The 53,939-nt window shown below is 70.5% G+C and carries 53 protein-coding genes and 1 tRNA gene; 28 read left to right on the plus strand and 26 right to left on the minus strand.

Annotated elements, in window-relative coordinates; genetic code table 11:
- Window positions 1-114 precede the first annotated feature (114 nt).
- The gene (locus tag M4D53_RS13915) at window positions 115-1,158 is read left to right on the plus strand and encodes a methionine ABC transporter ATP-binding protein (RefSeq protein ID WP_259954589.1); all 1,044 of its coding nucleotides are present in this window, start codon (window positions 115-117) and stop codon (window positions 1,156-1,158) included.
- A complete protein-coding gene (locus tag M4D53_RS13920; protein WP_187661969.1) occupies window positions 1,158-1,817 on the plus strand; it encodes a methionine ABC transporter permease in 660 nt (219 codons plus the stop codon). Before M4D53_RS13915 ends, M4D53_RS13920 begins: the two co-directional genes overlap by 1 nt.
- 6 nt (window positions 1,818-1,823) lie before the next feature.
- On the opposite strand, the gene M4D53_RS13925 is transcribed toward M4D53_RS13920, so the two are convergent.
- Together M4D53_RS13925 and M4D53_RS13930 are read right to left on the minus strand one after the other, a co-directional pair.
- Window positions 1,824-2,747 (minus strand): pseudouridine synthase, encoded by a 924-nt coding sequence (locus tag M4D53_RS13925; protein ID WP_259954590.1) that lies wholly within the window; start codon window positions 2,745-2,747, stop codon window positions 1,824-1,826.
- 344 nt (window positions 2,748-3,091) lie between these two features.
- Window positions 3,092-3,841 (minus strand): SDR family oxidoreductase, encoded by a 750-nt coding sequence (locus M4D53_RS13930; RefSeq protein ID WP_259954591.1) that lies wholly within the window; start codon window positions 3,839-3,841, stop codon window positions 3,092-3,094.
- A 63-nt stretch (window positions 3,842-3,904) separates the two neighbouring features.
- On the opposite strand from M4D53_RS13930, the gene M4D53_RS13935 reads away from it, so the two are divergent.
- Window positions 3,905-4,375: an RrF2 family transcriptional regulator gene (locus M4D53_RS13935; protein ID WP_187661966.1), complete on the plus strand. Its 471-nt coding sequence runs from the start codon at window positions 3,905-3,907 to the stop codon at window positions 4,373-4,375.
- Window positions 4,376-4,607: 232 nt separating this feature from the next.
- Here the strand turns inward: M4D53_RS13935 and M4D53_RS13940 are convergent, their stop codons facing one another.
- Complete coding sequence (locus M4D53_RS13940) at window positions 4,608-5,102, minus strand: MarR family winged helix-turn-helix transcriptional regulator (protein WP_025105633.1); 495 nt, start codon at window positions 5,100-5,102, stop codon at window positions 4,608-4,610.
- Window positions 5,099-5,608: a GNAT family N-acetyltransferase gene (locus M4D53_RS13945; protein WP_259954592.1), complete on the minus strand. Its 510-nt coding sequence runs from the start codon at window positions 5,606-5,608 to the stop codon at window positions 5,099-5,101. The genes M4D53_RS13940 and M4D53_RS13945 overlap by 4 nt, the downstream gene beginning before the upstream one ends.
- A gap of 123 nt (window positions 5,609-5,731) precedes the next feature.
- Here M4D53_RS13945 and M4D53_RS13950 point away from each other — a divergent pair.
- From M4D53_RS13950 to M4D53_RS13975, 6 genes are all read left to right on the plus strand, one after another.
- Window positions 5,732-5,803, plus strand: a tRNA-Gln gene (locus tag M4D53_RS13950).
- Window position 5,804: 1 nt separating this feature from the next.
- Window positions 5,805-7,235, plus strand: a complete 1,431-nt coding sequence (gene glmU / locus M4D53_RS13955) for a bifunctional UDP-N-acetylglucosamine diphosphorylase/glucosamine-1-phosphate N-acetyltransferase GlmU (protein ID WP_259954593.1) — start codon at window positions 5,805-5,807, stop codon at window positions 7,233-7,235.
- A gap of 7 nt (window positions 7,236-7,242) precedes the next feature.
- Entirely contained in the window at window positions 7,243-8,277 is a 1,035-nt protein-coding gene (locus tag M4D53_RS13960; RefSeq protein WP_187661963.1) for a ribose-phosphate diphosphokinase, read from the plus strand.
- Between the two features lie 92 nt (window positions 8,278-8,369).
- The gene (locus M4D53_RS13965; protein ID WP_259954594.1) at window positions 8,370-8,846 is read left to right on the plus strand and encodes an FMN-binding protein; all 477 of its coding nucleotides are present in this window, start codon (window positions 8,370-8,372) and stop codon (window positions 8,844-8,846) included.
- 15 nt (window positions 8,847-8,861) lie between these two features.
- Window positions 8,862-9,755 (plus strand): FAD:protein FMN transferase, encoded by an 894-nt coding sequence (locus tag M4D53_RS13970; RefSeq protein WP_187661961.1) that lies wholly within the window; start codon window positions 8,862-8,864, stop codon window positions 9,753-9,755.
- Window positions 9,752-11,326 carry an FAD-dependent oxidoreductase gene (locus M4D53_RS13975; protein ID WP_259954596.1) on the plus strand — a complete coding sequence of 525 codons (1,575 nt, stop codon included), beginning with the start codon at window positions 9,752-9,754 and terminating at the stop codon, window positions 11,324-11,326. The genes M4D53_RS13970 and M4D53_RS13975 overlap by 4 nt, the downstream gene beginning before the upstream one ends.
- Before the next feature lie 401 nt (window positions 11,327-11,727).
- Here the strand turns inward: M4D53_RS13975 and M4D53_RS13980 are convergent, their stop codons facing one another.
- Complete coding sequence (locus M4D53_RS13980; RefSeq protein WP_259954597.1) at window positions 11,728-13,215, minus strand: sensor histidine kinase; 1,488 nt, start codon at window positions 13,213-13,215, stop codon at window positions 11,728-11,730.
- A 26-nt stretch (window positions 13,216-13,241) separates the two neighbouring features.
- Complete coding sequence (locus M4D53_RS13985) at window positions 13,242-13,970, minus strand: response regulator transcription factor (protein ID WP_136051691.1); 729 nt, start codon at window positions 13,968-13,970, stop codon at window positions 13,242-13,244.
- Between the two features lie 164 nt (window positions 13,971-14,134).
- Between M4D53_RS13985 and M4D53_RS13990 the strand changes: the two genes are divergently transcribed.
- From M4D53_RS13990 to M4D53_RS14000, 3 genes are all read left to right on the plus strand, one after another.
- Window positions 14,135-15,601: an ABC transporter permease gene (locus tag M4D53_RS13990; protein ID WP_259954598.1), complete on the plus strand. Its 1,467-nt coding sequence runs from the start codon at window positions 14,135-14,137 to the stop codon at window positions 15,599-15,601.
- Window positions 15,602-15,648: 47 nt separating this feature from the next.
- Complete coding sequence (locus M4D53_RS13995) at window positions 15,649-16,368, plus strand: ABC transporter ATP-binding protein (protein ID WP_396654779.1); 720 nt, start codon at window positions 15,649-15,651, stop codon at window positions 16,366-16,368.
- Between the two features lie 76 nt (window positions 16,369-16,444).
- Window positions 16,445-17,695: an FAD-binding oxidoreductase gene (locus M4D53_RS14000; RefSeq protein WP_259954600.1), complete on the plus strand. Its 1,251-nt coding sequence runs from the start codon at window positions 16,445-16,447 to the stop codon at window positions 17,693-17,695.
- 51 nt (window positions 17,696-17,746) lie between these two features.
- Here M4D53_RS14000 and gnd read toward each other — a convergent pair whose 3' ends face one another.
- Window positions 17,747-19,201: an NADP-dependent phosphogluconate dehydrogenase gene (gene gnd, locus M4D53_RS14005; RefSeq protein ID WP_187661956.1), complete on the minus strand. Its 1,455-nt coding sequence runs from the start codon at window positions 19,199-19,201 to the stop codon at window positions 17,747-17,749.
- Window positions 19,202-19,365: 164 nt separating this feature from the next.
- On the opposite strand from gnd, the gene M4D53_RS14010 reads away from it, so the two are divergent.
- Both M4D53_RS14010 and M4D53_RS14015 read left to right on the plus strand, forming a co-directional pair.
- Window positions 19,366-20,424 (plus strand): D-2-hydroxyacid dehydrogenase, encoded by a 1,059-nt coding sequence (locus M4D53_RS14010; protein WP_259954601.1) that lies wholly within the window; start codon window positions 19,366-19,368, stop codon window positions 20,422-20,424.
- Between the two features lie 17 nt (window positions 20,425-20,441).
- The gene (locus M4D53_RS14015) at window positions 20,442-20,966 is read left to right on the plus strand and encodes a gluconokinase (RefSeq protein WP_187661954.1); all 525 of its coding nucleotides are present in this window, start codon (window positions 20,442-20,444) and stop codon (window positions 20,964-20,966) included.
- On the opposite strand, the gene M4D53_RS14020 is transcribed toward M4D53_RS14015, so the two are convergent.
- Window positions 20,951-21,076, minus strand: coding sequence for a hypothetical protein (locus M4D53_RS14020; protein WP_259954603.1), 126 nt, complete (start codon window positions 21,074-21,076; stop codon window positions 20,951-20,953). The genes M4D53_RS14015 and M4D53_RS14020 overlap by 16 nt on opposite strands.
- Before the next feature lie 225 nt (window positions 21,077-21,301).
- Here M4D53_RS14020 and M4D53_RS14025 point away from each other — a divergent pair, with 225 nt between their 5' ends.
- Both M4D53_RS14025 and pth read left to right on the plus strand, forming a co-directional pair.
- The gene (locus tag M4D53_RS14025; RefSeq protein ID WP_187661953.1) at window positions 21,302-21,919 is read left to right on the plus strand and encodes a 50S ribosomal protein L25/general stress protein Ctc; all 618 of its coding nucleotides are present in this window, start codon (window positions 21,302-21,304) and stop codon (window positions 21,917-21,919) included.
- Between the two features lie 96 nt (window positions 21,920-22,015).
- Entirely contained in the window at window positions 22,016-22,597 is a 582-nt protein-coding gene (gene pth, locus M4D53_RS14030) for an aminoacyl-tRNA hydrolase (protein WP_187661952.1), read from the plus strand.
- A gap of 16 nt (window positions 22,598-22,613) precedes the next feature.
- Here the strand turns inward: pth and M4D53_RS14035 are convergent, their stop codons facing one another.
- Both M4D53_RS14035 and trpS read right to left on the minus strand, forming a co-directional pair.
- Entirely contained in the window at window positions 22,614-23,255 is a 642-nt protein-coding gene (locus M4D53_RS14035; RefSeq protein ID WP_259954605.1) for a hypothetical protein, read from the minus strand.
- A gap of 26 nt (window positions 23,256-23,281) precedes the next feature.
- A complete protein-coding gene (gene trpS / locus M4D53_RS14040; protein ID WP_259954607.1) occupies window positions 23,282-24,286 on the minus strand; it encodes a tryptophan--tRNA ligase in 1,005 nt (334 codons plus the stop codon).
- Between the two features lie 62 nt (window positions 24,287-24,348).
- On the opposite strand from trpS, the gene M4D53_RS14045 reads away from it, so the two are divergent.
- Window positions 24,349-25,014, plus strand: a complete 666-nt coding sequence (locus M4D53_RS14045) for a DUF4166 domain-containing protein (protein WP_259954608.1) — start codon at window positions 24,349-24,351, stop codon at window positions 25,012-25,014.
- On the opposite strand, the gene M4D53_RS14050 is transcribed toward M4D53_RS14045, so the two are convergent.
- The 6 genes from M4D53_RS14050 to sdhC form a co-directional block, all read right to left on the minus strand.
- A complete protein-coding gene (locus M4D53_RS14050) occupies window positions 25,008-25,847 on the minus strand; it encodes an exodeoxyribonuclease III (RefSeq protein ID WP_259954609.1) in 840 nt (279 codons plus the stop codon). The genes M4D53_RS14045 and M4D53_RS14050 overlap by 7 nt on opposite strands.
- A gap of 9 nt (window positions 25,848-25,856) precedes the next feature.
- Window positions 25,857-27,062: a YhjD/YihY/BrkB family envelope integrity protein gene (locus tag M4D53_RS14055; protein WP_259954610.1), complete on the minus strand. Its 1,206-nt coding sequence runs from the start codon at window positions 27,060-27,062 to the stop codon at window positions 25,857-25,859.
- A gap of 114 nt (window positions 27,063-27,176) precedes the next feature.
- Complete coding sequence (locus M4D53_RS14060; protein WP_187661947.1) at window positions 27,177-27,944, minus strand: succinate dehydrogenase iron-sulfur subunit; 768 nt, start codon at window positions 27,942-27,944, stop codon at window positions 27,177-27,179.
- A 2-nt stretch (window positions 27,945-27,946) separates the two neighbouring features.
- Window positions 27,947-29,773, minus strand: a complete 1,827-nt coding sequence (gene sdhA, locus M4D53_RS14065) for a succinate dehydrogenase flavoprotein subunit (protein ID WP_259954611.1) — start codon at window positions 29,771-29,773, stop codon at window positions 27,947-27,949.
- A 19-nt stretch (window positions 29,774-29,792) separates the two neighbouring features.
- The gene (locus M4D53_RS14070) at window positions 29,793-30,233 is read right to left on the minus strand and encodes a succinate dehydrogenase hydrophobic membrane anchor subunit (RefSeq protein WP_149085820.1); all 441 of its coding nucleotides are present in this window, start codon (window positions 30,231-30,233) and stop codon (window positions 29,793-29,795) included.
- On the minus strand, window positions 30,233-30,667 hold the full coding sequence (gene sdhC, locus M4D53_RS14075; RefSeq protein WP_082758508.1) for a succinate dehydrogenase, cytochrome b556 subunit: 435 nt from the start codon (window positions 30,665-30,667) through the stop codon (window positions 30,233-30,235). The genes M4D53_RS14070 and sdhC overlap by 1 nt, the downstream gene beginning before the upstream one ends.
- Window positions 30,668-30,832: 165 nt before the next feature.
- Between sdhC and M4D53_RS14080 the strand changes: the two genes are divergently transcribed.
- The 9 genes from M4D53_RS14080 to M4D53_RS14120 all read left to right on the plus strand — a co-directional run bounded on the left by M4D53_RS14080 (window position 30,833) and on the right by M4D53_RS14120 (window position 41,275).
- Entirely contained in the window at window positions 30,833-31,948 is a 1,116-nt protein-coding gene (locus M4D53_RS14080; protein ID WP_259954613.1) for a mannose-1-phosphate guanylyltransferase, read from the plus strand.
- A gap of 147 nt (window positions 31,949-32,095) precedes the next feature.
- On the plus strand, window positions 32,096-33,214 hold the full coding sequence (locus M4D53_RS14085) for a BMP family lipoprotein (RefSeq protein WP_187661944.1): 1,119 nt from the start codon (window positions 32,096-32,098) through the stop codon (window positions 33,212-33,214).
- Window positions 33,215-33,319: 105 nt separating this feature from the next.
- Window positions 33,320-34,834, plus strand: coding sequence for an ABC transporter ATP-binding protein (locus M4D53_RS14090; RefSeq protein WP_259954614.1), 1,515 nt, complete (start codon window positions 33,320-33,322; stop codon window positions 34,832-34,834).
- Complete coding sequence (locus M4D53_RS14095) at window positions 34,831-36,138, plus strand: ABC transporter permease (RefSeq protein WP_259954615.1); 1,308 nt, start codon at window positions 34,831-34,833, stop codon at window positions 36,136-36,138. Before M4D53_RS14090 ends, M4D53_RS14095 begins: the two co-directional genes overlap by 4 nt.
- Window positions 36,138-37,421 carry an ABC transporter permease gene (locus M4D53_RS14100; RefSeq protein WP_396667033.1) on the plus strand — a complete coding sequence of 428 codons (1,284 nt, stop codon included), beginning with the start codon at window positions 36,138-36,140 and terminating at the stop codon, window positions 37,419-37,421. The genes M4D53_RS14095 and M4D53_RS14100 overlap by 1 nt, the downstream gene beginning before the upstream one ends.
- A gap of 29 nt (window positions 37,422-37,450) precedes the next feature.
- On the plus strand, window positions 37,451-37,849 hold the full coding sequence (locus M4D53_RS14105; RefSeq protein ID WP_187661940.1) for a cytidine deaminase: 399 nt from the start codon (window positions 37,451-37,453) through the stop codon (window positions 37,847-37,849).
- Window positions 37,846-39,159: a thymidine phosphorylase gene (locus M4D53_RS14110; protein WP_187661939.1), complete on the plus strand. Its 1,314-nt coding sequence runs from the start codon at window positions 37,846-37,848 to the stop codon at window positions 39,157-39,159. Before M4D53_RS14105 ends, M4D53_RS14110 begins: the two co-directional genes overlap by 4 nt.
- A gap of 48 nt (window positions 39,160-39,207) precedes the next feature.
- Entirely contained in the window at window positions 39,208-40,323 is a 1,116-nt protein-coding gene (locus M4D53_RS14115; protein WP_187661938.1) for an adenosine deaminase, read from the plus strand.
- An 82-nt stretch (window positions 40,324-40,405) separates the two neighbouring features.
- The gene (locus M4D53_RS14120) at window positions 40,406-41,275 is read left to right on the plus strand and encodes a carbohydrate kinase family protein (RefSeq protein WP_259954618.1); all 870 of its coding nucleotides are present in this window, start codon (window positions 40,406-40,408) and stop codon (window positions 41,273-41,275) included.
- Here the strand turns inward: M4D53_RS14120 and M4D53_RS14125 are convergent.
- The 7 genes from M4D53_RS14125 to M4D53_RS14155 are packed head-to-tail and all read right to left on the minus strand — an operon-like array spanning window position 41,272 to window position 47,545.
- The gene (locus M4D53_RS14125; RefSeq protein WP_259954619.1) at window positions 41,272-42,018 is read right to left on the minus strand and encodes an alpha/beta hydrolase; all 747 of its coding nucleotides are present in this window, start codon (window positions 42,016-42,018) and stop codon (window positions 41,272-41,274) included. The genes M4D53_RS14120 and M4D53_RS14125 overlap by 4 nt on opposite strands.
- 36 nt (window positions 42,019-42,054) lie before the next feature.
- The gene (locus M4D53_RS14130; protein WP_259954620.1) at window positions 42,055-43,209 is read right to left on the minus strand and encodes a mannitol-1-phosphate 5-dehydrogenase; all 1,155 of its coding nucleotides are present in this window, start codon (window positions 43,207-43,209) and stop codon (window positions 42,055-42,057) included.
- Window positions 43,206-43,640: a PTS mannitol transporter subunit IIA gene (locus tag M4D53_RS14135; RefSeq protein ID WP_187661934.1), complete on the minus strand. Its 435-nt coding sequence runs from the start codon at window positions 43,638-43,640 to the stop codon at window positions 43,206-43,208. Before M4D53_RS14135 ends, M4D53_RS14130 begins: the two co-directional genes overlap by 4 nt.
- Window positions 43,637-45,271: a PTS mannitol transporter subunit IIBC gene (locus M4D53_RS14140; protein WP_187661933.1), complete on the minus strand. Its 1,635-nt coding sequence runs from the start codon at window positions 45,269-45,271 to the stop codon at window positions 43,637-43,639. The genes M4D53_RS14135 and M4D53_RS14140 overlap by 4 nt, the downstream gene beginning before the upstream one ends.
- The gene (ptsP, locus tag M4D53_RS14145; protein ID WP_187661932.1) at window positions 45,268-46,953 is read right to left on the minus strand and encodes a phosphoenolpyruvate--protein phosphotransferase; all 1,686 of its coding nucleotides are present in this window, start codon (window positions 46,951-46,953) and stop codon (window positions 45,268-45,270) included. Before ptsP ends, M4D53_RS14140 begins: the two co-directional genes overlap by 4 nt.
- The gene (locus tag M4D53_RS14150) at window positions 46,950-47,231 is read right to left on the minus strand and encodes an HPr family phosphocarrier protein (RefSeq protein ID WP_187661931.1); all 282 of its coding nucleotides are present in this window, start codon (window positions 47,229-47,231) and stop codon (window positions 46,950-46,952) included. The genes ptsP and M4D53_RS14150 overlap by 4 nt, the downstream gene beginning before the upstream one ends.
- The gene (locus M4D53_RS14155) at window positions 47,228-47,545 is read right to left on the minus strand and encodes a PTS sugar transporter subunit IIB (protein WP_187661930.1); all 318 of its coding nucleotides are present in this window, start codon (window positions 47,543-47,545) and stop codon (window positions 47,228-47,230) included. Before M4D53_RS14155 ends, M4D53_RS14150 begins: the two co-directional genes overlap by 4 nt.
- 164 nt (window positions 47,546-47,709) lie before the next feature.
- Between M4D53_RS14155 and M4D53_RS14160 the strand changes: the two genes are divergently transcribed.
- Window positions 47,710-49,632 (plus strand): BglG family transcription antiterminator, encoded by a 1,923-nt coding sequence (locus M4D53_RS14160; RefSeq protein WP_259954621.1) that lies wholly within the window; start codon window positions 47,710-47,712, stop codon window positions 49,630-49,632.
- Window positions 49,633-49,635: 3 nt separating this feature from the next.
- Here the strand turns inward: M4D53_RS14160 and M4D53_RS14165 are convergent, their stop codons facing one another.
- From M4D53_RS14165 to M4D53_RS14175, 3 genes are read right to left on the minus strand one after another with little or no spacing between them, the layout of a single operon-like run.
- Entirely contained in the window at window positions 49,636-49,899 is a 264-nt protein-coding gene (locus M4D53_RS14165; protein WP_259954622.1) for an HPr family phosphocarrier protein, read from the minus strand.
- A gap of 2 nt (window positions 49,900-49,901) precedes the next feature.
- Window positions 49,902-51,572: a phospho-sugar mutase gene (locus M4D53_RS14170; RefSeq protein ID WP_259954623.1), complete on the minus strand. Its 1,671-nt coding sequence runs from the start codon at window positions 51,570-51,572 to the stop codon at window positions 49,902-49,904.
- Entirely contained in the window at window positions 51,569-52,402 is an 834-nt protein-coding gene (locus M4D53_RS14175) for a purine-nucleoside phosphorylase (RefSeq protein ID WP_259954625.1), read from the minus strand. Before M4D53_RS14175 ends, M4D53_RS14170 begins: the two co-directional genes overlap by 4 nt.
- 48 nt (window positions 52,403-52,450) lie before the next feature.
- Between M4D53_RS14175 and M4D53_RS14180 the strand changes: the two genes are divergently transcribed.
- Window positions 52,451-53,899 (plus strand): NAD(P)H-quinone dehydrogenase, encoded by a 1,449-nt coding sequence (locus M4D53_RS14180; protein ID WP_025105680.1) that lies wholly within the window; start codon window positions 52,451-52,453, stop codon window positions 53,897-53,899.
- Window positions 53,900-53,939 lie beyond the last annotated feature (40 nt).

Here is a 53,939-nt window from a genome sequence, read left to right on the forward strand (position 1 = left end):
CGCCCCCCGCCCGCCCCCCGCCCCCCCCCCGCCGCCCCCGCCCCCCCCCCCCCCCCCCCGATTCGTCGTCTTCAGGCCGACCCCGCCCTTTCCTCCCTCAAGACCGGAGAACCTATGCCGATCGTCTCCCTCGAGCACGTGTCGAAGAGCTACCCCTCGCCGTCCGCATCCGGCACGCAGATCACCGCCGTCGACGATGTGTCTCTGCAGATCGAGCAGGGAGATGTCTTCGGAATCATCGGCTATTCGGGTGCGGGGAAGTCCACCCTGGTGCGGCTCATCAACGCGTTGGAGCCGGCCTCCGCGGGCCGCATCACCGTCGACGAGGTCGAGATCACCGCACTCAGCGAACGTGAGCTCCGGCGCGTGCGAAGCGGAATCGGGATGATCTTCCAGCAGTTCAACCTCTTCTCATCGAAGAGCGTGCGGGCCAACATCGCGTATCCGCTGAAGCTCGCGGGATGGTCGAAGGCCGACATCGACGCGCGCGTGACCGAGATGCTGTCTTTCGTGGGGCTGAGCGACAAGGCACGCTCGTACCCCGAGCACCTGTCGGGAGGGCAGAAGCAGCGCGTCGGGATCGCGCGGGCGCTCGCGACCAGGCCGGCGATCCTCCTCGCCGACGAAGCGACCAGTGCGCTGGACCCGGAGACGACACATGAGGTCCTCTCCCTGCTCAAGCGCGTCAATGAGGAGCAGGGCGTCACGATCGTCGTCATCACCCACGAGATGGACGTCATCCAGACGCTCGCGACCAGGGTCGCCGTCATGGACCGCGGGCGAGTGATCGAGCAGGGAGACGTGTTCGAGGTCTTCTCCAACCCGCAGCATGCCGCGTCGCAGCGATTCGTCGGTACGGTCGTCAAGGGCGTTCCCTCCCCGTCCGAACGCGCCGTCCTGCGTGAACGGCACCAGGGACGACTCGTAACGTTCTCCTTCCGTGACGGTGGTCCGTCCCAGGCGCAGGTTCTCCTTGAGCTGGCGGAGGCCGGGCTGGAGTTCGAGCTCGTCTTCGGAGGTATCAACGACATCCGCGGTAGGGCCTTCGGCCACTTGACTCTCGCGATCCGCGGGGACGACGCTCGCATCGACGCGACGCTTGCACGGATCTCGGAGCGCATCGAAGTGACGGACATCGACCGCGAGGAGGTGCGCTGATGGATCGTCTGATCGAGTTGGGTCCTGAGTTCTGGACGGCTGCCGTCGAGACGCTTTACATGGTGTCGCTGACGCTGGTGCTGGGCGGTCTGTTGGGAGGCCTGATCGGAGTGGGGCTGTACCTGACACGGCCGGGCGGCATGCTGCAGAACAGAGCGATCTCCGCCGTGCTGAACCTCTTCATCAACTTCTTCCGCCCGATCCCCTTCGTGATCCTCATCACGGTCCTGATCCCGTTCTCCCGATTCATCGTGGGCAGCGGCATCGGCACGAACGCTGCCATCGTCGCCCTGGTGGTGGCGTCGATGTTCGCCATCGGCCGGATCGTCGAGCAGCATCTGGTCGGTGTCTCGCCGGGAGTCATCGAAGCCGCGCGCGCGATGGGAGCCGGACCGTGGCGAACCCTCCTCACGGTGGTGATCCCCGAGGCGCTTGGGCCGCTAATCCTGGGATACACATTCGTGATCGTGGCGCTTATCGATATGACGGCGATGGCGGGTTACATCGGCGCAGGCGGGCTGGGAAACTTTGCGTTGACGTACGGCCGACGCCAGTTCGAGCCTGTCGTGATGTGGGCGGCTGTGCTCCTCATCGTCGTGTTCGTGCACGTGGCTCAGACGCTCGGCACCCGGCTCGCGCGGAAGGTCATGCGCCGCTGAGGCCGATCAGCGTGCCGGGGCCTCCTGCAGGCTCCGGCGCGTGGTGAACGTGCGCTCCTGCCCGCTCAGCGGATCGGTGAACCGGAGCTCGCGTGCGAGGAGCTGGAGCGGGCGGGTGAAGTCGTCCGGACGCTCCGGCTGCAGCACGGGGTAGAAGCCGTCGTGGAGGATGCCGAGGCCGAGCGCGGCGAGGTGCACGCGGAGCTGGTGCATCTTCCCGCTGTGCGGACGGAGAAGCGTGTGCACGACGCGGTCGTCGGTGGCGATGACCTCGATGAGCGTCTCGGAGTTCGGCTCGCCGTCCTCATCCACCTGCACGCACACCTGACCGCGGAGCTTCTCGATGCGGTTGCGGTAGACGAGCGGGAATCGCGACGGATCCCAGTCCGCCGGGCGCGCGGAGACGGCCTCGTAGACCTTCTCCACGCGGCGGTCCTCGAAGAGCAGTTGGTAGGCGCCGCGGGTGGCAGGGCGGGCGGAGAACATCAGCAGGCCCGCCGTGGCCCGGTCCAGGCGGTGGATGGGCGTGAGCTCCGGGTTGCCGAGACGGTTGCGCAGCCGGACGAGGGCGGAGTTCTGCAGGTACTTGCCGCCCGGCGTGGTGGGGAGGAAGTGCGGCTTGTCCACGACCACCAGGTGCTCGTCCTGGTGCAGGATCTCCTCGGCGAACGGGATCTCCTTCTCGGTCGGAGGCTCCCGGTAGTACCAGACGAACTCCTCGGCGCCGAGAGGCGTGTCCCGGGAGAGCGGCCGGCCGTCGCGCGCGACGATCTCCCCGCGGTCGAAGCGCACGAGCAGCCGCTCCGGATCCAGGTGGAAGAACCGCTCGACCATGTAGGCGGCGACGGTGGGCCATGCACCCGTCATCGGCACGTGCAGCCGGGTCGCGCCGACCCCGTCGCGCACGGGAAGCGGGGAGGGCATGCCCATGTCTCGGCCTTCGGAGCAGGGGTCGCGGGGCCGCGACCGGGTGCTTCCAGCCTAGGCGACCGGCCGGGCAGAGTCCGTGGGCCGCGGCCGCCACTCATCCCGCCTCGGTTGCACGATCCCGTTGCGCCTGCACGACCGTTCCGGGGTTTTCGTCCCACGTCCGGACCTCGGTCGTGCATCCGGAGTGGTGGGGACCCGACCGGAGACAGGGTCGCTGTCCGCCTCGGTTGCACGATCCGGTCGCGCCTGCACGACCGTTCCGGGGTTTTCGTCCCACGATCGGACCCTGGTCGTGCATCCGGAGCGAGGGGACCGGAGACGGAGCCCCGGAACCGGTCGGGGTGTCAGCGGGTTTCGGTGGACAGCCAGTCGTCGAAGGTCGTCGGCGCCGTCCGCGCGTCGTCGCCGGGAAGCAGCACCTCACCCGCGAACTCGACGCCGAGCGCGGCACCCTTCCACGCGGCGCGCAGCGGAAGCTCACGCCCCCACGCGGCGAGGGTGCGGCGCGCCATGTCGACGGCGTCCTCCGTGCGGGGTCCGGCGATGTCGAACGAGCCGCCGAGGGCCGGCGACTCCGCCGCATCCACGAGCGCGACGGCCACGTCTGCGGGCGCGATGGGCTGCAGCAGCAGAGGGGGCACGATGCCTTCGCCGTCCTCGATGCTCCACTCGGCGATCATCGCGGGGAAGTCGTGGAACTGCGTCGCCCGCACGATGGTGAACGGCACCGCGCCGCGCGTGACCTCACGCTCCTGGGCGCGCTTACCCGCATAATGCGGATTGCCGCGCACGCGATCGAGCGCCGCGATCGAGAGGGCCACGTGGTGGCCGACCCCGGCTTCGTCCTCGGCGGTGAGCAGCGTGCGGCTGAGCGTGGTGAACACCCGCTCGGCCTCGGCGACGTCGGATACCGGGGGATTCGTCGCATCGACGACCGCATCCACCCCGCGTAGCAAAGCGGCGAGGCCTTCGCCCGTGGTCAGATCGACGCCCTCGCTGCGGCTGAGTGACAGCGGATCGTGCCTCCGACGCCGGGCCTCTTCGACGACCAGTCGCCCGATCCGTCCCGTTCCTCCTGCGACCGCGATGCGCATGCCCGCTCCTTCAATCATGGATATTGTGTGTCCACAATAGGGCGGTCCCGATACGATGGGCAAGTGAAACTCCCCGAGACCTCCGAGTGGGTGCTGCACACCGTCGCGGTGATCGCTCAGCTCCCCGCGGGGTCGACGGTGTCCGGAGCGCAGCTCGCCGAGCATTTCGGGGTGCCGGGGCCGTATCTGTCGAAGCAGCTCGCCAAGCTCGTCCGCGCCGGAATCCTCACAGGCAGCACGGGACCCCGCGGTGGTTTCCGTCTGGCCAGGGAGCCCGAGAGCATCAGCATCCTCGATCTCGTCTCCGCGGTGGACGGCGCCGCCGACCCCTACATCTGCCGCGAACTCCGTCAGCAGGGGAGGGGCGCCGCCCGCCCGGAGGACTGCACCGCGCCGTGCGGACTCGCCGTCGTGATGCGCCGCGCCCACGACGCCTGGCGGGCTTCGCTGAAGGCAGTGTCGATCGCCGAGGTCGTCGCCACGCTCCCGGACACCGTCCCGGCCAAGAACCGGCGCCTCCTCCTCGGTCCCTGACCTACCCGTTCGCACGATCCGTGCCGGGTCGTGTCCTGCGACGTCTGCACGATCCGGGTCCGGATGCACGACCCGTGTCGGATCGGTCCTGCGACGCCTGCACGACCTGGGTCCGGATGCACGACCAGGTGACCACTTCTCCCGGGCAGCCGTGCACGGATCGTGCAGGCGGAACAGACCGGACGGGTCGGCCGAACCGGACCGAACCGAACCGAACCACTCCAGGATCGGGTCAGGTGTCGAAGCTGAGGCTCAGTTTCCGCAGCAGGGCGGCCAGCCGGTCACGGTCGGCGCGGGAGAGGGCGCGCAGCAGGTCGGCCTCGGCGTCCACGAGCCGGGTGATCGCGGCGTCCACGCGGACCCGGCCGTCGTCAGTCAGGGTCACGAGCACGCTGCGGCCATCCGCCGGGTCGGCCTCGCGGCGCACGAAGCGACGGCCGACGAGACGGTCGATGCGGTTGGTCATGGTGCCGCTCGACACGAGAGTCTGCTGCAGCAGCTGCTTGGGCGAGAGCTGGAACGGGGAACCCGCCCGGCGCAGCGCGGACAGCACATCCCACTCCCACGGCTCCAGGTCGCTCCGACGGAACACCTCGCGGCGTGCACGGTCGAGGTGCCGCGAGAGGCGATCCATGCGGGACAGCACCTCGAGCGGGGAGAAGTCGAGGTCGGGGCGCTGTGTGTTCCACGCACCGACGATCCGATCGACCTCATCCGCCTCGCTCATCCGTTCATTATCGCGTGCGGCGGAGTCGTGGCCGCGGATGACGCGGGGAGCAGCATCGTGAGGAACGCGCTGTGCGGGTCGGGGAGGTACGAGCCGAACGGCGGACCCTCCCGGAATCCGGCGGCGGTGTACATGGCCAGGGCCGGAGCGAAGAAGGGGTCCTTGCCGGTCTCCAGCGAGAGGCGACCGATGCCTCGCGCGGCCGCGTCGTCGAGGAGGTGGCCGAGCATCGTGCGCCCGAACCCGCGCCCGCGGAACGCCGGGTCGGTGCGCATCGACTTCAGCTCCTCGTGTCCGTCGGCCACCACGGCCAGCGCACCGGTCGCGGCGATCCGTCCGTCGACGATCCCCGTGAAAAACCGGACGCGCGGAGTGAGGAGCCGGTCGAGCGGGAGTGCATGCTGGCTCTCCGGCGGAGCGGTGCCGTCCATCTCCGCATGGTGAGCGGCGATGAAGGCCGCGATCTCGGGGGTGGCGACGGTGACGCGCTCGATCACGATGGTCATCGCCCCAGCATCGCAGAGCGGTGTTTCGGGCGGATGACGGGCCGGTGCGACGCGGGTCGCACACACAGGAACGGACACCGGGACGTGGCAGACTTATCGGGCGGTGCCCCGGGGGTGCCGCGGTCCGCCGTGGTGTAATGGCAGCACGACAGCCTTTGGAGCTGTGAGGTCTAGGTTCGAGTCCTGGCGGCGGAGCATGACTGAGAACAACCTCGCCGTCGTCGTCCTCGCCGCAGGCCAAGGCACGCGCATGAAGTCGCGCCTGCCGAAGGTGCTGCACCGGATCGGCGGGCGTCCGCTCGTCGGACACGTGCTGACGACCGCGACCCGCCTGCACCCGGCGCACATCGAGGTGGTCGTGCGGCACGAGCGCGATCAGGTCGTCTCCGCGCTGCATGAGGACTACCCGGATGCGGTCTTCGTCGATCAGGACGAGGTTCCCGGCACGGGGCGCGCGGTCCAGGTGGCGGTGGATGCCCTTCCCGCCGACTTCGACGGCGACGTGCTCGTGCTCTCCGGCGACTGCCCGCTGGCCGATGCCGAGACGCTGTCGACGTTCCTCGACGAGCACCGCGCCTCCGGAGCGCCCGCGACCCTCATGACCGCCCTCGTCGACGACCCCACCGGCTACGGGCGGGTCATCCGAGACGCCGACGGCACGGTCGACCGCATCGTCGAGCAGAAGGACGCGACGGAGGAGGAGGCCGCCGTCAGCGAGATCAACGCAGGAATGTACGTCTTCCGTGCCGCCACGCTGCGCAGCTACCTGCCCCGCCTCGGTGTCGACAACGCGCAGGGCGAGATGTACCTCACGGATGTGCCCGGCCTCGTGCGCCGGGACGGCGACCGGGTCGCCGCCTCGATCGTCTCGGACGTCGAGGTCACGTTCGGGGTCAACGACCGCGCCCAGCTCGCCGAGGTCGGCCGGCGCCTGAACGCCCGCATCGTGCGCCGCTGGCAGCTCGAGGGCGTCACGATCGTCGACCCGGCCACGACCTGGATCGACGACGACGCCACGCTCGCCCCGGACGTCACCGTGCTCCCGAACACGCAGATCCTGCGCGCGACGACGATCGCCGCGGGAGCGACGATCGGCCCGGACACCACGCTCGTCGACTGCGAGGTGGGGGAGGACGCGGTCGTCCGCCGCACCGACGCGACCCTGGCCGTGATCGGTGCCGAGGCGACCGTCGGCCCGTTCTCGTACCTCCGCGCCGGTACCGTGCTCGGCCCGAAGGGCAAGATCGGCGCCTACGTCGAGACGAAGAACGCCGAGATCGGCGAGGGCAGCAAGGTCCCGCACCTGTCGTACGTCGGTGATGCGACCATCGGCCGCGGGGTGAACCTCGGGGCGAGCACCATCACCGCCAACTACGACGACGTCAACAAGCACCGCACGGAGATCGGCGACGAGGTGCACACGGGCTCGCACACGGTGCTGGTCGCGCCCGTTAGGCTTGGTCCTGGTGCGAAGACCGGCGCCGGCGCCGTCGTCCGCAAGGACGTCCCGGCCGGTGCTCTGGCCATGAGCGTGGCCCCCCAGCGCAACATCGAGGGGTGGGTCGAGAAGAACAGAGCAGGGACGGGCGCGGCGGATGCCGCGGCCCGGGAGAATTCGGCGGAATAGGCGGAGCATGGCCCGGAAGAAGAAGACGGTCGACCTGGATCGCGACAACGGCGTGGCCCCCGGCCTCGTCGCCAAGACGAAGAAGCGTCTGGTCATCGCGGGTGGTCGATCGCATCCCGAGCTGACCGCGGCCGTCGCCGCCTCGCTCGGCACCGAGATCGCTCCGGTCGAGCACCGCACCTTCGCCTCCGGCGAGATCTACGCCCGCTTCGAGGTCTCGATCCGCGGCTGCGACCTCTTCCTCGTGCAGACGTTCGGCGAGCCGGTCAACGAGTGGCTCATGGAGACGCTCATCATGATCGACGCCGCCAAGCGCGCCTCGGCCAAGCGGATCACCGTCGTCGCCCCCTACTATCCGTATTCGCGTCAGGACAAGAAGGGCCGCGGCCGCGAGCCCATCAGCGCCCGCCTCGTCGCCGATCTGCTCAAGACGGCCGGCGCCGACCGCGTCATGAGCGTCGACCTGCACGCCGCCCAGATCCAGGGCTTCTTCGACGGCCCCGTCGACCACCTCTTCGCCAAGCCGGTGCTCCTCGACCACTTCGAGCGCACACTCACCCCGGAGGACCGCGAGATCCTCACGGTGGTGTCCCCGGACATGGGACGCGTCCGCGTGGCCGACACCTGGTCGGACAGCCTCGGGGCGCCGCTCGCGATCATCCACAAGCGCCGCGACCCGAAGGTCGCCAACCAGGTCTCGGTGCACGAGATCGTCGGCACCGTCGAGGGGCGCACCTGCCTCCTCGTCGACGACATGATCGACACCGGCGGCACGATCGTCAAGGCGGCGCAGGCGCTCAAGGCGAACGGCGCGCACCGCGTGATCGTCGCCGCGACCCACGCGATCTTCAGCGACCCGGCGTCCGAGCGGCTGCAGGACGCGGCCATCGACGAGGTCGTCGTCACGGACACCATCCCGCTCTCGGAATCGCGCCGCTGGGAGACGCTGACCGTGCTGCCGATCGCGCCGCTGCTGGCCCGCGCGATCCACGAGGTCTTCGAGGACGGCTCCGTCACAAGCATGTTCGGCGGGGACGCGTAACGCATCGGGACGGCACAGCCCGTGCATAGCCCCGGTGCTTACGGTCGAGTCATCGACGGAAGAGTCGACCGACGACGACCACGGAGGACCCCATGATCCGCACGACCGTTCCGACCTCTGTCCGCACGGGCTCCGCCCTTCTCGGGATCGCGGGGCTGTTCGTCCTCGCCGGATGCTCGTCGACCGGCGACGCCGCAGACACCTCGACCGGCACCGACGAGACCGCGGGGTCGAGCTCCTCGTCCTCGTCGAGCGGGGGTGACGCCTCCGGCACCTACACCGACGGCACGTACACCGCCGACGGCTCGTACCAGACCCCGGAGACGGTGGAGGAGATCACCGTCACGCTCACGCTCGCCGACGGCGTCGTGACGGAGGTCGAGGTGTCGGGCGACCCGAAGGCCCCGGAGACCGAGCGGTACCAGGGCGAGTTCATCGACGGGATCGCCGACGAGGTCGTGGGGAAGCCGATCGACGAGCTGAACGTCAGCCGCGTCGCCGGGTCGTCGCTCACGAGCGGCGGCTTCAACGACGCCGTGGCCTCCATCAAGGAGCAGGCCGCCGCCTAGGCGCGAGGCGTCCTCATGGGGGAGTGGCGATTCGAGGCGATCGGCACCGGGTGGGAGATCGAGACCGGCGCCCCGCTCACGGATGACGTCCGCGCGGCCGTGACAGTGGAGATCGAGCGGTTCGATCGCGCCTGGTCCCGGTTCCGCGACGACTCCGATGTGGCCCGGCTCGGACGGTCGGGCGGCTCGCTGTCCTCGCCGGACGCGGGGCCGATGCTCGACGCCTATCGCGATCTCGATGCCGCCACGGCCGGTGCCGTGAACCCCCTGGTCGCCGACAGCCTGGAGGCCCTGGGCTATGACGCCGCGTATTCGCTGCGGGCCGGGGAGCCCCGCCCCGCTCCCGCGTCCTGGACATCCCTGCTGACCTGGTCGGCGGACACGGTCGAGGCGCACGATCCCGCCCTCCTCGACGTGGGCGCCCTCGGCAAGGGACGTCTCGTCGACCGCGTGATGGCGGTGCTGGCCGACATCCCCGGTGATGTTGTCGTGGATGCCGGTGGGGACATCCGCGTGCGGGGTGCCGGCGTGCGCATCGCGCTCGAGCACCCGTTCGATGCGCGGAAGGCGATCGGCGTCGTCGAGGTCGCTGACGGAGCGTTGTGCGCATCGGCCGTCAACCGAAGGGCCTGGGGCGAGGGCCTCCACCACGTGCTCGATGCGCGGACAGGACAGCCCGTCCGCACCTGGGCGGCGACGTGGGCACTGGCCCCGGAGGCGATGAGGGCAGATGCCGTGGCCACCGCGCTGTTCTTCGACGGCGGCCCGGAGCTGGCCACCCGCTGGGGCGTCGAATGGGTGCGCATGACCACCGACGGCCGTGTGCAGCGCTCGCCGGGCTGCCAGGCCGAGCTCTTCACCGCAGCTCGTGCGCGAGCCGCCGGAACCGTGGGAGACAGGACACCATGACCACTGCCTTCGCCGCCGCCCGCCAGCGCGTCCTCGCCGTCCTCGGCGCGCTGTCGATGTACCGCCTCGTGCTGTTCGCGCTGACGGCACTCGCGCTCATCGCCCTCGTGCTCTCCCTGCTCGGGGTGATCGTCTCTCCGACCCCGGTCGAGCTGCTGGCCTCCTTCGCGGTGCTGGCGGTGGCGATCGCCGCCGTGGACGCGGTCGCCCAGCGCCTGCTTCGCCTTCCGTGGCGCGTCGAGTCGTCCCTCGTCACCGCCCTCATCCTCTTGTTCGTGCTGCGTCCTGGTATCGAGCCGCCGGCCCTGCTCGGCCTCGCGATCGCCGGCGCGGTGGCGAGCGCGTCCAAGTACCTCATCGCCTGGCGGGGACGACACATCTTCAATCCGGCCGCGTTCGGCGCCGCGGTGGTGTCGATCCTCGGAGCGTTCGGCGCGTTCAGCTGGCTCGGCACCTCGTCGTCGTGGTGGGTCGGCACACCGGTTCTCGTGATCCCTGTCGTCCTCCTCGGGCTGGCCGTGCTGTGGCGCACGGAGAAGGTCGGCGTCGTCCTCCTGTTCCTCGTCGTCGCCGTGGCCACGTCGATCGTGCGGCAGGCGGTGCAGGCCGGGCAGTTCGACGTCTCCTTCGATCTCACGACGGCACTGTCGTTCGCAGTGCTCCAGTCGCCGTTCCTCTTCCTCGGCGCGTTCATGCTGTCGGAGCCGTTGACGCTGCCGCCGCGGCGTCGTCAGCAGCTCGTCGTCGCCGTCGTGGTCGGGCTCCTCGCGGGGTGGCCGATCTCGGTGGGGGGCCTCTTCACGCTCGGGCAGGAGCGCGCCCTGCTCATCGGCAACCTCGTGGCCTTCGCGTTCGCCCTCCGCGGTTCGGTGCGCCTCATCCTCGAGCGCCGCGACTTCGTGACGCCGACCGCGCAGGAGCTCACGTTCCGGGCGAAGGGCCGCGTGCGGTTCCTGCCCGGGCAGTACCTCGAGCTCGATGTCCCGCATCGGCGCCCTGACGCGCGGGGGACGCGCCGCGAGTTCAGCATCGTGTCCGCCCCCGCCGACCTCCCGACACTCCGCATCGCCTACAAGAACGGCGACCAGCAGCATCCGTCGAGCTACAAGCGCGCTCTCGCGGCGGCCGAGCCCGGCGCGACCTTCGCGGTGACGGGCACCTGGGGCGATTTCATCCTCCCGCGCGGTGAGCAACCGGTGCTCATGGTGGCGGCCGGCATCGGTGTGACACCGTTCGTCTCGCAGCTTCGGCAGCTCCAGGCGACAGGGCAGCGGCGTGACATCGTTCTCGTCTATGTGGCGTCCTCGGCGGAGGAGCTCGCCTTCCGGGACGAGCTGGCCGCGACAGGTGTGCGCACGGTCGTGTTCACCCGCGACGAGCCGGCCGACATTCCTCCGCACTGGACGTGGGGGCAGGGGGCACGCCTGGACGCGGAGACCCTGGAGAGCGCGGTGGACGACCTCTCGGCGCGGCACGCGTTCATCTCCGGCCCGCCGCGGCTCATCGCCGACCTCGCGCCCGCGCTGCAGAAGGCCCGTTCCCTCACCACGGACGCCTTCGCCGGCTACTGACCCGGATCGTCTTCCCTTCCCTTTTGCCGGGGATTTGCGACGCCTGCACGACCCCGTGACACCCGCACGACGGAATCCCCGGTCTCGTCGTGCATCCCGCCCCGGATCGTGCAGGCGGCCCGGCCACGACAGAACTCCGTCACGACCCGTCGGCGGACCGGTGCGCGACCGGGGGACGCCTGCACGACCGGGGACGGGTGCACGACCGGGGGACGGGTGCACGACGGGATGGACGGATCGGTCGTGCCGACGGGGTCGGTTCGTGCGGGCGAGCACGGCTCGTCTCGACCGCGGACGACGCCTGCACGACCGGGGGGCGCCTGCACGAGGGGATGGACGGATCGGTCGTGCGGACGGGGTCGGGTCGTGCAGGTGGGGGCGACAGAAGTCGGAACCCCGGGTCAGTCGGGCGGGGTCTCGCCGGGGGGAGTCATCGGGATACGGACGGTGAAGGTCGTGTCGCCGGGCTGGCTGTCGACCGAGATGCGGCCGTGATGACCCTCCACGATGGCCTTGACGATCGCGAGACCGAGTCCGGTGCCGCCGGTCTGCCGGGCGCGGGAGCTGTCCCCGCGGGCGAACCGGGCGAAGAGCTCGTCGCGGAGGGCGGGATCGATCCCCGGGCCGTCGTCGTGCACGCGCAGCACGGCCTCGTCGCCCTCCCGAGCCACGCTCAACGTCACCGTGGTCCCCGCGGGGGTGTGCGTCCGGGCGTTGGCGAGCAGGTTCGCGACGACCTGATGCAGGCGCCCTGCATCACCGACGACGGTCACCGGCTCGTCCGGCACCTCGATGTTCCAGTGATGGTCGGCCGCCGTCGGCCGCGCATCCGAGAGGCCCTCGAGGGCGAGCTGGGCGAGGTCGACCGTGCCGTACACGAGCTCACGGCCCTCGTCGAGGCGGGCGAGGAGCAGGAGGTCCTCCACGAGTCGCGTCATCCGCAGCGACTGCGCCTGGATGCGCTCCAAGGAGGAGGTCGTGCCCTCGATGACCGCGTCTTCCTTCGTCGCCTCCGGCGCCTGACGCAGTGCCCGCAGCGAGAGCTCCGAGTAGCCGCGGATCGAGGCCAGAGGCGTACGCAGCTCATGGCTCGCGTCGGCGACGAACCGGCGCATCTGCTCCTCGTTCTTCTGTCGCGCCGAGAGGGACGTGTCCACGTGGTCGAGCAGCTTGTTGAGCGCGGCGCCGACGAGCCCGGTCTCCGTCCGCGGATCGGCCTCGCTCGCCGGCACGCGCTCGGTGATGCTGACCTCGCCACGGTCGAGCTGCTGATTGGCGACCCTCGTCGCGGTCGCCGCGACCGCGCGCAGCGGCCGCAGCCCCACGCGGATCGTGACCGCCGTGGTGAGGGCGAGGAGGATCAGGCCGCCCGCCGTGGCGAGCAGGATCACGGTGAGGAGCTGCGTGAGCTGATTCTGGACATCGTCGCGAGGGAGGCCCGTGACGACGACGACGCCGTTGCTCGCGGTGGTCGCGACGACCCGATACGAGCCGAGGCCGTCGAAGGAGACCGTGGCAGGGGTGCCGAGCGCGACCGTGCCGTAGAGCTGCTGCAGCTGATCGGGGGTGAGCGGCTGCGGCGCGCTGTTCAGCGCCCCGCGGCTGTCCTCGAAGGCGACGCCGCTCGGTCCCGCGATGGGGCTGCCGAGCGACAGCAGCAGCCCGGGCATGGGGTCCAGGCGATACAGGATGTTGTCGACGGTAGCCTCGGACGGCGCGATCCCCTCCACGATCCGATCCCTGATCGTCGCGGCGTAGCTCTTCACCTTGTTGTCGAGCTGGTCCTCCAGCGTGCTGCCGAGGGTGGCGCTGGTGATGACGGCGACGATGACGAGGATCAGCGACACGAACCCGATCACCGCGGTCATCAGCCGCGTCTGCAGGCTCATGGGCCGTCGCGCCACCGTCGCTCCGCTCACTGCGGGGCCTTGATCATGTAGCCGACGCCGCGCACGGTGTGCAGGAGGGGCGTGCGGCCGGCGTCGATCTTCTTCCGGAGGTAGGAGATGTAGAGCTCCACGACCGAGGACTTGCCGCCGAAGTCGTAGCTCCAGACGCGGTCCAGGATCTGCGCCTTGGACAGCACCCGGCGCTCGTTGCGCATGAGGTACCGCAGCAGCTCGAACTCGGTCGCGGTCAGCTCGATCTCCACGCCGTCCCGGACGACCTCGTGGCTGTCCTCGTTGAGCGTGAGATCGGCGACCCGGAGGATCGACTGCCCGTCGTCGGCGCTGGCGTGTCCGGTGCGCCGGATGATCGCGCGGAGCCGGGCGATCACCTCCTCCAGGCTGAACGGCTTGGTCACATAGTCGTCGCCCCCGGCGGTGAGCCCGGCGACGCGGTCGCCCACGGCGTCCTTCGCCGTCAGGAAGAGGACGGGGACGAGGTTGCCCGCTTCGCGGAGCCGCTTGAGCACGGCCATCCCGTCGAGGTCGGGCATCATGATGTCGAGCACGAGGGCGTCCGGCTCGAACTCCTTCGCGACCTGGAGCGCCTCGAGGCCGGAGGACGCGGTGCGCACCTCCCAGCCCTCCATGCGCAGGGCCATGGCGAGCAGATCGGTGAGCATCTGCTCGTCGTCCACGGCGAGGATGCGCAGAGGGGAGCCGTCGGGGCGGCGCAGTTCGGGCAGGTCGCTGGTCATGCCTCTATTCTGCGGAACTTCCTATGTGATTTCTATGGAACGGGCTATGGGTTCTCTGGGAGATGTCCGCCTCATAGAACCCTCATCATCCGTCCCTCGGATCCGCATAACGGTCGTCCCTAGCGTCGGTTCCGCGCCGCGATCGTCGCGGCGGGAGGAGAGACATGTACGGACGATATCTGCGGCGCGAACTCGCGGGCCGCAAGAAGCAGACGGCGATCGTGGCCATCGGTCTCGCGATCGCGATCGGACTGGTGATCGTGGTGAACGCCCTGACGACCGGTGTGCGCGACGCCCAGACCCAGTCGCTGGCAGCGGTCTACGGAGTGGGGACGGATCTCACCGTCACCGGCGCCGCCGCGGAACCGGGCGACGGGACGGGACCGCGGTTCGAGTTCGACGAGGACGCGGGGGAGAGCGACGGCGAGACCACGACCCTGGAGCAGTCGACCCTGCGCACGGACTTCGGCCGGACGACGCTCGATGCCGCGGTGCTGGACACGGTGGCCGGTACCGACGGCGTCGCCGCCGCGACCGGTGCGCTGAGCCTGACGAACTCGACCTTCTCCGGTGAGCTGCCGAGCGGCGGCTTCGGCGGGCAGGACGGCGCTGAGGGCGGCGAGGCGCCCATGGAGGGCCAGGCGCCTCCGCAGGGTGGCGGCGGTGGCGGGGGCGGTGCGTTCGGCATCGACTCGTTCACCGTCCTCGGCATCGACCCGTCCGCGACGGAGGTCGGCCCGCTGGCCTCCGCCGAGATCGGCGAGGGGCGTGGGCTGGACGCCGACGACAGCGGAGCGCTCGTCGCTCTGGTGGACAGCACGTACGCCGCGAGCGAGGACATCGCCGTCGGCGACACCCTGGACATCGCGGGCTCCGACGTCGAGGTCGTCGGCCTCCTCACCTCGGCGTCGGATGCCGCAGACACCGCGGCGGACGTCTACCTCCCGCTCGACACCGCGCAGGAGCTGGCCGGCGTGGAGGACGTGATCTCCACGGTGTACGTGCAGGCGGATTCGGCGGCGTCCCTCGACGAGGTGCAGACGGCCCTGGCGGAGGAGCTTCCCGACGCCACCGTCTCCTCGCAGTCCGAGCTCGCTGCGACCGTGTCCGGCTCGCTCTCGAACGCGACGGCGCTCGTCACGAATCTCGGCACCTGGCTGTCGATCATCGCCCTCGCCGTCGCCGTGCTGCTCTCGGTGCTCCTCACCCTCTCCGGCGTCGGCCGTCGCACCCGCGAGTTCGGCACCCTGAAGGCGATGGGGTGGTCGAACGGCCGCGTCGTGCGTCAGGTCGCCGGGGAGTCGATGGTGCAGGGACTCCTCGGAGGAGCGGCAGGTCTCGTGCTCGGCCTCGCCGGGATCCTGATCATCACCGTCGCGCAGCCGACCGTAGCCGCCGGCTCCGCGGCCGTCGGCGGAGGCCCGGAGGGAGGAGGCGGCTTCGGTGGCCCCGGCGGCATGGCCCCGAGCGTGGAGACCGCCACCGACATCGTGCTGCAGGCACCGCTGACCCCCTGGGTGCTCGTCGCCGCGGTGGGCCTCGCGGTGCTGGGCGGGCTCGTCGCCGGCGCCTTCGGAGGCTGGCGGGCGGCGCGACTGAGCCCGGCAGAGGCCCTGCGGTCCGTCGCATGAGCGGCGTCGCGAACCACACAGGAGAGAAGGAGACCGAGATGACCACGATGACGGATTCCGAGGCCCGCGTTCCGGCCTCGTCGGCGGCGACCCCGCTGTACCGGGCGACGGGTGTCACGCGCACCTATACGCGGAGGGGACGGACGGTGACCGCGCTCACCGGCGTCGACCTGGAGATCATGCCCGGCGCCTTCGTCACGATCCAGGGGCCGACCGGAGGGGGCAAGTCGACGCTGCTGCAGCTGCTGGGGGCGCTCGACACCCCGACTGCTGGGACGTTGCAGCTGGACGGCCGTGAACTGTCGTCGGCGTCGCCGTCGGAGCTGGGACGGATCCGCGCGCAGGAGATCGGATTCGTCTTCCAGGGGTTCAACCTGATCCCGACGCTGACGGCGGTGGAGAACGTCGACATGGCCCTGGAGCCGCTCGGCATCGACCGGGCGGAACGACGCACGCGGGTCGCCGCCGCTCTCGCCCACGTCGGCCTGGCGGACCGCGGTGACCATCGTCCCGCAGAGTTGTCCGGCGGGCAGCAGCAGCGTGTCGCGATCGCGCGGGCGATCGTCAAACGCCCCCGAGTGCTGCTCGCGGACGAGCCGACGGGCAACCTCGACGAGAGCATGCGCGACGAGATCCTCGACCTCCTCGAACGGCTGTGCGCGGAGGGCATCACCATGGTCGTGGTCACGCACGACTCCGCGGTGGCGCGGCGGGCGACGAAACGGCTGCGTCTGACGCAGGGGACGGTGAGGGACATCACCCGGTAGTCGGCGGCGCGGGGGAGGGGCGGACGGCGAGCCGCCCCTCTTCCGCGATGTCCGACCCCGGGTCTACCGTGTGCTCATGGTCGACCACGTCGAATCCGCACAGCCCACCGTCCACCGTCCCTCCACCGTCTCCGAGGTCGCCGCGCTCGTCCGCGCCGCCGCGCAGGAGGCGGTCCCCCTGACCGTCGTCTCCGGCGGCCACGGGCCCTGGTCCCACGCCCCCGCTCCCGGTCTGCGCCTCGAACTCGGGGCGCTCTCCTCGATCGAGGTCGACGGCACCGCCGTGCGCATCGGCGGCGGTGCCGTGTGGGGCGACGTCGCGAAGACTCTCGCCGGCCACGGCCTCGCCCTGAGCTCCGGCGACACGGCCAGCGTCGGCGTCGGCGGTCTCACCCTCGGCGGCGGCATCGGCTGGATGGTGCGCGCCTGGGGTCTCGCCGTCGATCAGCTCGTCGGCGCCCAGGTCGTCAGCGCGAGCGGAGACGTGGTGGAGGTCTCGGCCACGCAGCATCCCGGCCTGTTCTGGGCGCTGCGCGGCGGTGGCGGCAACTTCGGCATCGTCACCCGTTTCGACTTCGAAGCGCATCGCCTGCCGGGGATCGCGCTGGCCGAGTCCGTCGTCGAGGGCGACGCGACGGCCGTGCTCCGGGCCGCGCGCGAACTCCTCCGCGACGCCCCGCGCGAGCTGACCGTCACGTACATGGACGTGCCGCCCATGGACCCGAGCGCTCCGGCCGGTGCCCGGCTGACCGCCGTGTGGGCCGGGCCCGACCCGGAGGCGCTGCGCGTGGAGCTCGCGCCGATCACCGCCCTCGACGGTGTCACGACGGAGATCACCGAACCCGCCTATCGGGACATCCTGATGGAGATGCCGCAGCCCGAGGGCGGCGAGGCTCCCGCCCCTCCCGGGTTCCTCGGCGGGAACGGTCTCGTCGCCGACCTCGACGACGAGACGATCGATCGGCTGGTGGCCTATCGGCGGGAGTACCCCGCCTCGGTCGTCTTCCTCCGGTCCCTCGGCGGGGCGTTCGGCGACGTTCCGCAGGAGGAGACGGCCTTCCCGGCGCGCACCGCGACCTGGTTCGTCATGGCCGGTGCCTTCGATGTCCCGGGGATGCTCGACGAGGAGGGGCGGGCGAAGGCCGCCGCCGACGCGCAGCGGATCGTCGCGGGCCGCCTCGCCGAGTACAGCAACTTCGTCGACCGGGAGCGACCGGACGCGGTGTCCGGGATGTACGACGGCGACGGCTACGCGCGTCTGCGGGCGGTGAAGGCGCAGTGGGACCCGCAGAACGTGTTCCGCCGCAACCACAACATCCTCGTGTGACGCACGAAGGGCCGGGCACCGTACGGTGCCCGGCCCTTCGCAGACCCGAGGTCAGTGCGTGTCTTCGGCCTCGATCTCGGAGCGGTCGCCCGACCACAGCGTGTGGAAGGTGCCCTCCTTGTCGATGCGCTTGTACGTGTGCGCGCCGAAGAAGTCGCGCTGACCCTGCACGAGAGCAGCCGGCAGGCGGTCGGCGCGGATGCCGTCGTAGTAGGACAGCGACGACGAGAACGCCGGAGCCGGGATGCCGGACTGCGCCGCCGTGACCACCACGCGACGCCATGCCGCCTGGCCACGGGTGAGCGCCTCGGCGAAGTACGGAGCCGTCATCAGCACGGGCAGGTCGGGGGTCTCCGCGTAGGCATCGGCGATCCGGTTCAGGAACTGCGCGCGGATGATGCAGCCGCCGCGCCAGATCTTCGAGATCGCACCGAGGTCGATGTTCCAGCCGTACTCGGCGGCACCGGCACGGATCTCGTCGAAGCCCTGCGAGTAGGCGACGATCTTGGAGGCATAGAGCGCCAGGCGGACGTCCTCGACGAAAGCGTCGACCTCGTCGGCAGGGACCGTGAACTCCTCGTCCGGACCGGGAAGCGCCGCGGCGACCGCGCGCTGCTCGGGGTGCGAGGAGAGCGAGCGGGCGAATGTCGCCTCGGCGATGCCCGAGACCGGGACGCCGAGCGAGAGTGCGGTCTGCACCGTCCAGGCGCCGGTGCCCTTCGCGCCGGCCTGGTCCAGGATGACGTCGACCAGCGGCTTACCGGTCGCCGCGTCGACCTGGCGCAGCACCTCGGCCGTGATCTCGATGAGGTACGACTCCAACTCTCCGCGGTTCCACTCGGCGAAGATCTCGGCGATCTCTGCGGGAGTCTTGCCGGTGCCGCGACGGATGAGGTCGTAGGCCTCGGCGATGAGCTGCATGTCCGCGTACTCGATGCCGTTGTGCACCATCTTGACGAAGTGGCCGGCGCCGTCGTGGCCGACGTGCGTCACGCAGGGCTCGCCCTCGGCGACTGCGGCGATGGACTTCAGGATCGGCCCGAGCGTGATCCAGGACTCGTCCGAGCCGCCCGGCATGATCGAGGGGCCGGTGAGGGCGCCCTCCTCGCCGCCGGAGATACCCGCGCCGACGAAGTTGATGCCGGTCTCGCGGACCGCCTTCTCGCGGCGGATGGTGTCGGGGAAGTAGGCGTTGCCGCCGTCGACGATGATGTCGCCCGGCTCGAAGACCTCCACGAGGGAGTCGATCACGGCGTCGGTCGGCGCTCCGGCCTTGACCATGATGATCGCGGTGCGCGGCTTCTGCAGCGAGTCGGCGAACTCCTGGTACGTCTTCGCGGGGATGAAGCCCGCCTCGGGATGCTCGTCGAGGAGGGTCTGGGTCTTCTCGTAGCTGCGGTTGAAGATCGCCACGGTGTTGCCCTCGCGGCTCGCGAGGTTGCGGGCGAGGTTCGACCCCATGACGGCGAGTCCGACGACTCCGATGTTCGCTGATGCTTCGGGCACGGAAGGCTCCTCGATCGTGAAGAAGGGTTGTCTTCAGCGTATCGCTGTGCGCCGGATGGAGGCGCACCCGATGACGCATCACCGTCATCGTCCGCGACGTCGGGCGGCCCGGAGGCTCCGGACCTCTACGCTGAAGGGAGCACAGGAGCTGGAGGGAGTCGGTCGTGACGGAGTCCGAGAAGAAGGTCCGCGCCGTCGTCGCGGTGCCGTTGACGGAGGAGCTGTGCGGGCTCATCGAGGAGCTCGAGCCGCGGCTCGAGGTCATCCACGACGCCGCACTGGTGCCTCCCATGCGCGGTCCGGCCGACTGGTCGGGCGACCCCGACTTCACCCGCACGCCGGAGCAGCAGCGCGCGTTCGAAGCCCTCGTCGACTCCGCTGACGTGCTCTTCGGCATCCCCGACGTCGACCCCGACGCACTGGCGCGGACGGTCTCTGCGAACCCGCGGCTGCGGTGGGTCATGACCACGGCGGCGGGCGGCGGCAGCACGGTCAAGGCCGCGGAACTCGACCGCGCCGACCTCGACCGCATCGTCTTCACCACCAGCGCCGGCGTCCACGGCGGCACGCTCGCCGAGTTCGCCCTCTTCGCGGTGCTCGCCGGGGCGAAGGACCTTCCGCGCCTGCGGACCGATCAGGATCAGCGGATCTGGCCCGAGCGGTGGGAGATGCGCCAGGTCGACGAGATGACCGTGCTCGTGGTGGGACTCGGCGGCATCGGCGCGGAGTGCGCCCGCCGTTTCCACGCTCTCGGCGCCCGCGTGTGGGGGACCACTCGCTCCGGTCGTCCGGTCGAGGGCGTCGATCGCCTCATCGCGCTGGACGACCTCGTGGACGCGGTGGGGGAGGTCGACGCGATCGTCGTCACGCTTCCGGGCACGGAGCAGACCAGACACCTCATCGGCGAGGAGCTTCTGCGGGCAGTGAAGCCCGGGGTCATCCTCACCAACGTCGGGCGCGGGAGCGTGGTCGATGAGGCGGCGCTGCTCTCCGCCCTCGACGACGGCCGCGTCGGCTTCGCCGGGCTGGATGTCTTCGAGCAGGAGCCGCTGCCCGCCGAGTCCCCGCTGTGGGCGCACCCGCGCGTGCTCGTCAGCCCGCACACCGCGGCGCTCAGCTCGAAGGAGGAGGAGCGCATCGCGCGGCGGTTCGCCGAGAACGCCACCCGCCTGCTCGACGGTCGGGAGCTGCGCGCAGTGGTCGACACGGTCGAGTTCTACTGAATCGGGATGCAGCAGGCATGAGCGTGCGCATCGTCGTGATGGGGCCGAGCGGATCCGGGAAATCGACGGTCGGTGCGGCGCTGGCGGAGAGCCTCGAGGCGCGCTTCATGGACGGTGACGATCTGCATCCGCTGACCAACGTCGAGAAGATGGCAGCGGGGATCGCCCTCGATGACGAGGACCGGATGCCCTGGCTGCGGGTGGTCGGACGGACGCTCGCCGCCGAGACGCACATCGTCGTCGCCTGTTCCGCGCTGCGGCGGCGCTACCGGGATGCCATCAGGGCGGAGGCGCCGGACGCCTTCTTCGTCGAGCTCGGCGTGGCACGGGAGACGCTCGCCCGGCGACTGGGTGGACGGCCTGACCACTTCATGCCGGCCTCGCTGCTCGATTCCCAGCTCGACGCGTGGGAACCGCTGACGGGCGACGAGCCCGGCGTCCGGGTCGATGCCGCGCTCCCGCTGGTGCAGGAGGTGGCGGCGATCCGGAAGGCGCTCGCCGCGGAGACGGGAACGCCGGGGGAGCCTCAGTCCTTGCGGTAGCCCGAGCGGCCGAGGGAGAAGAGAGCCGCACCCGTGGCGACGGCCGCGCACACCGACATGGCGCCGATCAGCCAGAGGAGGACGTGGGAGAGGAAGGCGCCGTCGAGCATGGGGGTACTCCGAATTTCTGCAGTGGGGACCGGTGTCCTCAGCCTATCGGGTCATCCGGTACCATGGAGGCGTACCTCGGCGAGGGACGCTTCTGCGCGTGCGCGGGCGTCCGTGATCGACGCGGCGAAGCAAGCCCGGTGGCTTTCCTCACGCGTCCGCGTTCGAGTCCACAATTCCAAGACCACCGCGCGGCGCCTTCGCTGCGTGCCCCGAAGGAGAACCTCATGTCTGAAGACACCACGGTCCACGCCGAGCTGCGCAGCAGCTTCGGCAAGGGCTTCGCCCGTCGTCTGCGCGCCGCCGGCAAGATCCCCGCGGTCATCTACGGCCACGGCACCGAGCCCGTGCACGTCGCGTTGCCCGGCCACCAGGTCTCCCTGATCATCCGTCGCGCCAACGCGCTGCTCGACCTCGACATCGAGGGCACCTCGCAGCTCGCGCTCGTCAAGGACGTGCAGAAGGACCCGGTGCACCAGATCATCGAGCACATCGACCTCCTGGTCGTGAAGAAGGGCGAGAAGGTCGCCATCGACGTCCCCGTCGTCGTCACCGGTGAGTCGGCCCCCGGCACCATCGTCAACCTCGATGCCACGACCATCCAGGTCGAGGCGGAGGCCACCCACATCCCCGAGAACATCGAGGTCTCGGTCGAGGGTCTCGAGGAGGGCGCGCACATCACCGCCGCCGACGTCACCCTCCCGAAGGGCTCGACGCTCCTCACCGACGCCGAGGTCCTCGTGGTCGCGATCTCCGTCCCGGCCGCTCCGGTCGAGGACGAGGAGACCGAGGGCGAGTCCGCCGAGGGTGCCGCCGAGGCGTCCGAGGAGGCCGCCGCGGAGTGATCTCCGCCTGCTTCATCACGGAGGGGACGCGATCGGATCGCGTCCCCTCCGTCGTATCCTGACCGGGGTGACGGCTCCGGCGAGAGAGGACGAGGAATGGCAGCCACCTGGCTCGTGGTCGGTCTCGGCAATCCGGGACCCCGCTATGAGGCGACCCGCCACAACATCGGCCAGATGGTCGTCGATGAGCTCGCGGCCCGCCGCGGAGAGAGCTTCCGGGAGCACAAGGGGGGCGCGCGCGTCGTCGAGACCTGGCTTCGGCCCGGTGCCGACAAGCTCGTGCTCGCCAAGCCGAACACGTTCATGAACGTCTCGGGAACCCCTGTCGCAGCGCTCGCCCGGTTCTACTCCGTCCCTCTCGACCACGTGGTCGTCGTGCACGACGAGCTCGACATCCCGTTCGACACGGTCAAGCTCAAGACCGGAGGAGGGCACGGCGGGCACAACGGCGTGCGTGACATCGCGCGGGCCCTCACGAGCCCGGACTTCCCGCGGGTGCGGGTCGGCATCGGCCGACCGGCGGGGCGCCAGGATCCTGCCGACTGGGTGCTCTCCCCGTTCGGCAAGGACGAGCGTGCGAACCTTCCCCTGCTCGTGGGTGACGCCGCGGACGCCGTCGAGCTCCTCGTCGGGGAAGGCCTGCTCGCCGCGCAGCAGAAGCATCACGCACCGCGCTGACCGGCGCCCCGCGGGGTCAGGTGGTGAAGGTGGCGTATCCCGCGGCGCCGCCGACGGCGAAGGCCGTGAACACGGCGACGAAGAAGATGACTGCGCCGAGGACGGCGACGATCAGCGCGGCGATGCCCGCTCCACGTCCCTGCTTCCGGCGGATCGCGATGATGCCGAGCACGATCGCGGCGATGCCGAACACCGTGCCGGCCCAGAACGACAGCTCCGTCCACAGCACCTGATCACGCGCGGGGGACAGGAACCCGAGATCTCCCGAGGAGCCGCTGATGCCCTGCGGGATGCGGCGGCCCACCTCGAACGCGCTGACGCCGCCGATGATCGGCATGACGACGGCCGCGAGGATCGAGAGACCGAGGGCGAGCAGGCCGAGGAACCCCGAGGGCTTCGGCGCGGCGTCGGGCGCCGTGTACGTGCCGGACGGTGCCGCATAGCCGCCCACGGGCACCTGATACGCCCCCGGAGGCGCAGCCGGGGGTGCCGGCTGGCCGTATCCGCCGGTCGGCGGGTACGGTGCCGGAGCCCTCGGCGGTACGGACGCGTACGCGGGCGGCGGGATCGCACCGGAGACCGAGTCCTGCGGGACCGAGGCCGCCGGAGGGGCGGGCGGAACGGCGCCGGACGGAGGGGGCAGCTGCGGATCGGTCACGATGTCATCCTAGGGTGGCGCGCGGCTCAGACCCGGCGCAGCAGTCCGACGCGGTCGTACACGTCGGACAGCGTCCGATCGGCCACGGCATCGGCGCGGGCGGCGTTCTCGGCGAGGATCCGGTCGAGCTCGGCCGGGTCGTCGAGGAGTTCGAGCGCACGGTCGCGCACCGGAGCGAACTCCTCCACGACGACCTCGGCGAGGCCCTTCTTGAAGTCGCCGTACCCGCGACCCGCGTACTCGTCCTCGATCGCGGGGATCTGGCGTCCGCTCAGCGCGGCGTAGATGGTCAGGAGGTTCGAGACGCCCGGCTTGGCCTCGCGATCGAACCGCACGGTGCCCTCGTTGTCGGTCACCGCGCGCATGATCTTCTTCGCCGACTTCGCCGGGTCGTCAAGCATCCACAGCACGCCGGCATCGCTCTCGGCCGACTTCGACATCTTGGCCGTCGGATTCTGCAGGTCGTAGATGCGCGCCGTCTCCTTCTGGATGACCGGGACCGGCACCGTGAAGGTCTCGCCGAACCGCGAGTTGAAGCGCTCCGCGAGGTCGCGGGTGAGCTCGACGTGCTGCTTCTGGTCGTCGCCGACCGGCACGACGTCCGTCTGGTAGAGCAGGATGTCGGCGGCCATGAGCACCGGGTAGGTGAAGAGGCCGACGCTGGTCGCATCGGCGCCGTAGCGGGCCGACTTGTCCTTGAACTGGGTCATCCGTCCGGCCTCGCCGAAGCCGGTGATCGTGCTGAGGATCCAGGCGAGCTCGGCGTGCGCACGCACGTGCGACTGCACGTACAGCGTCGACTGCGAGGGCTCGATGCCCGCCGCGATGTACTGCGCGGCGGTACGGCGGGTCTTCTCGCGGAGCTCGGCCGGGTTCTGGGCGACCGTGAGGGCGTGCAGGTCGACGACGGAGAAGAACGCGTCGTACGAGGTCTGGAGCTCCCGCCACTGCAGGAGTGCGCCGATGTAGTTGCCGATCTGGAGGGAGTCGGCGGAGGGCTGCATTCCGGAGTAGAGACGAGGCTTGTTCACCCGTCAATCCTATGCGTCCGCGCGGCGGACCCCTGCGCCCGCCGATCCCTTACGCTGACGTCATGACGAGCGGTGCGCCTCCGACGCGGGGACAGGTGTTCCTCGACGCGTTGGGCGCGGACGCCGAGCGTCTGCACCCGGAGATCCTCGCGCAGTATCGCGCTCCCGTCGCGGCGGGGCACGCGGAGGGGGTGTTCGCCGTCGCGGGGAGCCGCTTCGGTCGCGCAGCCGGTCTCGTGCGTCCGATCGTCGGGCCGGGTCTTCTGGTGCCGACATCGGGACGAGATGTCCCGTTCGTGCTCCGCACGGCCTCGGGGCGCACAGAGACCGGCCGCGCGACGCTCGACTCCATCCGCGAGTTCCGTTTCCCCGGACGGACCGCGCGGATCGTCGACCGGCTCACGGTGAGCGTGCGGCCGGGACTGGTCCGGAATCTCCTCGGTGCCCGAGGCCGCGTGGAGCTCATCGAGGAGTGCAGTGTGACGGCGGAGGGCTTCCTGCGGATGCGCACCATCCGAGTCGCGCTGCGGCTGTGCGGTCGGCGGTTCGCGCTGCCCGGTCCGCTCGGCGTGCGCGTGGACCTGATCGACGGCTGGGACGCGGAGCACCGCCGGCGCACGATCGATATGCGTGCCGTGAACCCGCTGCTCGGCACCGTCCTGGAGTACCGCGGATGGTATCGGGAGTCGGAGCCGTCGCCCTCCGAGCAGCCCGACCCGGGTCAGTAGGTGTAGTCGACGACGACCGGCGCGTGGTCGCTCCAGCGCTGGTCGTACGCGGCCGCACGCGCCACGTGGTACGCCTGGACGCGCTCGGCGAGAGCGGGCGTGGCCAGGTGGTAGTCGATGCGCCATCCCGAGTCGTTGTCGAAGGCCTTCCCGCGCATGGACCACCACGTGTACGGCCCGTCCACCTCGCCGTGGAAGCGGCGGCCGACGTCCACCCAGCCCAGGCCGGTGCCGACCGAGCCGTCGACGCCGGTGACCGGGGTCCCGGCCTCACCGAGGAAGCGATCGAAGTAGGCGCGCTCACGCGGCAGGAAGCCGGCCTTGGTGCGGTTGCCGCGCCAGTTCTTGATGTCGAGCTCGCGGTGCCCCACGTTGAGGTCGCCGGTGACGAGGGCGAGGGCGCCGTCGGTGTTCAGGCTCGCGAGTCGCGCTTCGAACGCGTCGAGGAACTTCCACTTCTCATCCTGCTTCGGGGTGTCGGCCTCGCCGGAGTGCACGTAGGCGCTGACGACGGTGAGCGGACGGTCGCCGATCAGGAAGTCGGCCTCGATCCAGCGCCCCTTGGAGTCGAAGTCCTCCGGGCCGAAGTCCGCCCGGGAGGCGAGCGCGGGGAGGCGGCTGGCGATCGCGACGCCCGCTCGCCCCTTGGCCGTGGCCTCGTCGTGGACGAAGGTCCAGCCGGGGAGGGCGGCCTCGATGTGCTCGTCCTGCCCGCGCACCTCCTGAAGGGTGAGGATGTCGATGTCGGCGGCGTCCAGCCACGTGCTCATCCCGTTGCGGGCGGCCGCCCGGATCCCGTTGACATTGACCGAGGCGATACGCAGGTGAGGCATTCCTCCAGCCTAACGAGCACCGCCGACATCGCGGTTCTGACGGTGATCGAGCTCGGAGAGCAGGCGCTGCGCGAGAGGGGAGGTCGGGGGTGCGGGCGGGGGAGCAGAGGCCTCCAGTCGCGCGACCTCGTCCTCCGCCTCGCGGACGGCGTGCCCGGCCGCCCAGCTCCGATACCACGGGGCCTCGTCTTGCGCGGCTCGGGCGTCGCGCAATCGGATCCGTGCCGCCGCGAGCAGGGTGGCGTGCTCCGCCACCCGCCGCTCGGCCTCCGTCGGCAGCAGGAGCGGGAGGTCGCGGTCCTGGGCAGCGACGGCGATCCAGGAGGCGGCGACGAGCATGACCACCCCGTTCACCCGGAACCACAGCAGCAGCCCGACGAAGATCGCGAAGGTCGCCAGCAGGGGATTGGACGGCGTGTAGCTCAGGAGGAACCCGACCCCGAACTGCAGCACCGTCATGGCCGCGCCGCCGAGGAGGGCGCCCGGCCAGATGGTGCTCCAGTGCAGCGAGGTGCCGGTGAGGAAGCGCACCATCGCCGCCAGCGCCCCCGTCAGCAGGACGAACGACACGAGCACCGTGCCGATCCGGATGCCGAGGTTGAGGCCGTCCGATCCCGCGTCCCAGCCGAGGAGCGAGAGCACCCAGCTCAGCACGGCGGCGCTGGCCGAGCTGAGGGCGGAGCCGAGGATCAGCGAGACACCGAAGATGAGGGCGGCGAGGAGGTCGCGCGCTTTGAGGAGGAGGTAGCTGCGGCGGTCGGGCTCGAGGCCGAAGATGTCCCGCACGGCTCGCCGGGAGAAGGTCACCCAGCCGATCGCCGTCCAGATGACCGTGCCGAGCGCGATGAGGCCGGTGATTCCGAGGAACCCGGTGGTGTTCGACGCGATCTCCTGCACCTGTGCGGGCGTGAAGACGCCGCCCTCGTCGAGGATGAGGTTCGGGATGTAGTTGTTGATGATGTCGATGAGCCCGTTCACGGCCTCCTCGCTGCCGCCGAGCCAGAGCCCTGTGATGGCGAACGCGAGGTAGACCGCGGCGAAGATGGCGAACAGCGCCTGGTAGCTCACCCCGGCGGCGAGCAGGAAGCCGTTGTGTTGCAGGAAGTGACGCCACACCCGCACCGGGAAAAGACCGAGGGTCCGCCGCGTCAGCGCGGTCGCGCGCTCGACCGCGGCATCGAGGCGACCATCGGTCGCCGAACCGGGCTCGGACACGCCCCCACCCTACCCAAGACCGATCACGCCCTTCCGCGAGAACAGGCACAGACGCGAGAACAGGCGGCCCCGTCCGGGACCGCCTGTTCTCGCGTGAATGCCTGTGTCGGCGCGTCAGGGACGGCCGCGGAGGACCGCCTGCTTGACCTCGGCGATGGCCTTGGTGACCTCGATGCCGCGGGGGCACGCCTCGGAGCAGTTGAAGGTCGTGCGGCAGCGCCAGACGCCTTCCTTGTCGTTGAGGATGTCGAGGCGGACCGCAGCGTTGTCGTCACGCGAGTCGAAGATGAAGCGATGCGCGTTGACGATGGCCGCCGGGCCGAAGTACTGTCCGTCGGTCCAGAACACCGGGCATGACGAGGTGCACGCGGCGCAGAGGATGCACTTGGTGGTGTCGTCGAAGATCTCGCGGTCGGCGATGGACTGCGTGCGCTCCTTGCCCTTCTCCGGCACGGAGTTCGCGACGAGGAACGGCTGCACCTCGCGGTACGACGCGAAGAACGGCTCCATGTCGACGACGAGGTCCTTCTCCAGCGGCAGGCCCTTGATGGCCTCGACGTAGATCGGCTTCGAGATGTCGAGGTCCTTGATCAGCGTCTTGCACGCCAGGCGGTTGCGGCCGTTGATGCGCATGGCGTCGGAGCCGCAGATGCCGTGGGCGCAGGAGCGCCGGAAGGTGAGCGAGCCGTCGACCTCCCACTTGATCTTGTGCAGGGCGTCGAGGACGCGGTCGGTGGAGTAGAGCTCCACGTCGTAGTCGACCCAGTGCGGCTCGGCGTCGATCTCCGGGTCGAACCGACGGATGTTGAAGGTGACGATGAAGGACTGGATCCCGGTCTCTTCCGTCGTGTCTGCCGGGGCCTCGGCGAGGGCGTTGGACATGCTCAGTACTTCCTCTCCATCGGCGGGTAGTTGAACTCGCCCTTGTCGTTCTTGGTGAAGACGACGGGCTTCCAGTCGAGCTTGATGTGGTCGCTCGGGTCGGAGGAGTGCGGGTCGCCCGTGAGGTACGCCATGGTGTGCTTCATGTAGTTCTCGTCGTCGCGCTTCGGGAAGTCGTCGCGCATGTGGCCGCCGCGGCTCTCCTCGCGGTTCTGTGCGGCGTAGACGACGACCTCGGCGATGTCGAGCAGGAAGCCCAGCTCGACCGCCTCGAGCAGGTCGGTGTTGAACCGGTGGCCCTTGTCGTCGACGTGCACGTTCTTGTAGCGCTCACGGAGCTCGGCGATCACGCCGAGGACGTGCTGGAGGGATTCGTGCGTGCGGAACACCTGCGCGCCCTTGTCCATCTCGTCCTGCAGCGTCTTGCGCAGTACGGCGATCCGCTCGGTGCCCTGGTTGTTGCGCAGGCCCTCGAGCATGTCGGAGACGAACGCCGCGGGGTTCTCCGGAAGCGGGACGAAGTCCGCCGTCTTGACGTACTCCACCGCGTTGCGACCCGACCGCTTGCCGAACACGTTGATGTCGAGCAGCGAGTTCGTGCCGAGACGGTTGGCGCCATGCACCGAGACGCAGGCGCACTCACCGGCGGCGTAGAGGCCGGGGACGACGGTGTCGTTGTCCGCGAGCACCTCGCCGTTGTTGTTCGTGGGGATGCCGCCCATGGCGTAGTGCGCGGTCGGCATGACGGGCACCGGCTCGACGACCGGGTCGACGCCCAGGTACGTGCGGGCGAACTCGGTGATGTCCGGGAGCTTGGTCTCGAGCACCTCGGCGCCCAGGTGCGTGCAGTCCAGCAGCACGTAGTCCTTGTGGGGACCGGCGCCGCGGCCCTCGGCGACCTCCTGGACCATGCAGCGCGCGACGATGTCTCGGGGCGCCAGGTCCTTGATGGTGGGGGCGTAGCGCTCCATGAACCGCTCACCGGAGGCGTTGCGGAGGATCGCGCCCTCACCGCGGGCGCCCTCGGTGAGGAGGATGCCGAGGCCGGCGAGACCGGTCGGGTGGAACTGGAAGAACTCGAGGTCCTCGAGGGGGAGGCCCTTGCGCCAGACGATGCCCACGCCGTCGCCGGTGAGCGTGTGCGCGTTGGAGGTCGTCTTGAAGATCTTGCCGAAGCCGCCGGTCGCGAAGATCACGGCCTTGGACTGGAAGACGTGCAGCTCGCCCGTGGCGAGGTCGTACGCGACGACGCCGGCGACCTGCGTCGCCCCCGCCGCGTCCTTCACGGTGATGAGGTCGAGCACGTAGAACTCGTTGAAGAAGTTGATGCCGAGCTTGACGCAGTTCTGGAACAGCGTCTGCAGGATCATGTGGCCGGTGCGGTCGGCGGCGTAGCACGCGCGTCGGACCGGGGTCTTGCCGTGCTCGGCCGTGTGGCCGCCGAAGCGGCGCTGGTCGATCTTGCCCTCAGGGGTGCGGTTGAAGGGGAGGCCCATGTTCTCGAGGTCGATGACCGCGTCGATGGCCTCCTTCGCGAGGATCTCCGCCGCGTCCTGGTCGACGAGGTAGTCGCCGCCCTTCACGGTGTCGAAGGTGTGCCACTCCCAGGAGTCCTCCTCGACGTTCGCGAGGGCCGCCGCCATGCCGCCCTGCGCGGCACCGGTGTGCGAGCGCGTGGGGTACAGCTTGGAGATCACGGCCGTCTTCGCGCCGGGGCCGGCCTCGATGGCCGCCCGCATGCCGGCGCCGCCGGCGCCCACGATGACGATGTCGAACTGGTGGTAGTGCACGCCGTCACGGACGACGGAATCCTGCGTCTGGGTAGTCACTTCTCGTTTGCCTCTTCTTCTAGCCCTGCGCCTGGCAGGTCTCCCACAGCGTGCTCGACTCGGTCACACCCAGGCACGGGTCGAACGTGAAGACGACCAGGGTGCCGAGGAGGATGAGCAGGCCCGCGGCCAGGCCGAGGGCCCAGACGAGCGCCTTGCGCGCGGTGGGGTTGGTCACGTAGTCGTTCACGATCGTGCGCATGCCGTTGGCGCCGTGGATGAGGGCGAGCCAGAGCATCAGCACGTCCCACCACTGCCAGAACGGCGTGGCGAACTTGCCGGCGATGAAGGCGAAGTCGAGGGCGTGGATGCCCTCGCCGACCATGAGGTTGACGAAGAGGTGGCCGAAGATCAGCACGACGAGCACGACGCCCGAGACGCGCATGAAGACCCAGCCCCACTTCTCGAGGTTGATGCCGCGCTGACGGCGGGCGGGAGCGGCGACGGTCTGCGCGCTCATCAGTGTCCTCCTCCGAAGCCGGCGAACGCGAGCATCAGGTGACGCGGCACGAAGCCGGCCATGATGATGCCCCACACGAGCAGCACGCCCCAGAACAGCTGGCGCTGGTACTTGGCGCCCTTCGACCAGAAGTCGACGGCGATGATGCGCAGGCCGTTCATGGCGTGGAACACGATGCCCGCCACGAGCACGACCTCGCCGATCGCCATGACCGGGTTCTTGTATGTGCCGATGACCGCGTCGTACGCCTCCGGCGAGACCCTGATCAGCGCCGTGTCGAGCACGTGCACCAACAGGAAGAAGAAGATGGCGACTCCGGTGATGCGGTGAAGCACCCACGACCACATGCCTTCGCGACCCCGGTAGAGGGTGCCGCGGGGGGTCTTGGACGTGGTTTCCGAAATCGACGGTGTCAAGCGAGCGCTTGTGGACACGGTCGTCCTCCCTGGATCGATGTGTTTCGGTCGCGTGCGCTGCTTCGTCCACATCTGGCCTGGAGGAGGGTCAGGCACGCCCGATCGGAGTCCATCCTATTCCCGTGCGGACGCCGCGGGCGACGAAGGGGAGCCTAAGTCGAACCCGCCGCTACGCTGGCCTGCATGAGCGAGCCGATCGAAGACTTCTATGCGGTCATCCCCGCCGGTGGCATCGGCAGTCGGCTGTGGCCGCTGTCCCGCGCGGACGCCCCGAAGTTCCTGCACGACCTCACCGGCTCCGGCCATTCGCTGCTGCGCGATACGTGGGACCGGCTGGAGCCGCTCGCCGGACCGGACCGGATCGCGGTGGTCACCGGCCGCGCCCACCGAGCTGCGGTGGAGGCGGAGCTGCCCGGCATCGCCGACCTCAACGTCTTCCTGGAATCCGAGCCCCGCGAGTCCGCGGCGGCGATCGGGCTGGCCGCGGCCGTGCTGCATCGGCGCAACCCGGACGTGATCATCGGCTCGTTCAGCGCGGACCACGTCATCCGGGGCACGCGGGTCTTCGAGTTCGCCGTCCGCGACGCCGTCGAGGTCGCCAGGGAGGGCTACATCTGCACGATCGGCATCGCGCCGACCGAGCCGGCGGTCGGCTTCGGCTACATCAAGAAGGGGCCGGAGCTGGTCGTGGAGCGCGCCAGGGAGGCGGCCCTCGTCGAGAGCTTCGTCGAGAAGCCGGATCTGGAGACGGCCAGGGCCTACCTCGCCGAGCGCACCTACCTGTGGAACGCGGGCATGTTCATCGCGAAGGCGAGCGTCCTGCTGGACGAGCTCGCGGCCAACGAGCCCGACCTGCACGCCGGTCTTCTCGAACTCGCCGAGGCCTGGGACGACCGGGAGCTCCGCGGGCCCGCCGTCGACCGCATCTGGCCACGGCTGAAGAAGATCGCGATCGACTACGCCGTCGCGGAGCCGGCGGCGCGGCGCGGGCGTCTCGCCGTGGTCCCCGGGCACTTCGACTGGGACGACGTGGGGGACTTCGCGTCGCTGACGAAGCTCATCACGAACGGCCGCAAGAACGACCTCGCCGTCCTCGGGCCCCGCGCCCGGGTGCTGACCGACGCGGCCAGCGGCATCCTCGTCAGCCAGACCACCCGCGTGATCAGCCTGGTGGGGGTGCAGGACATCGTCGTGGTCGACACCCCCGACGCGCTCCTGGTCACGACGGTCGAGAACGCGCAGCGGGTGAAGGGCGTGGTGGAGTCGCTCAAACTCAACGGCCAGGGCGACGTGCTCTGATGAGCAGCGCTCCGTGCTCATCGGCAGGGTTGATTTCAGCTTTGTAACCATTGGCCCGGCCGCCCGGGGCCGACGTGCACGAACGTCGAAACACTAGGTAACTTTGATCGATCCGCGATGGCCGCGGGTTCGTTGAGGGAGGCATCCGTGACCATCTCCACCACCAAGAAGCTGCTCGGCGCGACGGTCGCCGCCGGTGTCGTCTTCGCTCTTGCCGGCTGCGGTCAGGCGCCGACCGACGAGTCCGAGGGCGGATCCGCCCCCGTCGACTCCGACTTCAAGCCGTGCCTCATCTCCGACGCCGGCGGCTGGAACGACAAGTCGTTCAACCAGTCGGCCAAGGAGGGCATGGACAGCGCCGCCGACGAGCTCGGCATCAAGCCGCTGGAGTTCGAGTCCGCCAACGACAACGACTACGCGCCGAACCTCGAGACCGCCGTCTCCGAGGGCTGCTCGCTCATCGTCTCGGTCGGCTTCAAGCTGTCCGCAGCCACGGTCGAGTCCGCGCTCGCGAACCCCGAGATCGACTACGCGATCATCGACGACTGGGCTGACAACGACTTCGACGGCACCACCGACGCGCCGAACATCAAGCCCCTCGTCTTCGACACCGCTCAGGCTGCCTACCTCGGCGGCTACGCCGCGGCCGCCTGGTCCGCAGAGGCCGGCGTGAACAAGGTCGGCACCTTCGGCGGCATGCAGATCCCGTCGGTCGCCGTCTTCATGGACGGCTACCAGCTCGGTGTCGAGAAGTACAACGAGGACAAGTCGGCCGACGTCCAGGTCTTCGGTTGGGACGCCGCCACCCAGAAGGGCTCCTTCACGGGCGGCTTCGACGCCAACGACACGGCCAAGCAGACCGCCCAGGGCGTGCTCGACCAGGGTGTCGACGTCATCCTCCCCGTCGGCGGCCCGGTCTACCAGAGCGCCGCAGCGGCGATCAACGACAGCGGCAAGGACACGCTGATGCTCGGTGTCGACAGCGACCTCGCCGTCGCCGACCCCAGCGTCGCCGACATCACGCTCGTCTCCATCATGAAGGCCATCGACGTGGCCGTCCGCGACGCGACGCTCGCGGCCGCCGCCGGCGAGTTCGATCCGGAGCCCTACATCGGCACGCTCGAGAACGAGGGCGTGAAGCTCTCCGGCTTCGGCGACTTCGAGGCGGACCTGCCCGAGGGCCTCACGGACGAGCTGTCCGCTCTCCAGGAGCAGATCATCTCCGGCGACATCACGGTGGAGTCCGAGAACTCTCCCACCCGCTGAGTCGGAGCCGTACCCAGCACGGGGCGAGTGGCGCAGGCTGCCACTCGCCCCGCACTGTGGGCGGCGACGATTCTCCTCGGTGACTCTTCTGGATAAGGTGCAGATATGAAGCTCGAACTTCGCGGCATCACCAAGCGATTCGGCAGCCTCGTGGCGAACGACCACATCGATCTCGTGGTCGAACCCGGTCAGATCCACGCTCTCCTCGGCGAGAACGGTGCAGGCAAGTCGACGCTGATGAACGTGCTCTACGGCCTGTATCAGGCCGACGAGGGCGAGATCCTCCTCGACGACGTCGTGCAGCACTTCCGCGGCCCCGGAGACGCGATGGCCGCGGGCATCGGCATGGTGCACCAGCACTTCATGCTCGTGCCGGTGTTCACGGTGGCCGAGAACGTCATGCTCGGTCACGAGCAGACCAAGGGCCTCGGCACGCTCGACATCGCGAAGGCGCGCGAGCACGTGCGCGCGGTCGCGGCGCGGTTCGGGTTCGACATCGATCCGGACGCCGTCGTCGGCGACCTGCCCGTCGGTGTGCAGCAGCGCGTCGAGATCATCAAGGCGCTGTCCCGCGACGCCAAGGTCCTCGTCTTCGACGAGCCCACCGCGGTGCTGACGCCGCAGGAGACCGACGAGCTCATGGCCATCATGCGCCAGCTCCGGGACGAGGGCACCGCGATCGTGTTCATCACGCACAAGCTGCGCGAGGTGCGCGAGGTCGCCGACCGCATCACGATCGTCCGGCTCGGACGAGTGGTGGGGGAGGCCTCGCCGACCGCCACCAACGCCGAGCTGGCCTCGCTCATGGTCGGCCGCGCGGTCGAGCTGACCGTGCATAAGGAGGCGCCCCGCCTCGGCGAAGGCGGCCTGGAGGTCCGCAACCTCCGGGTGCTCACCTCGACCGGAGCCATCGTCGTGGACGACGTCGACTTCACGGTCCGCCCCGGTGAGGTCCTCGCCATCGCCGGTGTGCAGGGCAACGGCCAGACCGAGCTCGTCGAGGCCATCGTCGGCCTCGCCGCACGCGTCGAGGGGAACATCATCCTCGACGGTACCGAGCTCGTGGGCAAGAGCGTCCGCGGCATCCTCGACGCCGGTGTCGGGTTCGTGCCGGAGGACCGTACCGAGGACGGCCTCGTCGCCGGATTCTCGGTCGCCGAGAACCTCATCCTCGACCGCTCCGACGATCCCGCCTTCAGCCGGGCCGGGACGCTGCGTCGCGGCGCCCTGGAGGACTTCGCCAAGAAGCGCATCGCGGAATACGACATCCGCACGCAGGGCCCGGACACCCCCGCGGGAACCCTCTCCGGAGGCAACCAGCAGAAGGTCGTGATCGCGCGCGAGATGAGCCGGGAACTGCGGCTCTTCGTCGCGGCCCAGCCGACGCGCGGGGTCGACGTGGGCTCGATCGAGTTCATCCACAAGCGCATCATCGAGACGCGGGACGCGGGCATCCCCGTGATCGTCGTCTCGACCGAGCTCGACGAGGTCGCCGCCCTCGCCGACCGGATCGCGGTCATGTACCGCGGCACCATCGTCGGCATCGTCCCCGGTGACACGCCCCGGGAGACACTCGGACTCATGATGGCCGGAGCGGCCGATGCGGAGGTGACCGCGTGAGCGGCGCGACACCGGGTGCAGGAGACGTCACGAAGGGGCTGCCCCCCGAGCAGCTCCCGCCCAGCACGGGCCTGGCGGACGAGGTGCCCCCGCCCCCGCGCGGCAACGCCGTCCTCAAGGAGATCCTCCGCGGGAGTGCGGTCACGACGATCCTGGCGATCGTCCTCGCGCTCATCGTCGGCGGCATCCTCATCGCTTTCACAAACGAAGACGTGCAGCAGGCCTCCGGATACTTCTTCGCCAAGCCGAGCGACACGTTCGTCGCGGCATGGAACGCGGTCTACAACGGCTACGAGGCGCTGTTCCGCGGAGCGATCTTCAACGCCCGCGGCGCCGACTTCGCCGCGCAGATCCGACCGCTGACGAACACGCTGGGCTTCGCGGCTCCGCTGATCGCCGCCGGTCTGGGCGTCGCGCTCGCCTTCCGCGTCGGCCTGTTCAACATCGGTGCCCGCGGTCAGATGCTCGTCGGCGTCGCGGTCGCGGCCCTGCTGACGTTCAACCTCGACCTGCCGATCTGGTTCCACCTGCCCGTCACCCTGCTGGCCGGTATCGCCGGCGGTGCGCTCTGGGGCGGCATCGCCGGTCTCATCAAGGCACGCACGGGCGCGCACGAGGTGATCCTCACGATCATGCTCAACTACATCGCGTACTACCTGCTGCTGTGGATGATCCGCACGCCGGGGCTCCTGCAGAAGCCGGGGACCAATCAGGCGCTGGGTTCTGCGACGCCCGAGAGCGCGCAGTTCCCGACCCTGCTCGGCCCGCAGTTCCCGCTTCTGGACCTCGGCTTCGTCATCGTGGTCATCGCGACGGTGTTCGTGTGGTGGCTCATCGAGCGCTCCTCGCTGGGCATGCGCATGCGCGCGGTGGGGGAGAACCCGCACGCCGCTCGCGCCGCGGGCATCAGCGTCAAGCGCGTCTACGTCTACGCGATGCTCTTCGCGGGTGCCCTCGCCGGCCTCGCCGGCATGAACCAGCTCCAGGGCGCCGTCACCACCGGCGTCACCGAGACCATCGACGCCGGCATCGGCTTCGACGCCATCACGGTCGCCCTCCTCGGACGCAGCCGCGCGTGGGGGACCTTCGCGGCCGGGATCCTGTTCGGTGCCCTCAAGGCGGGCTCGTTCTCGATGCAGGCGCAGGACATCCCCGTCGACATCGTGCTCGTCGTGCAGTCGCTCGTCGTGCTGTTCATCGCCGCGCCGCCGCTGCTGCGCACGGTGTTCTTCCTCCCCAAGTCCGACGCAGAGAAGGCGGCGAAGGCGAGAGCCAAGGCCGCGAAGAAGGCGGTGACGGCATGATGTCGCTCGTGCAGACCGAAGCCGCCGACGGCACGGTGCAGCTCGCCACCGTCCGGGAGCGTCACCTCAAGGCACCGATCAGCCTCGCGATCGTCACCGCGCTGCTGGCCGTGCTCTTCCTCGCCGTGCCGCGCAGCGGCACCAGCACCTTCCGCCTCGGCGACCGCACGTCGGCCTTCGAGCTCCCCGACGTGGAGCTGCCCACCGCGCCGACCTTCTGGGTCGTCTTCGCCGTGCTCGTCGTCCTCACGGTCGCAGCGTTCCTCCGGGCGTGGACGTACCGCGCCCCGTCGATCTGGCTCATGGTGGTCTACGGCGTGCTCGCGGTCTTCGCGTTCCTGGTCTGGGCCGCAGCCGGGGGCCTCGTCCCCGTCACGAGCCTGCTGTTCGGCGCCGTGTCGCTGTCGGTGCCGCTCGTGTTCGGCGCGCTCGGCGGCGTCATCGGCGAACGGGCCGGTGTCGTCAACGTGGCCATCGAGGGGCAGCTGCTCCTCGGCGCCTTCTCGGCGGCGCTGCTGTCCAGCATCACCGGCAACGCTTTCGTCGGCCTGATCGGCGCCATGATCGGCGGCGTGCTCGTCGCGAGCGTGCTGGCGGCGTTCGCCATCAAGTACCTCGTCGAGCAGGTCATCGTCGGTGTCGTGCTCAACGTCCTCGTCACCGGGCTCACCGGATTCCTCTACGGAGCGCTCCTCGCCCCGAACGAGGCCGAGCTGAACACCCCGGTCCGCTTCTCCCGCATCGAGATCCCGGTGCTGAGCGACATCCCGATCATCGGTCCGGTGCTGTTCAACCAGACCTTCATCGTGTACCTCATGTTCATCACCGTGGCCGTCGTCGCGTGGGGCCTGTACCGCACCAAGTGGGGCCTGCGCCTCCGCGCGGTGGGCGAGCACCCGCAGGCGGCCGACACGGTCGGCATCCGGGTCAACCCGACCCGCTTCTGGAACGTGCTGCTCGCGGGCGCGATCGCCGGCATCGGTGGTGCGTACTTCACGCTCGTGTCGGTCCCGCAGTTCGGCAAGGAGATGACGGCAGGTCTCGGCTTCATCGCCCTGGCCGCCGTGATCTTCGGCCGCTGGGACCCGATCCGCGCGACGCTCGCCGCCCTGCTCTTCGGATTCGCGACGAACCTGCAGAACCTGCTCTCGATCCTGAAGACGCCGATCCCCGGCGAGTTCATGCTCATGCTGCCGTACGTCGTCACGCTGCTCGCGGTCGCCGGATTCGCCGGTCAGATCCGGGGCCCTGCCGCCAGCGGCAAGCCGTACATCAAGTCGTAGAACCCGCAGGGAAGAAGGAACCACCAACCATGACGGACATCGACTGGGATGAGCTGCGGCAGGTCGCCGCGGATGCCATGACCAAGGCGTACGCGCCGTACTCGCGCTACCGCGTGGGAGCGGCGGCTCTCGTCAGCGACGGGCGGATCGTCGCCGGCTGCAACGTCGAGAACGCCTCCTACGGCGTCACGCTGTGCGCCGAGTGCGCGCTCGTGGGCGATCTGTTCATGTCCGGCGGCGGGCAGCTCGTCGCCTTCGTGTGCGTCAACAACGACGGCGAGACGATCATGCCGTGCGGCCGGTGCCGCCAGCTGCTGTTCGAGCATGCGGTACCCGGCATGCTGCTGGAGACCGTCTCCGGCATCCGCACGATCGACGAGGTGCTGCCCGACGCGTTCGGGCCGCGCGACCTGGAGGACGCACGATGACCGCGGGACAGGCTCAGGGAGCCATCGAGCAGTTCGACGCGATCGACGTGATCCGGGCCAAGCGCGACGGAGGCGTGGTCCCGGAGCCGGCCCTGCGCTGGATGGTGGACGCCTACACGCGCGGCTACGTGTCCGACGCGCAGATGGCCTCCTTCGCGATGGCGATCTTCCAGCGCGGCATGGAGCGCGATGAGATCCGCGTGCTCACCGACGCGATGATCGCTTCCGGGGAGCGGATGAGCTTCGCGACTCTCGGCAAGAAGACCGTGGACAAGCACTCCACGGGTGGCGTGGGCGACAAGATCACCCTGCCGCTCGCGCCCCTCGTCGCCTCGTTCGGCGTGGCGGTGCCGCAGCTCAGCGGCCGCGGCCTCGGCCACACCGGCGGCACGCTCGACAAGCTGGAGTCCATCCCCGGCTGGCGCGCTGCGCTCAGCAACGAGGAGATGTTCGCGCAGATGCAGGGCGACGTCGGGGCCGTGATCTGCGCCGCGGGGTCGGGTCTCGCGCCCGCCGACAAGAAGCTCTACGCGCTCCGCGACGTCACCGGCACCGTGGAGGCCATCCCGCTGATCGCCTCCAGCATCATGTCGAAGAAGATCGCCGAGGGGACCGACGCTCTCGTCCTGGACGTGAAGTTCGGTTCCGGCGCCTTCATGCAGGACATCGACAGGGCTCGGGAGCTCGCGCGCACGATGGTGGCGCTCGGCACGGACTCCGGTGTCGCGACCACGGCACTTCTGACCGATATGAACGTTCCCCTGGGCCGCGCGATCGGCAACGCCAACGAGGTCCGCGAGTCGGTCGAGATCCTCGCCGGCGGGGGACCCGCCGACGTCCGGGAGCTGACCGTCGCGCTCGCGAGGGAGATGCTCGCCCTCGCCGGTCAGCCTGACGCCGACGTGGAGGCAGCGCTCGACGACGGCCGCGCCATGGACACGTGGAAGGCGATGATCCGTGCGCAGGACGGCGACCCCGACGCGGCCCTCCCGGTCGCGCGGGAGACGCACGTCGTCACGGCGCCCGCGGACGGCGTCGTGACCCGCATGGACGCGCTTCCCTTCGGCATCGCCGCCTGGCGTCTGGGCGCCGGGCGTGCGCGCGCGGAGGACCCGGTGATCTTCGAGGCGGGGATCGATCTGCATGCGAAGCCGGGGGACCGGGTGTCGGCGGGGCAGCCGCTGTTCACGCTCTCGGCAGCCGACGAGGCGCGCTTCCCCCGGGCGATCGAGGCTCTCGAGGGCGCCTGGGAGCTCGGCGACGAGGCTCCGACCGTGGGACCGATCGTCCGCGAGCGCATCACGGCGTGAGGCCCGGGCGCTAGCCTGGACGAACACCCCGCGACCGAGAGGATCCCCATGTCGATCGATGCGAGCGGCGACGTCGCCATCCAGGGCGTCTCCCTGCGGAGTCTGCCGAAGGTGTCGCTGCACGACCACCTGGACGGCGCGGTGCGCCCGGCCACGATCATCGAGCTCGCCGACGCGATCGGTCTCGAGGTCCCGGCATCCGACCCTGCCGCGCTCGGTTCGTGGTTCGCGAAGAAGAGCGACGCGGGATCGCTGGTGGAGTACCTGAAGACGTTCGAGCTCACCACCGCGGTCATGCAGACCCGTGAGGGGCTGACGCGCGTCGCGCGAGAGTTCGTCCAGGACCTCGCGGCGGACGGAGTCATCTACGGTGAGATGCGCTGGGCGCCGGAGCAGCACCAGGCGCGCGGTCTCTCGCTGGAGGACGCCGTCGAGGCGGTGCAGCAGGGCATCGAGGAGGGTGAGGACGCTGTCGACCGCGACGGCCGCAGCATCCGCGTCGGCCAGCTCCTCACCGCGATGCGGCACACCGACCGGGCGCGGGAGATCGCCGAGCTCGCGGTGGACTTCCGCGGACGGGGTGCCGTGGGCTTCGACATCGCCGGCCCCGAGGACGGCTTCCCTCCGTCGGACCACCGCGCGGCCTTCGACTACCTCGCCGAGAACTTCTTCCCGGTGACCGTGCATGCGGGGGAGGCAGCCGGGCTCGCCTCGATCCGCTCCGCCCTCCTGGACGGGCGTGCGCTCCGACTCGGACACGGCGTGCGCATCGCGGAGGACCTCGAGGTCGTCACGCAGGAGGGCGACGAGGTGCAGGTGCGCTTCGGCGACCTCGCCCGCTGGGTGCGCGATCGGGAGATCCCGTTGGAGCTCTCCCCGTCGTCGAACCTGCAGACCGGAGCCGTCGCGGCGTGGGGGCAGACCCTCGCCGATCATCCGTTCGACCTGCTGTACCAGCTCGGGTTCGCGGTGACGGTGAACGTGGACAACCGCACCATGAGCGCGACCTCCCTCACGCGGGAGCTGGCGCTGCTCGTGCAGACGTTCGAGTACGACCTCGACGACCTCGAGGCCTTCCAGTTCAACGCCGCCGCTGCGGCGTTCCTCCCCGTCGAGGAGCGCGAGGAGCTCGTCGAGATGATCGCCGAGGGCTTCGGCGCCTGACCCGGCGGCCGACACGACCCGTCGCGGCCGACACGACCCGTCGGCACGGCCGGAACGGGAGGCGGGACGCGAGGATGGGGGCATGCCCGCCTCCGTCTTCCTCGCCGGTCCCGCCTCGTGGAACCGGATGGTCCTGCTCGACCGGCTCCCCGAGCCCGTGCCCCACATGCAGTTCGCGCAGGCGAGCTGGGAGACGGTCGGCGGCACGAGCGCCGGCAAGGCGCTGAGCCTGACGACGCTGGGGCGGCCGGTCGTGCTGCATGGCATCGCCGGAGAGGACGAGGACGGGCTGCGCGTCCGCGAGGCGCTGCAGGCGGCCGGAGTGGTCGCGCACTGGACGGACGGGATCACCGAGCGGCACCTCAACCTGATGACGCCGCGCGGTGAGCGGGTGTCGCTGTACCTCTCGACCCCGGCGGAGACGACGGGGGAGGCGGACGGGGCGCACGCGGCGGAGATGGCTGGAGCCGACGCCGTCGTCCTCGACCTGGCCGCCGAGCCGCGACGGCTGCTCCCGCTCGCAGTGGCCAGCGGCACGCCGCTGTGGGTCGACGTGCACGACTACGACGGCGTCGGGGAGTACCACCGGCCGTTCCTCGCGGCAGCCACGGCGGTCTTCTGCAACGCGGACCGGCTGGACGCGCCGGTGGAGTTCCTCCGCGCCGTCGTCGCGGAGGGAGCGGCGTTCGCGGTGTGCACGCTCGGCGCCGAGGGAGCGGTCGCGGTGGGGGCGGACGGTGCCGAGTTCCGGGTGCCCGCCGTGCCGACCACCGTCGTCGACACCAACGGCGCCGGCGACGCGTTCTTCGCGGGCGTCCTCGACGCGCGGCTGGGAGGCGCGGACCTGGCGTCGGCGCTCTCGGCGGGCGCACGCTCGGCCGCCGGAGTGCTGACCACCCGGCATCTGCACCCGCTGCTCGACCCGATCCTCGGGGATCCGCGGGCGGCCTAGGGCGCGACCTGCTCCAGGAACCCGCCGACGACCTCGGTGACCTCGGCGTCCATCTCGTCGTCGTCGATCGTCGGGGTACCGTCGCCGGACTGGGGTCCGTAGTCGCCGAAGGAGGCGTGGGAGGCGCCGTCGATCTCGACGAACTCGGCGTCCGCGGGGAGCTCGGAGCGGGCGTCCGCGATCTTCTCGGGTGTGGAGAGACCATCCTCGCTGCCGGAGACGCTCAGCACCGGGAGGTCGGTGCCTGCGAGGTCGGTCGCGCAGTAAGAGGCGAAGAGGACGAGGGCATCGGCGTCCGTCGCGAGTTGACAGGCGCGCACCCCGCCGAGGGAGTGGCCGCCCACGGCCCAGACGCCGACGTCGGGCGCGGCGCTCGTGAACGAGTCGAGTCCGCGGGGATCGAAGAACGCCAGATTGAGCCAAGGCCGCGTGATCACGACCGTGGTGCCCTCCGCCGCGAGCCCCTGGAGGATCGACGCGTAGGCCCAGGGGTCGACCTTCGCGCCGGGGATGAAGACGAGCCCCCGGTCGGAGGAGCCGTCCGCGGGCTCCAGGACGATCCCCTCATCGGCATCGGTCACCGTGATCGCCGGGTTCTCGCGGACGGCGGTCAGCGGTGCGGGCTCCGCGTCCATGACGCCGACCTGGCTCCAGACGAGGACTCCGCCGATGGCGAGGAGGATGACGATCGCCACGCTCCACAGGACTCGCTTCAGGACGCGGCGCCGGGGCTTCTTCTGCACAGCAGCAACGCTACCCCGGCCCCGACGCCGCGTCCCTCAACCGGCGAGCGCCGCTTGACGGAGGGCCACGGCGTCGCGGACGGCGGGGAAGAGCGGGTGCTCCGGATCGAGGCCGGTGGTGCGGACGGTGAAGCCCGCCGCGTTCTCCGTGCGCAGAAGGGTCTGCAGCTCGACCGACTGCTCGTCGGCGGCGTCGTCGAACTCCAGCGCGGCGGCGACGGCGGCCACCAGGGCATCCGTCGGCAGTCCGTGCTCGGCTGCCATCGCCGCGGGGCCGATGAACCGCTCGTGCCGGGAGATCTTCCGCAGGGGCTGACGGCCGACGCGCTGCACGGTGTCCACGAGCTCCGGGTTCCGGAACCGCTCCAGGATGGTCGCACGGTACTGCGCGAGGTCTGCGGGGTCGAGCCCGTGCTCGACGACCAGCACCGCCGAGGTCTCCTCGAGGGCGGCCGACACCTGCGCGGCGATCGCGTCGTCCGCGAGGGCGTCCGAGATCCGCTCGATGCCCGCCCGTGCACCGAAGTACGCGGTGGCGGCATGACCGGTGTTCACCGTGAAGAGCTTGCGCTCGATGTACGGCGCGAGGTCGTCGACGAAATGGGCGCCGGGGATGCGCGGCGGGGTGTCGCCGAACGGCCGGGCCTCGATCGCCCACTCGAAGTACGGCTCGACGGTGACGTCGATGCCCCCACCGTCCGGCTGCGCCGGGACGATGCGGTCGACGGCGGTGTTCGCGAACACCGCACGCGCGAGGAGGACGTCGGCATCCGGCCCCGCCGCCGCGACGATCTCCTGCCGCAGCTGATCGGTGGCGCCGATGGCGTTCTCGCAGGCCATCACCTGCAGCGGCGCGGCCTCGGGGGAGCGCAGCGCGAGCCCGGCGACGATCGACGGGGCGACGAACCGCAGCACGGTGGGGCCGACGGCGGTCGTGACGACGTCGGCCGTCGCCACCTCCTCCGCGACCACGGCGGGGTCCGTGCGGCTGTTCACCGCACGGAACCCGGAGACGACGTGGTCGGTCCCTCCGGGTCCGGCTTCGTGCACGGTGTACGAGTCCGCCCGGTCGATCGCCTCCACGAGTGCGTCGGCGACGTCGCTGAACACGACCTCGTACCCGCCCTCGTGCAGGAGCAGGCCGACGAAACCGCGCCCGATGTTGCCCGCCCCGAAGTGGACTGCCTTCATCCCTCGTTCACCTCCGAGAGGAGAGCGAACAGCTCGTCCGGCGTCGCCGCCGCTTCCAGCCGGGCGACGTCGTCCTCCTCCGAGAAGAGGATCGCGATGCGGGACAGGATGTCCAGGTGCTCATCGCCGACGCCGGCGATGCCGATCACGAACCTCGCCTGCTCGCCGTCCCAGTCGACGCCGCCGTCGTAGCGGACGACGGAGAGCGCGGACGCCAGGATCGTGTCCTTCGCCTCGTTCGTGCCGTGCGGGATGGCCAGGCCGTTGCCCATGTACGTCGACACGGTCTCCTCGCGCTGACGCATCGCATCGACGTACGCCGGGGTCACCGCACCGGCGGCGACGAGGATGTCCGTCGCCTCCTGGAGCGCGTCGTCCCGCGACGCGCCTCCCGGGTGGATGCGGACCTGCTCGGCTGTGAGAACGCTCATTCTTCGTCCTTTCGCTGTTCCTTGACCATCTCGACGACCTCGTCGTACTTCGGCGAGTTCATGAAGTTGTCCACCGAGACGTGCAGGGAGTCCGGCGACTTCGCCGTGGCCCGGTCGGTGAGCTGCTGCTGCGTGATGACCACGTCGGCGGCGCCGTCGAGGTTGGCGATGGCGGCGTTCGTGACGGTGATGCCCTCGATGCCGGCCTTCTTCAGCTTGTTCCGCAGCACGCTGGCGCCCATGGCGGACGAGCCCATACCGGCGTCGCACGCGAACACGATGGTCTCGATCGGGGCCGCCGCGACCGCAGTGGTGGCGGGAGCGGGCGTGGACTCCGGTGCCGCCGTCGCGGTCGAGGTGCGCAGGGCGTCCATCGCCGCGGACGACTTGCCCTTGTTCGCCTCGGTCTGCGCGATGGCCGCACCGAACGTGTCGCCCTCGGCGGCGAGGTCGCGCTTGCGCGAGGCCCGCAGGATGACGCCGGTGATGAGGAAGGTCACCGTCGCGGCGATGATGACCGACAGGTACACCACGAGGAGGTTGGCGACGCCGGGGCCGATGGCCGCGGCGGTCACGGCGATGATGCTGCCCGGGGCGGCCGGGAAGGCCAGTCCGCCACCGAGGACCATGTTCGTGGTGACGCCGGCCGCTCCACCCGCGATGAGCGCGAGGATCGTGGTCGGCTTGCTGAGAGCGTACGGGAAGTAGATCTCGTGGATGCCGCCGAAGAACTGGATGATGGCGGCACCGGGAGCCGAGGCCTTCGCGGCGCCGACCCCGAAGAAGGTGAAGGCGAGCAGCAGGCCGAGGCCGGGGCCGGGGTTCGCCTCGATGAGGAAGAGGATCGACTTGCCCGTCTCCGCAGCCTGCTCGATCCCCAGCGGGGTGAACACGCCGTGGTTGATGGCGTTGTTGAGGAACAGCACCTTGGCCGGCTCGACGATGATCGACACGAGCGGCAGCAGGTTGAGCGACACGAGCCAGTCGACGGCGGCGCCCAGCGCGGCGCTGATGCCCAGCATGACCGGACCGAAGGCGAAGAACCCGACGATGGCGAGGAGCATGCCCAGGATGCCGGCGGAGAAGTTGTTGACGAGCATCTCGAAGCCAGGGCGGATCTTGCCGTCCCACAGCCTGTCGACCTGCTTCATGATCCAAGCGGCGATCGGGCCCATGATCATCGCGCCCAGGAACATCGGGATGTTCGTGCCGACGATCACACCGACGGTCGCGATCGTGGCGACCACGCCGCCGCGCTCGCCGTAGACCATGCGGCCGGCCGTGTTCGCGATCAGGAGGGGCAGCAGGTAGGTGACCATCGGGCCGACCAGGCCCACGTAGGCCAGGATGTTGCCGTCTGCGCCTTCGGCGACCGCGGTCATCGCGCCTTGCCAGCCGAGGACGGCGGAGTCGCCGCCGCCGCCGATGATCTCGGCGACGCCGGCCCAGTGCCAGCCGAACGGGCTCTCGGCGCCGAAGAAGCCCTTCGGGATGAAGAGCATCGTGATGAAGCCCCAGGCGATGAAGGCCGCGATGTTCGGCATGATCATGCCGGAGAGGAACGTGCCGAAACGCTGCACGCCCACGCGGAGGCCACCGGGGGCGGTGGCGGCGGGTGACGTCGTCGTCATGATGTGGTCTCTTTCTGATGAGGGGGGAGTGCCGCGGCGAGGGTCGCCGCAGCGGTGCGGGCGGAGGGGGCGTCGTCCGCGGCGAGCGCGGCTTCCGCGAGGCGGAGGGCGTCGTCGCGAGTGCGGGCGGCGAGCGCCTGGCGGACGTCCGCGAGGGCGGACGGCGCCATGGAGAGGCTCGTCGCACCGAGCCCCACAAGGACGACCGCGAGCAGCGGGTCGGCCGCGGCCTCGCCGCAGATGCCGACCGGCTTGCCGAGGCGGGCACCGGCCGTGCCGACCTCGCGCACCAGCCGCAGCACCGCGGGGTGCCAGGGGTCCTGGAACGAGGCGACCGAGCCGAGCAGCCGGTCCGCGGCCATCGTGTACTGCGTGAGGTCGTTGGTGCCGATGGACGCGAAGTCGGCGTGGGCGAGGACGCGGTCGGCGAGCAGGGCGCTGGACGGCACCTCGACCATGACGCCGGCCGTCTTCAGGCCGTACTCGCGGGCGAGGCCTGTGAAATACACGGTCTCCTCGACGGTGGCCACCATGGGCGCCATGACCCAGAGATCGGCGTCGGTCGCGGCGTCGGCCTCGGCCAGCGCGGTCAACTGCTCGCGGAGGATGTCCTCGCTCGCGCGGAGAGCCCGCAGACCGCGCAACCCCAGGGCCGGATTCTCCTCGTGCGCGTCGTTGAGGAAGGCCAGGGGCTTGTCGGCCCCTGCGTCGAGCATCCGCACGACGACCTTCTTGCCGGGGAATGCCCCCAGGAGCTCGCGATAGGACTCCCGCTGCTGGGCCACGGTCGGCGCCTGCGACGCGGAGAGGAACAGGAACTCGGTCCGGAACAGCCCGACGCCCTCGGCCCCGCGTGCGACCGCGTCGGCGGCGTCGGCGGGCTTCCCCAGGTTCGCGAGGAGGGCGACCGGTGTGCCGTCGGCGAGCGCACCGGGCGTGAGCGGCGCGTCGTCCGCGACCAGTCTGGCCGCGGCGCGCTCGGCGGCGCGGCTGCGCTCCTCGGCGGTCGGTTCGCGGGTGATGACGCCTGCGGCGGCATCGACGATCACGGTCTCCCCGGTCGTCAGCGCGTGCCCGTCGCCGACGCCGACCACAGCCACGATGCCCTTCTCCCTGGCGAGGATCGCCGTGTGGGAGGTGGGGCCGCCGTCGGTGGTGACGAGGGCGAGCACCTGGTCGAGGTTCAGCAGCGCCGTGTCAGCGGGCGCGAGGTCGCGTGCCACGAGGACGAACGGGTGCCCGGGATCGGGCACGCCGGGGGCGTCCACCCCGCGCAGCCGGGCCAGCACCCGCTGCGCGATGTCGTCGAGGTCGGCGGCGCGCTCGCCGAGGTAGCCGCCGACGGCCTCGAGCGTGGCCCGGAAGCCCGCGAAGGCGTCGTGAACGGCCCATTCCGCGGTGGCCCCGGCATCGATCCTCGCGTCGACCTCGTCCTGCAGCGTCGGGTCCTCGGCGATCATCGCCTGCGCCTCCAGCACCTCCTGCGCGGCGCCGCCGGCGGCCTCGCCACGCTGCGTCAGCTCCTGCGCGACGACGGCGACGGCCTCGCGGACCCGCGCGCGCTCGGCATCGGCCCCGGCGGTGCTCGGGACGTTCTCGGGCGCGGGCAGCGCCTCGGTCATGCGGACGACCGGTCCCTGCGCGACGCCGAGACCGATGCCCACGCCTCGCAACGCGCTCATCCGGCCGCGTCCTGGTCGTGGTCGGTCGTCAGCAGCTCGGTGAGCGTGTCCAGTACGCCCTCGGCGCCGTCGCCGTCGGCCGTGAGCGTCACGTAGTCGCCGTGCTCGATGGCCAGCGCGATCACCCCGAGGATGCTCGCGGCGTTGACCGGCGTGCCGGAGTCCTTGGCGATCGTGACCGCGAGCCCGGAGTCCTTCGCGGCCTGCGCGAAGATCTTTGCGGGCCGGGCGTGCAGTCCGTGCGAGGAGCCGATGCGGACGGTGCGGGTGGCGGTCATGGTGTTCCTTTCGGGGCCCCGCCGGCGGCGGCGAGGGTCGACTGGGCGAGAAGAAGGGTGCGGACGCCGTCGCGGTCCGCGAACACGTCGTCCGGCAGGACGGCGACGGGCGCGCGGGTCAGGTCGCGGATGGCGTCGAGGCGCTCACGCAGATGCGGGCCCACGAGGACGAGGTCGTGTCCGCCGAGGGGGACGGTGCTCTCGACCCCGGCACCCGCATCCCAGTCCAGGCCTGCTGCCGCTGCGGCAGTGCGCAGGCGCTGAGCGACGAACGTGCTCGACGCGCCGGCGCCGCAGACCACGAGAATCCTCATCGATGTCACCCTTCCTGAGAACAGTCTGGGAAACGTGACCACGGCGGCACCAACACGTTCTCTTCCGCCCCTGCGGAATGCTCCTCGCCGCGCCCGTGTCGCCGGAGGCTGTCATCATGGAGAGCAGTCGGACAGTGCCGTCAGCACGGGAACTCGGAGGGACCATGTCGCGCCAGCGTCAGGACCAGCTCCTCGCCGCGCTGCTGCGCGAGGAGGGCTGGGCGACCGCAGGCACGCTGGCCGATCTCCTGGGTGTGACCCCGCGGAGCATCCGCTCCTACGTCGCGGCACTGAACGCCCGCACGCCGGGCGCCGCGGTCGTCGAGTCCGGCCCCGCGGGCTATCGGGCGGGCCCCGGCGCCCGCGGCGCGCTGCGCGTCCGGCAGGGCGGCGACTCCGCCCCGCGCGAACGGCTGCACGCCCTCGTCCGGCTGCTCCTGGACGAGCCGGAGGGGATCGACGTCTTCGACACCGCGGATGCGCTGCACGTGAGCGAGGCGACGCTGGAGGCGGACCTGGTCCGCGTCCGCGGTCTCCTCGACGGGGCCGACCTGACGCTCGACCGGGCCCGTGAGCGGGTGCGGCTCCACGGAGACGAGGCCGCCCAGCGCCGCCTGCTCAGCCGCCTCGCCCACGACGAGATGGACGACGCGTCGTTCCACCCGGAGATCTTCCGGCGGGCCCTCTCCGGGACCGCGGTCGATGCGCAGGCGGTCGGACCCTTCAAGTCGGCCCTCGTGCGCGAGCTCGGCGAACTCGGCTACTACGTCAACGAACTCGCGATCGCCGACGTGCTCCTGCACATCGCGATCGCCGCCGAGCGGGTGGCCGCCGGCCGTGCTCTCGAGGCACCCCCCGTGGGAGCTCGACCGGAGATCCCGCGGGTGGGAGCGGTGCTCGCCGGCCTCGCCGCCGAGCACTTCGCCGTGGTCCTGGGCGAGGGCGACAGCGGTCACCTCGCCTCCCTGGTCCTGACGCGGATCGTCGCGCCGGGTGGCGAGGCGGCGCAGGAGCTCGCCCGCAGCGGCGTCGCCCCGGACGTGGAGGCGGCGGTCAGAGCGGAGATCGCGCGGGCCGCGGAGGACTACCGCGTCGACCTCGTCGACGAGACGTTCGTGCTCCGCCTCGCGCTGCACGTGCAGAACCTCCTGCGCCGCGCCGAGGAGAGCGCCCTCACCCGGAACCCGCTGACCCGCTCGCTGAAGACGACCTATCCGATGATCTTCGAGGTGGCGGTGTCGATCGCGAGCGGTCTGCACGACCGGCTCGGCACGCCCATCCACGACGACGAGATCGCCTACATCGCCATGCACGTCGGGGGACGGCTGGAGCGGAGCCGCAAGGCGGAGTCCATCCTCACCGCGACCATCGTCTGCCCCGGCTACTACGAACTCCACGAACTCCTGCGTTCGAGCGTGGACCGCTCGCTGGGTTCCGCGATCGAGGTCACCAGCGTCGTCACCAACGTCGACCCGGACTGGGCGTCGTTCGACACCGACCTCGTGCTGAGCACGATCGAACCCGGGGCTTCCGGCGACCGGTTCGTGCGCATCCAGCCGTTCCTCACGGACGCCGACGTCGACCGCATCCAGCAGGCCGCAGGGCGGCTGCGCCGCGGTCGACGGCTCGCCCGACTCCGGGAGGAGCTCGCGCGCTACTTCCACCCCGATGCCTTCGTGCACCCGCTCCCTGACGAGGGCGAGGAGGCCATCATCCGGCGGCTCGGCGCGCCGCTGATCCGGGCCGGTCTGATCGGCGACGACTACGTGGAGAACACGATCGTGCGCGAGCGCATGTCCTCCACCGCGTTCACCGACGCGCTCGCCGTGCCGCACGCGCTGCAGATGACCGCGACCCGGACGGCGATCGCGCTCGGCGTCGCGGACGGGTCGGCGGCATGGGGGGACGGACGCGTGCAGGTCGTCGCGCTCGCCGCCTTCAGCGAGAGCGACAGGGCGGCTTTCCAGACCGTGTTCGAGCAGCTCGTCGAGGTGTTCAGCGAGCGGGAGAGCGTGCAGCGGATCGTCCGCCGCGGGGTGACCTTCGAGGGCTTCCTCGACGAGCTCGTCGCCGTGATCGACGGCTGAGACTCAGGCGTCGGGCGCGAGCACCAGGGCGAGCTGCGCGAGGACGCGCTCGGACGACGGACCCGGCGCCGTCTCCAGGGTCACGGCGTCCCCGGGGGCGAGGGCGAGGTCCATCACCGCGAGGACGCTGCGCAGATCCACGGCCGTGCCGCCGGCGGTGCGCAGCGTGACCGGGAGCTCGTGCGCCTGCGCGAGGCGCACGAGCTCCGCGACCGGTCGTGCGTGCACCCCGTTGTGGGCGCTGACGACGACGTGGCGGACGGGCATGGTCAGGAGCGCTCGTCCAGGAGGACCCGGACACCGGCCTCCAGCTCGGCGACGGCGGCCGCCGCACCCTCCGCGGAGTCGGCTGCGGCGTCGATGTAGACCTTGAGCTTCGGCTCTGTTCCGCTCGGGCGCACGATGACCCGGGATCCGTCGGAGAGCCGGTACCGCAGCACGTCCCCGGAGGGCTGCCCCGGTGCGCTCTGCAGCAGGTCCTCGGTCGACGCGATCGAGCGTCCGCCGATCTGCGTGGGCGGAAGCGAGCGCAGCGACAGCATCACCGTGCCGATGAGCGACAGGTCAGCCACCCGCACCGACACCTGGGAGCTCGCGAAGTGACCGTACGTGTCGCCCACCTCGCGGACGAGGTCGGCGAGGGTCAGCCCGCGCTCCTGCGCCTCGGCGGCCAGCCCGAGCACGGCGACCGCGGCGGAGATGCCGTCCTTGTCGCGCACGGTCTCGGGGTTGACGAGGTAGCCCAGGGCCTCCTCGAAGCCGAAGACGATGCCGGGAGCCCGCGAGATCCACTTGAACCCGGTGAGCGTCTCGTGGAAGTCCAACCCGTGGTGGGCGGCGATGGCGCCGAGCCCGGGGGAGGAGACGAGCGAGCACGCGAGCGAGGCTCCGGGAGTTCCGGCCGCGGCACGCGCGGCGCGGGCGCCGAGCAGCAGTCCGACCTCGTTGCCGGTCAGACGTCGCCAGCCGTCCGCGGCGGTGTCGTCGGGGACGGCCACGGCGAGCCGGTCGGCGTCCGGATCGTTGGCGAGGATGAAGTCCGCCTTCGCCCTCCGGGCCGTGGCGAACGCCAGGTCCATGGCGCCCGGCTCCTCCGGGTTGGGGAAGGACACCGTGCGGAACGTCGCGTCCGGGTGGAGCTGCTCGTCGACCACGATCGGCCGCGGGTAGCCGGCAGCGTCGAGGATGCGCGCGAACGTCTCCCAGCCGACGCCGTGCATCGCGGTGTAGACCCAGCGCAGGCGGCGGCCTGCCGCGGGTGCGGGGGCGACGGCCGCGGTGGCGGCGACGTAGGCCTGGACGAGATCCTCGCCCGCGGTCTCGTAGGCGGTGGACCGCGGCAGGGTCCGCACGTCTCCGCCGTCTGCGACGCGCTGGATGTGCGCAGCGATCTCGGCGTCGGCGGGAGCCACGATCTGCGAGCCGTGATCCGCGCCGCCGAGGTACACCTTGTAGCCGTTGTCGTCCGGCGGGTTGTGGCTCGCGGTCACCATCACGCCGGCGTCGGCGCCGAGGTGCCGCACCGCGAAGGCCAGCACGGGGGTGGGGAGCAGGCGGGGGAGCAGGATCGCGCGCAGGCCGGCACCGGCGAACAGCTCCGCGGAGTCCTGGGCGAACACCCGGGAGTTGCGGCGGCCGTCGTAGCCGATCACCACGGTCGGGGTCGCGCCCGCGGCCCGCTCGCGCAGATACGCCGCGAAGCCCGCCGCGGCCTGGGAGACGAGCACCCGGTTCATCCGGTTGCTTCCTGCCCCCAGGGCGCCGCGCAGTCCGGCCGTGCCGAACGCGAGACGGCTGCCGAAGCGGTCGTCGAGCTCCGCCGTGGCGGCCTCATCCCCGGAGGCGGCGCGAGTGATGATGCCGGCCAGCTCGTCGCGGGTCTGCGGGTCGGGGTCCTGGCGCAGCCAGGCGCGGGCCTGGGCGAGCCGCTCCTCGCTCACAGGGCCTCGACCACCCGGGCCAGCAGGTCGGAGATCACCGGCTCCGCCTCGCGTCCGGCCTCGATGACCTCGGCGTGGCTGAGCGGGGTCTGCTGGATCCCGGCCGCGAGGTTCGTGATGAGCGAGAACCCGAGGATCTCCATGCCGGCCTCGCGCGCCGCGATCGCCTCGAGCGCGGTCGACATGCCGACGATGTGGCCGCCGATGTGCTTGGCCATCTGCACCTCGGCCGGGGTCTCGTAGTGCGGGCCGCGGAACTGCGTGTAGACGCCCTCGTCGAGGGTGGGGTCGACCGTACGGGCGATGTCGCGCAGGCGCTTCGCGTAGAGGTCGGTGAGGTCGATGAACGTCGCGCCCTCCAGCGGGGAGTCGGCGGTGAGGTTGATGTGGTCGCTGATCAGCACGGGCTGGCCGGGCTTCCAGGTCTCCTTGATGCCGCCGGCGCCGTTGGTGAGCACCATGATCTTCGCGCCGGTGGCTGCGGCGGTGCGGACGCTGTGCACGACCCGGCGGACGCCGTGGTCCTCGTAGTAGTGCGTGCGGGCACCGATGACGAGGATGTTCTTCCCGCCGGGCGTCCGGATGCTGCGCAGCGTGCCGACGTGGCCCTCCAGAGCGGGCTTCGAGAACCCGGTGACCTCGGTGGCGGGGATCGTCGCCACGGTCTCGCCGATGAGGTCGGCGGCCTTGCCCCAGCCGCTGCCGAGCGTGAGGGCGATGTCGTGCTTCTCGACGCCGGTCAGCCGCGCGATGTCGGCGGCGGCTTCGGCTGCGACCTCGAACGGGTTCGCAGCGGGGTCGTCGAGGGGGTTGCTGTGGGTTTCAGGCATGGATCCACTCTAGGAAGTGGCAGGCTCCGGTGCCAGGATTGCGGAAGAATGGAGAGCATGTCTTCCACCACTTTCGAGCGCACTCAGCGCGTCGCCGTCCTCGGCGGCGGACCCGGCGGTTACGAGGCGGCCCTGGCGGCCGCCCAGCTCGGAGCGGAGGTCACCCTCGTCGAGCGCGTCGGTGTCGGCGGATCCGCCGTGCTCACCGACGTGGTGCCCTCGAAGAGCCTCATCGCGACGGCGGACGCCGCGGTCGCCATCTCCGAGGCCAGCGACCTCGGCGTGAACTTCTACGCCAAGGGCGAGAACGGCAAGCCCCTCAAGCCGGAGATCGCCATCAACCTCGCGGCGGTGAACAAGCGCCTCGTGGCGCTGGCCGGTCAGCAGTCCGAGGACATGCGCACCACCCTCCTCGACGCAGGCGTGCGCATCCTCTCCGGTCACGGCCGTCTGGAGGGTCCGAACGCCATCGTCGTCTCCACGGGCGAGCGGGGCACGGACTTCGACCGCGTCGAGGCCGACACCATCGTCGTCGCGGTCGGCGCCTCGCCGCGCGAACTCGACTCCGCCAAGCCCGACGGCAAGCGCATCCTCACGTGGACCCAGCTCTACGACATGAAGGCGCTGCCCGAGCACCTCATCGTCGTCGGCTCCGGCGTGACCGGTGCCGAGTTCGCCTCCGCCTACATGAACCTCGGGGCGAAGGTCACGCTCGTCTCCAGCCGCGAGCAGGTCCTCCCCGGCGAGGACCAGGATGCGGCGCGCGTGCTCGAGAAGGTGTTCAAGCGCGGCGGCATGCAGGTGCTGTCCAAGTCGCGCGCCGAGAAGGTCGAGGTCACCGGAGACGGTGTCACGGTGACCCTGTCCGACGGTCGCACTGTCGAGGGCAGCCACTGCCTCATGGCGGTCGGCTCGATCCCGAACACGGCCGGCATCGGTCTGGAGGAGGCCGGTGTCGAGCTCGACGACTCCGGACACGTCCGCGTGAACCGCGTCGCGCGCACCTCGGTGCCGAACGTGTACGCGGTCGGGGACTGCACGAACTTCTTCCCCCTGGCCTCGGTGGCCTCGATGCAGGGTCGCACGGCGGTGTTCCACGCGCTGGGCGACATCGTCATCCCGCTCGAGCTCATCAAGATCACCTCCAACATCTTCACCGCGCCGGAGATCGCGACCGTCGGCTACGGCGTCAAGGACGTGGAGGACGGCCTCGCGGACGGCATGGTCTACAAGCTCCCGCTCGCCGCCAACCCGCGCGCGAAGATGATGGGCATCAAGGACGGCTTCGTCAAGCTCATCGCGCGCAAGGGCTCCGGCACCGTGATCGGCGGCGTGATCGTGGCACCGAAGGCCTCCGAGCTCATCTACCCCATCGCGATCGCGGTCGAGCGTCGCCTCACCGTCGACCAGGTCTCCCGGGTCTTCGCCGCGTACCCCTCGCTCTCGAGCAGCATCACCGACGCGAGCCGCGCGATGCACCTCGTGAACATCTCCTGACCCGAGACCCCGCGCAATCGCCGAGACCCCGGGCTGCAGA

Source organism: Microbacterium meiriae, assembly GCF_025143875.1.
Lineage (GTDB): Bacteria > Actinomycetota > Actinomycetes > Actinomycetales > Microbacteriaceae > Microbacterium > Microbacterium meiriae.

Coding starts and splice junctions, on each gene's coding strand:
- glmU (WP_259954593.1), top strand. CDS start 5,805: ATGACTGAGAACAACCTCGCCGTCGTCGTCCTCGCCGCAGGCCAAGGC.
- M4D53_RS14105 (WP_187661940.1), top strand. CDS start 37,451: ATGACGGACATCGACTGGGATGAGCTGCGGCAGGTCGCCGCGGATGCC.
- M4D53_RS14115 (WP_187661938.1), top strand. CDS start 39,208: ATGTCGATCGATGCGAGCGGCGACGTCGCCATCCAGGGCGTCTCCCTG.
- M4D53_RS14050 (WP_259954609.1), bottom strand. CDS start 25,847: ATGCCTCACCTGCGTATCGCCTCGGTCAATGTCAACGGGATCCGGGCG.
- pth (WP_187661952.1), top strand. CDS start 22,016: ATGGCAGCCACCTGGCTCGTGGTCGGTCTCGGCAATCCGGGACCCCGC.
- M4D53_RS14020 (WP_259954603.1), bottom strand. CDS start 21,076: ATGCTCGACGGCGCCTTCCTCTCCCACGTCCTCCTCTGGCTGATCGGC.
- M4D53_RS13980 (WP_259954597.1), bottom strand. CDS start 13,215: ATGAGCCTGCAGACGCGGCTGATGACCGCGGTGATCGGGTTCGTGTCG.
- M4D53_RS14180 (WP_025105680.1), top strand. CDS start 52,451: ATGGAGAGCATGTCTTCCACCACTTTCGAGCGCACTCAGCGCGTCGCC.
- M4D53_RS13960 (WP_187661963.1), top strand. CDS start 7,243: ATGGCCCGGAAGAAGAAGACGGTCGACCTGGATCGCGACAACGGCGTG.
- M4D53_RS13990 (WP_259954598.1), top strand. CDS start 14,135: ATGTACGGACGATATCTGCGGCGCGAACTCGCGGGCCGCAAGAAGCAG.
- M4D53_RS13965 (WP_259954594.1), top strand. CDS start 8,370: ATGATCCGCACGACCGTTCCGACCTCTGTCCGCACGGGCTCCGCCCTT.
- M4D53_RS14165 (WP_259954622.1), bottom strand. CDS start 49,899: ATGCCCGTCCGCCACGTCGTCGTCAGCGCCCACAACGGGGTGCACGCA.
- M4D53_RS14110 (WP_187661939.1), top strand. CDS start 37,846: ATGACCGCGGGACAGGCTCAGGGAGCCATCGAGCAGTTCGACGCGATC.
- M4D53_RS14045 (WP_259954608.1), top strand. CDS start 24,349: ATGACGAGCGGTGCGCCTCCGACGCGGGGACAGGTGTTCCTCGACGCG.
- M4D53_RS13995 (WP_396654779.1), top strand. CDS start 15,649: ATGACGGATTCCGAGGCCCGCGTTCCGGCCTCGTCGGCGGCGACCCCG.
- M4D53_RS13940 (WP_025105633.1), bottom strand. CDS start 5,102: ATGAGCGAGGCGGATGAGGTCGATCGGATCGTCGGTGCGTGGAACACA.
- M4D53_RS14135 (WP_187661934.1), bottom strand. CDS start 43,640: ATGAGCGTTCTCACAGCCGAGCAGGTCCGCATCCACCCGGGAGGCGCG.
- M4D53_RS14130 (WP_259954620.1), bottom strand. CDS start 43,209: ATGAAGGCAGTCCACTTCGGGGCGGGCAACATCGGGCGCGGTTTCGTC.
- M4D53_RS13915 (WP_259954589.1), top strand. CDS start 115: ATGCCGATCGTCTCCCTCGAGCACGTGTCGAAGAGCTACCCCTCGCCG.
- M4D53_RS14155 (WP_187661930.1), bottom strand. CDS start 47,545: ATGAGGATTCTCGTGGTCTGCGGCGCCGGCGCGTCGAGCACGTTCGTC.
- ptsP (WP_187661932.1), bottom strand. CDS start 46,953: ATGAGCGCGTTGCGAGGCGTGGGCATCGGTCTCGGCGTCGCGCAGGGA.
- M4D53_RS14175 (WP_259954625.1), bottom strand. CDS start 52,402: ATGCCTGAAACCCACAGCAACCCCCTCGACGACCCCGCTGCGAACCCG.
- M4D53_RS14025 (WP_187661953.1), top strand. CDS start 21,302: ATGTCTGAAGACACCACGGTCCACGCCGAGCTGCGCAGCAGCTTCGGC.
- M4D53_RS14015 (WP_187661954.1), top strand. CDS start 20,442: ATGAGCGTGCGCATCGTCGTGATGGGGCCGAGCGGATCCGGGAAATCG.
- M4D53_RS14090 (WP_259954614.1), top strand. CDS start 33,320: ATGAAGCTCGAACTTCGCGGCATCACCAAGCGATTCGGCAGCCTCGTG.
- M4D53_RS14000 (WP_259954600.1), top strand. CDS start 16,445: ATGGTCGACCACGTCGAATCCGCACAGCCCACCGTCCACCGTCCCTCC.
- M4D53_RS13945 (WP_259954592.1), bottom strand. CDS start 5,608: ATGACCATCGTGATCGAGCGCGTCACCGTCGCCACCCCCGAGATCGCG.
- M4D53_RS13920 (WP_187661969.1), top strand. CDS start 1,158: ATGGATCGTCTGATCGAGTTGGGTCCTGAGTTCTGGACGGCTGCCGTC.
- M4D53_RS14080 (WP_259954613.1), top strand. CDS start 30,833: ATGAGCGAGCCGATCGAAGACTTCTATGCGGTCATCCCCGCCGGTGGC.
- M4D53_RS14150 (WP_187661931.1), bottom strand. CDS start 47,231: ATGACCGCCACCCGCACCGTCCGCATCGGCTCCTCGCACGGACTGCAC.
- M4D53_RS14160 (WP_259954621.1), top strand. CDS start 47,710: ATGTCGCGCCAGCGTCAGGACCAGCTCCTCGCCGCGCTGCTGCGCGAG.
- M4D53_RS13925 (WP_259954590.1), bottom strand. CDS start 2,747: ATGGGCATGCCCTCCCCGCTTCCCGTGCGCGACGGGGTCGGCGCGACC.
- M4D53_RS14060 (WP_187661947.1), bottom strand. CDS start 27,944: ATGTCCAACGCCCTCGCCGAGGCCCCGGCAGACACGACGGAAGAGACC.
- M4D53_RS13975 (WP_259954596.1), top strand. CDS start 9,752: ATGACCACTGCCTTCGCCGCCGCCCGCCAGCGCGTCCTCGCCGTCCTC.
- M4D53_RS14120 (WP_259954618.1), top strand. CDS start 40,406: ATGCCCGCCTCCGTCTTCCTCGCCGGTCCCGCCTCGTGGAACCGGATG.
- M4D53_RS14100 (WP_396667033.1), top strand. CDS start 36,138: ATGTCGCTCGTGCAGACCGAAGCCGCCGACGGCACGGTGCAGCTCGCC.
- M4D53_RS13930 (WP_259954591.1), bottom strand. CDS start 3,841: ATGCGCATCGCGGTCGCAGGAGGAACGGGACGGATCGGGCGACTGGTC.
- M4D53_RS13985 (WP_136051691.1), bottom strand. CDS start 13,970: ATGACCAGCGACCTGCCCGAACTGCGCCGCCCCGACGGCTCCCCTCTG.
- M4D53_RS14070 (WP_149085820.1), bottom strand. CDS start 30,233: ATGAGCGCGCAGACCGTCGCCGCTCCCGCCCGCCGTCAGCGCGGCATC.
- M4D53_RS14140 (WP_187661933.1), bottom strand. CDS start 45,271: ATGACGACGACGTCACCCGCCGCCACCGCCCCCGGTGGCCTCCGCGTG.
- M4D53_RS13970 (WP_187661961.1), top strand. CDS start 8,862: ATGGGGGAGTGGCGATTCGAGGCGATCGGCACCGGGTGGGAGATCGAG.